Source organism: Vibrio sp. Isolate33 (assembly GCF_022397895.1).
GTDB classification, from domain to species: Bacteria; Pseudomonadota; Gammaproteobacteria; order Enterobacterales; family Vibrionaceae; genus Vibrio; species Vibrio pomeroyi.
This window is the reverse complement of the sequence record NZ_JAKEUP010000005.1, coordinates 1-57,671: the sequence shown is the minus strand read 5'-3', so window position 1 is coordinate 57,671 and position 57,671 is coordinate 1. Positions and strand designations below refer to the sequence as shown.

Annotated in this window: 45 protein-coding genes and 1 tRNA gene (1 of these 46 running past the window's edge); 13 read left to right on the top strand and 33 right to left on the bottom strand. The window is 43.5% G+C overall.

The window, feature by feature from the left end; genetic code table 11:
* The 3 genes in view from dndC to dndE are tightly spaced (each overlapping or abutting the next) and all read left to right on the top strand, a layout consistent with a single transcriptional unit that may run on beyond the window.
* On the top strand, window positions 1-641 hold the final stretch of the coding sequence (gene dndC, locus L1D37_RS10220) for a DNA phosphorothioation system sulfurtransferase DndC (protein WP_239847846.1). 1,018 nt of this gene lie to the left of the window's left edge; 641 of the gene's 1,659 nt are visible here — the last part of the coding sequence; the start codon falls outside the window, past its left edge; its stop codon occupies window positions 639-641.
* A complete protein-coding gene (dndD, locus tag L1D37_RS10215; protein WP_239847845.1) occupies window positions 641-2,605 on the top strand; it encodes a DNA sulfur modification protein DndD in 1,965 nt (654 codons plus the stop codon). The genes dndC and dndD overlap by 1 nt, the downstream gene beginning before the upstream one ends.
* Window positions 2,605-2,955 (top strand): DNA sulfur modification protein DndE, encoded by a 351-nt coding sequence (gene dndE, locus L1D37_RS10210; RefSeq protein WP_239847844.1) that lies wholly within the window; start codon window positions 2,605-2,607, stop codon window positions 2,953-2,955. The genes dndD and dndE overlap by 1 nt, the downstream gene beginning before the upstream one ends.
* A gap of 6 nt (window positions 2,956-2,961) precedes the next feature.
* On the opposite strand, the gene L1D37_RS10205 is transcribed toward dndE, so the two are convergent.
* The 6 genes from L1D37_RS10205 to L1D37_RS10180 all read right to left on the bottom strand — a co-directional run bounded on the left by L1D37_RS10205 (window position 2,962) and on the right by L1D37_RS10180 (window position 14,061).
* Window positions 2,962-3,441, bottom strand: coding sequence for a hypothetical protein (locus L1D37_RS10205; protein ID WP_239847843.1), 480 nt, complete (start codon window positions 3,439-3,441; stop codon window positions 2,962-2,964).
* Between the two features lie 3 nt (window positions 3,442-3,444).
* Window positions 3,445-5,088, bottom strand: a complete 1,644-nt coding sequence (locus tag L1D37_RS10200; RefSeq protein WP_239847842.1) for an ATP-binding protein — start codon at window positions 5,086-5,088, stop codon at window positions 3,445-3,447.
* 9 nt (window positions 5,089-5,097) lie between these two features.
* A complete protein-coding gene (dptH, locus tag L1D37_RS10195) occupies window positions 5,098-10,131 on the bottom strand; it encodes a DNA phosphorothioation-dependent restriction protein DptH (protein ID WP_239847841.1) in 5,034 nt (1,677 codons plus the stop codon).
* Window positions 10,112-11,311 (bottom strand): DNA phosphorothioation-dependent restriction protein DptG, encoded by a 1,200-nt coding sequence (dptG, locus tag L1D37_RS10190; protein WP_239847840.1) that lies wholly within the window; start codon window positions 11,309-11,311, stop codon window positions 10,112-10,114. The genes dptH and dptG overlap by 20 nt, the downstream gene beginning before the upstream one ends.
* A 106-nt stretch (window positions 11,312-11,417) precedes the next feature.
* Window positions 11,418-13,022, bottom strand: a complete 1,605-nt coding sequence (gene dptF, locus L1D37_RS10185) for a DNA phosphorothioation-dependent restriction protein DptF (RefSeq protein WP_239847839.1) — start codon at window positions 13,020-13,022, stop codon at window positions 11,418-11,420.
* Between the two features lie 962 nt (window positions 13,023-13,984).
* Window positions 13,985-14,061, bottom strand: a tRNA-Arg gene (locus tag L1D37_RS10180).
* A gap of 211 nt (window positions 14,062-14,272) precedes the next feature.
* On the opposite strand from L1D37_RS10180, the gene folD reads away from it, so the two are divergent.
* Window positions 14,273-15,130, top strand: coding sequence for a bifunctional methylenetetrahydrofolate dehydrogenase/methenyltetrahydrofolate cyclohydrolase FolD (gene folD, locus L1D37_RS10175; RefSeq protein WP_017629535.1), 858 nt, complete (start codon window positions 14,273-14,275; stop codon window positions 15,128-15,130).
* Between the two features lie 129 nt (window positions 15,131-15,259).
* Here the strand turns inward: folD and L1D37_RS10170 are convergent, their stop codons facing one another.
* The 5 genes from L1D37_RS10170 to L1D37_RS10150 all read right to left on the bottom strand — a co-directional run bounded on the left by L1D37_RS10170 (window position 15,260) and on the right by L1D37_RS10150 (window position 21,056).
* Window positions 15,260-17,074: a sodium:proton antiporter gene (locus tag L1D37_RS10170; protein ID WP_239847838.1), complete on the bottom strand. Its 1,815-nt coding sequence runs from the start codon at window positions 17,072-17,074 to the stop codon at window positions 15,260-15,262.
* 184 nt (window positions 17,075-17,258) lie between these two features.
* Window positions 17,259-18,458 carry a NupC/NupG family nucleoside CNT transporter gene (locus L1D37_RS10165; RefSeq protein WP_017070302.1) on the bottom strand — a complete coding sequence of 400 codons (1,200 nt, stop codon included), beginning with the start codon at window positions 18,456-18,458 and terminating at the stop codon, window positions 17,259-17,261.
* A 205-nt stretch (window positions 18,459-18,663) separates the two neighbouring features.
* Window positions 18,664-19,584, bottom strand: a complete 921-nt coding sequence (locus L1D37_RS10160; RefSeq protein WP_239847920.1) for a LysR family transcriptional regulator — start codon at window positions 19,582-19,584, stop codon at window positions 18,664-18,666.
* Between the two features lie 152 nt (window positions 19,585-19,736).
* Window positions 19,737-20,735, bottom strand: coding sequence for a lytic murein transglycosylase (locus L1D37_RS10155; RefSeq protein ID WP_239847837.1), 999 nt, complete (start codon window positions 20,733-20,735; stop codon window positions 19,737-19,739).
* Between the two features lie 30 nt (window positions 20,736-20,765).
* A complete protein-coding gene (locus L1D37_RS10150; protein ID WP_017062372.1) occupies window positions 20,766-21,056 on the bottom strand; it encodes a YcgL domain-containing protein in 291 nt (96 codons plus the stop codon).
* A gap of 219 nt (window positions 21,057-21,275) precedes the next feature.
* On the opposite strand from L1D37_RS10150, the gene minC reads away from it, so the two are divergent.
* Genes minC through minE form a run of 3 tightly spaced genes read left to right on the top strand, consistent with a single transcriptional unit; the run spans window position 21,276 to window position 23,042 of the window.
* Window positions 21,276-21,938 (top strand): septum site-determining protein MinC, encoded by a 663-nt coding sequence (gene minC / locus L1D37_RS10145; protein ID WP_239847836.1) that lies wholly within the window; start codon window positions 21,276-21,278, stop codon window positions 21,936-21,938.
* Between the two features lie 21 nt (window positions 21,939-21,959).
* The gene (gene minD / locus L1D37_RS10140; RefSeq protein WP_009848498.1) at window positions 21,960-22,772 is read left to right on the top strand and encodes a septum site-determining protein MinD; all 813 of its coding nucleotides are present in this window, start codon (window positions 21,960-21,962) and stop codon (window positions 22,770-22,772) included.
* Window positions 22,773-22,778: 6 nt separating this feature from the next.
* Window positions 22,779-23,042: a cell division topological specificity factor MinE gene (minE, locus tag L1D37_RS10135; protein WP_004737949.1), complete on the top strand. Its 264-nt coding sequence runs from the start codon at window positions 22,779-22,781 to the stop codon at window positions 23,040-23,042.
* 113 nt (window positions 23,043-23,155) lie between these two features.
* Here minE and rnd read toward each other — a convergent pair whose 3' ends face one another.
* From rnd to L1D37_RS10095, 8 genes are all read right to left on the bottom strand, one after another.
* Entirely contained in the window at window positions 23,156-24,274 is a 1,119-nt protein-coding gene (rnd, locus tag L1D37_RS10130) for a ribonuclease D (RefSeq protein ID WP_239847835.1), read from the bottom strand.
* A 159-nt stretch (window positions 24,275-24,433) separates the two neighbouring features.
* On the bottom strand, window positions 24,434-26,128 hold the full coding sequence (fadD, locus tag L1D37_RS10125; RefSeq protein WP_176680237.1) for a long-chain-fatty-acid--CoA ligase FadD: 1,695 nt from the start codon (window positions 26,126-26,128) through the stop codon (window positions 24,434-24,436).
* Between the two features lie 106 nt (window positions 26,129-26,234).
* The gene (locus L1D37_RS10120) at window positions 26,235-27,086 is read right to left on the bottom strand and encodes an alpha/beta hydrolase (RefSeq protein ID WP_239847834.1); all 852 of its coding nucleotides are present in this window, start codon (window positions 27,084-27,086) and stop codon (window positions 26,235-26,237) included.
* A 77-nt stretch (window positions 27,087-27,163) separates the two neighbouring features.
* Window positions 27,164-27,724 (bottom strand): Slp family lipoprotein, encoded by a 561-nt coding sequence (locus tag L1D37_RS10115; protein ID WP_176680239.1) that lies wholly within the window; start codon window positions 27,722-27,724, stop codon window positions 27,164-27,166.
* A gap of 35 nt (window positions 27,725-27,759) precedes the next feature.
* Window positions 27,760-28,065, bottom strand: a complete 306-nt coding sequence (locus tag L1D37_RS10110) for a hypothetical protein (protein ID WP_017062378.1) — start codon at window positions 28,063-28,065, stop codon at window positions 27,760-27,762.
* A 72-nt stretch (window positions 28,066-28,137) separates the two neighbouring features.
* Entirely contained in the window at window positions 28,138-28,839 is a 702-nt protein-coding gene (tsaB, locus tag L1D37_RS10105) for a tRNA (adenosine(37)-N6)-threonylcarbamoyltransferase complex dimerization subunit type 1 TsaB (protein WP_239847833.1), read from the bottom strand.
* Window positions 28,840-28,898: 59 nt separating this feature from the next.
* Entirely contained in the window at window positions 28,899-30,827 is a 1,929-nt protein-coding gene (locus L1D37_RS10100) for an ATP-dependent DNA helicase (protein ID WP_239847832.1), read from the bottom strand.
* A 154-nt stretch (window positions 30,828-30,981) separates the two neighbouring features.
* A complete protein-coding gene (locus tag L1D37_RS10095; RefSeq protein ID WP_048664628.1) occupies window positions 30,982-31,182 on the bottom strand; it encodes a hypothetical protein in 201 nt (66 codons plus the stop codon).
* A gap of 300 nt (window positions 31,183-31,482) precedes the next feature.
* Here L1D37_RS10095 and purU point away from each other — a divergent pair, with 300 nt between their 5' ends.
* Complete coding sequence (gene purU / locus L1D37_RS10090) at window positions 31,483-32,316, top strand: formyltetrahydrofolate deformylase (RefSeq protein WP_116872060.1); 834 nt, start codon at window positions 31,483-31,485, stop codon at window positions 32,314-32,316.
* Between the two features lie 293 nt (window positions 32,317-32,609).
* On the opposite strand, the gene L1D37_RS10085 is transcribed toward purU, so the two are convergent.
* Window positions 32,610-33,206, bottom strand: coding sequence for a VOC family protein (locus L1D37_RS10085; RefSeq protein WP_239847831.1), 597 nt, complete (start codon window positions 33,204-33,206; stop codon window positions 32,610-32,612).
* 347 nt (window positions 33,207-33,553) lie between these two features.
* On the opposite strand from L1D37_RS10085, the gene argS reads away from it, so the two are divergent.
* On the top strand, window positions 33,554-35,287 hold the full coding sequence (gene argS / locus L1D37_RS10080; RefSeq protein ID WP_239847830.1) for an arginine--tRNA ligase: 1,734 nt from the start codon (window positions 33,554-33,556) through the stop codon (window positions 35,285-35,287).
* A 618-nt stretch (window positions 35,288-35,905) separates the two neighbouring features.
* Window positions 35,906-36,334, top strand: a complete 429-nt coding sequence (locus L1D37_RS10075; RefSeq protein ID WP_017630656.1) for an HIT domain-containing protein — start codon at window positions 35,906-35,908, stop codon at window positions 36,332-36,334.
* A 134-nt stretch (window positions 36,335-36,468) separates the two neighbouring features.
* On the opposite strand, the gene L1D37_RS10070 is transcribed toward L1D37_RS10075, so the two are convergent.
* The 5 genes from L1D37_RS10070 to znuA form a co-directional block, all read right to left on the bottom strand.
* Window positions 36,469-36,699 carry a FeoC-like transcriptional regulator gene (locus L1D37_RS10070; protein ID WP_239847829.1) on the bottom strand — a complete coding sequence of 77 codons (231 nt, stop codon included), beginning with the start codon at window positions 36,697-36,699 and terminating at the stop codon, window positions 36,469-36,471.
* A complete protein-coding gene (gene feoB, locus L1D37_RS10065; protein WP_239847828.1) occupies window positions 36,696-38,969 on the bottom strand; it encodes a Fe(2+) transporter permease subunit FeoB in 2,274 nt (757 codons plus the stop codon). Before feoB ends, L1D37_RS10070 begins: the two co-directional genes overlap by 4 nt.
* Window positions 38,970-39,191, bottom strand: coding sequence for a FeoA family protein (locus L1D37_RS10060; protein ID WP_008221191.1), 222 nt, complete (start codon window positions 39,189-39,191; stop codon window positions 38,970-38,972).
* A 681-nt stretch (window positions 39,192-39,872) separates the two neighbouring features.
* Window positions 39,873-43,256, bottom strand: a complete 3,384-nt coding sequence (locus L1D37_RS10055; RefSeq protein WP_239847827.1) for an AraC family transcriptional regulator — start codon at window positions 43,254-43,256, stop codon at window positions 39,873-39,875.
* A 247-nt stretch (window positions 43,257-43,503) separates the two neighbouring features.
* A complete protein-coding gene (gene znuA / locus L1D37_RS10050) occupies window positions 43,504-44,394 on the bottom strand; it encodes a zinc ABC transporter substrate-binding protein ZnuA (RefSeq protein WP_176680245.1) in 891 nt (296 codons plus the stop codon).
* An 83-nt stretch (window positions 44,395-44,477) separates the two neighbouring features.
* On the opposite strand from znuA, the gene znuC reads away from it, so the two are divergent.
* Together znuC and znuB are read left to right on the top strand one after the other, a co-directional pair.
* A complete protein-coding gene (znuC, locus tag L1D37_RS10045) occupies window positions 44,478-45,260 on the top strand; it encodes a zinc ABC transporter ATP-binding protein ZnuC (protein ID WP_010436800.1) in 783 nt (260 codons plus the stop codon).
* Window positions 45,260-46,045 (top strand): zinc ABC transporter permease subunit ZnuB, encoded by a 786-nt coding sequence (gene znuB / locus L1D37_RS10040; RefSeq protein WP_239847826.1) that lies wholly within the window; start codon window positions 45,260-45,262, stop codon window positions 46,043-46,045. The genes znuC and znuB overlap by 1 nt, the downstream gene beginning before the upstream one ends.
* 132 nt (window positions 46,046-46,177) lie before the next feature.
* Here the strand turns inward: znuB and sucD are convergent, their stop codons facing one another.
* From sucD to sdhC, 8 genes are all read right to left on the bottom strand, one after another.
* The gene (gene sucD / locus L1D37_RS10035) at window positions 46,178-47,050 is read right to left on the bottom strand and encodes a succinate--CoA ligase subunit alpha (RefSeq protein WP_004734209.1); all 873 of its coding nucleotides are present in this window, start codon (window positions 47,048-47,050) and stop codon (window positions 46,178-46,180) included.
* Window positions 47,050-48,216, bottom strand: a complete 1,167-nt coding sequence (gene sucC / locus L1D37_RS10030) for an ADP-forming succinate--CoA ligase subunit beta (protein ID WP_010436793.1) — start codon at window positions 48,214-48,216, stop codon at window positions 47,050-47,052. The genes sucD and sucC overlap by 1 nt, the downstream gene beginning before the upstream one ends.
* 206 nt (window positions 48,217-48,422) lie before the next feature.
* Window positions 48,423-49,631, bottom strand: a complete 1,209-nt coding sequence (odhB, locus tag L1D37_RS10025) for a 2-oxoglutarate dehydrogenase complex dihydrolipoyllysine-residue succinyltransferase (RefSeq protein ID WP_017056410.1) — start codon at window positions 49,629-49,631, stop codon at window positions 48,423-48,425.
* Between the two features lie 21 nt (window positions 49,632-49,652).
* Window positions 49,653-52,469, bottom strand: a complete 2,817-nt coding sequence (gene sucA, locus L1D37_RS10020) for a 2-oxoglutarate dehydrogenase E1 component (protein WP_017630648.1) — start codon at window positions 52,467-52,469, stop codon at window positions 49,653-49,655.
* 97 nt (window positions 52,470-52,566) lie between these two features.
* A complete protein-coding gene (locus L1D37_RS10015) occupies window positions 52,567-53,280 on the bottom strand; it encodes a succinate dehydrogenase iron-sulfur subunit (RefSeq protein ID WP_010436773.1) in 714 nt (237 codons plus the stop codon).
* A gap of 12 nt (window positions 53,281-53,292) precedes the next feature.
* The gene (gene sdhA, locus L1D37_RS10010; protein WP_019820485.1) at window positions 53,293-55,059 is read right to left on the bottom strand and encodes a succinate dehydrogenase flavoprotein subunit; all 1,767 of its coding nucleotides are present in this window, start codon (window positions 55,057-55,059) and stop codon (window positions 53,293-53,295) included.
* Window positions 55,060-55,407 (bottom strand): succinate dehydrogenase, hydrophobic membrane anchor protein, encoded by a 348-nt coding sequence (gene sdhD, locus L1D37_RS10005; protein ID WP_010436768.1) that lies wholly within the window; start codon window positions 55,405-55,407, stop codon window positions 55,060-55,062. It lies immediately after the preceding gene.
* Window positions 55,401-55,793 (bottom strand): succinate dehydrogenase cytochrome b556 subunit, encoded by a 393-nt coding sequence (gene sdhC / locus L1D37_RS10000; RefSeq protein WP_010436766.1) that lies wholly within the window; start codon window positions 55,791-55,793, stop codon window positions 55,401-55,403. The genes sdhD and sdhC overlap by 7 nt, the downstream gene beginning before the upstream one ends.
* Window positions 55,794-56,209: 416 nt before the next feature.
* On the opposite strand from sdhC, the gene L1D37_RS09995 reads away from it, so the two are divergent.
* The gene (locus L1D37_RS09995) at window positions 56,210-57,499 is read left to right on the top strand and encodes a citrate synthase (protein ID WP_132969351.1); all 1,290 of its coding nucleotides are present in this window, start codon (window positions 56,210-56,212) and stop codon (window positions 57,497-57,499) included.
* The last annotated feature ends 172 nt before the right edge of the window (window positions 57,500-57,671 follow it).

Below are 57,671 nucleotides of genomic sequence, written 5' to 3'. Positions count from 1 at the left end.
AACATGGCGCAGACGTCGTGCATGGTCCATATGTTCAACAATTCAGAGAACATATGCTTAAAAAGGTACTCGAAGCGCAAGTTGCTGTTCAGCACATGGGTCCACCAGAAGTAAAAGACTTAGAACTCTTAACACTTGAAGATCTCGAAGCAATAAGAAAAATTTGGCTTGAAGACAAACATGAAATTGAAGACAACTTACCGAAAATATACGAGCGAGTGATTAAACAGCCGTATGAAGGTAAACGTCGAGCTCATCACCCAATTTTAAATAGTGATTCACTAAGGAAACTACAAACTTACTGTGAGCAGCATGGTGACAAAGAAGGTCTACTTTATCAGCAGATTCGTGCAACGATGAGTGTTGCTAATAAATTTCGTAGCCAGTTACGTCGAGCCAAATTAGGTGAAGAACTTAACGACGTATTAGATAAAGGCGCATTCAATAGTATGTTTGAAGCAAAAGAGTTTGCTCTCGAACGTGAAAGACACCGTCTGCATATTCAGTTGACGAACGATCAAAGCCTTTTACCTGAAGAACAAGAAAAAATTAAAGATAAGATTCATATGATCACTAAGTGTATAAAAGAACAGGGCTATAGCTCACTTCCACTCGAAACAGAAATAGTGGAGATAGACTAATGATCCTAAAGTCTCTCACTTTAAAAAACTTTGGCATCTATAAAGGTCTGCATACTGTCGATCTATCAGTAACAAAAGACCAACCAGTGATCTTGTTCGGCGGCTTAAACGGTGGTGGGAAAACAACCTTCTTAGATGCGCTGCAGCTCGTACTATATGGCAAACATGCTAAATGCTCGAACCGCGGCACCCTAGCCTACGGTACTTATCTATCGAGTACATTGAATCGTTATGTCGACAAAAATGACTCTGTTATGTTGGAGTTAACTTTCTCACACACTACCGATACCCAAGAGCAAAATTTTACTGTTCGTCGAGAGTGGAAAACAGCGAAGCAGCTAGAAAATACCAAAGACAAAGTCAGTGTCTCATGTAATGGAGAGCCCGATTTATACCTTAGTGACTACTGGGATGAATTTGTAAATGAGTTCATTCCAATGTCTCTTTCAGATTTATTCTTTTTTGATGGTGAAAAGATTGAAAACCTGGCTCACCCAGAACGAAGCAATGAACTAATTAAAACGGGTATTGAAAACTTACTTGGCCTCGACCTACTTAGCCAATTGCACCTCGATTTAAGCAACATTGAGCGTAAGAGAAAATCTGATAACTTAGATACAGGCGTTATACAAAAAGTTGAAGCCTGTGAAGCAGAGATCGAAAGTAACAATGAGATTATCGAAGCGTTAAGTGTAGAAATGGCCAAACTCAAAAGCAGACAAGGCCAAGCTAATGTTGAAATCAACAAGGCTAGAAAAAAGGTCCGTGAGTCAGGAGCTCATTTGATTGAGGAGCGTGACCACATTCGCTTTGAATTAGGAGCCATTGCTCAGCAATTAAAAGACAATCAACAGCAACGAGTTAAGCTAGATTCAGGCATTGGACCATTAGGGTTAATTCAGCCACTACTTTCCCAAACCCAAAAACAAGCAAAGCTTGAAGAGCAAGCAGCTGAAGCAAATGCTTTGAGCAATGCTATTCAAAGTTATGAAGCCACGCTATTGAGTGCTTTAGATGCTCATGATCTACCGAAAAAGGCTCGTATCGCCCTTGAGTCGACAATGTCGACTATGGCTAACGAGCGTAATGAACTAGCAAGCACACCTCATTACGTAGGGTTGCCGAGCAACATTTTTGATGGGTTAAGCGAAAAAGTTTCTCTGGACCAATCTGAGCGCGAAACATTAGTTAAACAGCGTGAGATCTTACTTGAAAAAAAGGCCCTTTTTGAGAAAAAAGAAGAGTCAATCCCAGATTATGAGACCGTAAAGCATGTTCTCAGTGAGCTTGCTTACTATGAAACCGAGTTTAAAAATACCCTCACTCTTATTAGTGTGAAGTCTAGTGAGTTAGAACAAGCTCAGGCTAAAAGCAATGTACTGAACCAACGTTATACCAACCTACTAACATTGCAAAATAAAGATACCTTCGAGCAAAAGCGTTCTATCCAAGTTGTTGAGCATATTGGTAAGCTGAAAGATACAATGCAAGGTTTTGCAAAGAGCTTAGTAAAAGAAAACATTGAGCTATTACAAGAAAAAATCACCGAGAAATTCATTGCACTTACTCGTAAAGAGCAGTTAATTAGTGGTATATCTATTTGCCCAGAGAGCTTCTCTTTAACCCTACTTTCAGCAAGCAATCAAGCACTATCCCCTAGCCGTTTATCTGCAGGTGAACGTCAGCTATTAGCGATAGCGATTTTATGGGGGCTTTCCGAAGCATCAGGTAAAGAACTTCCAACGGTAATCGATACCCCACTGGGTCGATTAGATGGTCAGCACCGTACGCGCCTGATTGAAAGTTATTTCCCGTATGCAGCAAATCAAGTATTACTTCTATCGACTGATGAAGAGATCATGGGTGATTATTACAGCAAACTAAAACCTTCTGTCCACCGTGAATACCATATTAGTTACAACGAACAAGCAACAACCTCGACTATTTCAGAAGGGTACTTTTAATGCTACATACCATTGATACGATTAAGCTTTCTGAAAAACAAAAACAACAACTAATTCGACTGAAATCAAAGACTGGAATAGAAAACTGGAACGTGCTTTGTCGCTGGGCTCTATGCATGTCTCTAGCAGAAGACTCAGTCCCACCTTTTGAGGAGATACCAGCTGACAGTAACGTGGAAATGACATGGAAAGTGTTTGCAGGGGAGTATGCTGATGTGTACCTTGCAGTATTGAGAGAAGCTTATCAAAAACAAAGTGCACACCTAGAAGGCGTGCACTTTGGTGAGTTTGTAAAATTGCATCTTAATAGAGGCATCAGTTACTTTTCTTCAACTTCGCCCTTGATCTGACATACCTTAAAGCTGATAAACATATACATCAGGAGTATTTCGAAGGGATAGAACACGATTTATACAAGAATGAGCTATACCTTCGATTTCATCCCAATGGAAAAAGTTTCTCGGGGCTGTTTTTTTTGTTTCAGATATTACTTTAATATTAGCTCCAAACGTTGACTTAGATTGCACTAACTCATGTATTTTATGCTCAAGAGCTTGAGTTGGTATCCTATAGCCACAGTAATCTTTCTGCATAACACTAAGTAACTCTAAACATGACACGCTATAAAATGATAGGTCACCTAAATATTGTTTATAGCAAGCACCGTCTACATGTTTCTGCAATTTCTTTGAGAAACTACCTGACTTGTCTAAATGACTACTCCACCTTCGCACCGGGATGTGTTGAGTCTCTCCAATATAAATCACATCATAAGAAAAAATGAAGTAAATATGGGGGGTAAAGTATCCCCCTCTTACAATTCCTGAACCACTCATACCTTAATCAAATAGGTCCTGGTTATGAGCTGTCCAATTTTGCAAATTCCAAGAAACTACTTGATTGTAACGTTCCATAACACGTTTCGTATCTTCGTAATCAACCGACTTTAGATTCTGCTTCGTTTTTACTTCACCGACAGCTAAGCAGTAAATAAAGCACTCTATAGCTTGACGTTTCGGGTCAACTGAATTCAAGCTTTTTAGGACAAGTTGATAAAAAGGGTGTGACTTATTAATCTGAACTACAGTACCATAATCTGGATCAACCCTAAACTCCCATAAATTGGGAACAGATAAATAATCTTTATATGCTATCTTCTTGATACTTACTTCGTTAGTACCACTGCCATCATCTGAGTTATCGATACCATTACTTTTAATTAACTCATTTCTTCTTCTGGTTGTTTCAGTTGGGTCATCCTCTTCTGTATAAGTATTAGGGTCTTCTTCTTCTATATCAATAACGCTTTCACTAGCAGATTGACCTTCATTCGTTTCTGAGTTTTCAATTTTTGCACTACATAGTTTAAAAGCTTTGTTTGCATCTTCTTTCGGTATACGACACTTAAGACTCAAGGCATCTAAGAATTCATCGGGCAACTCTAAATTCTGTTTTGAAACATCGACATTTAATAGCTCATCATGCTCCGTAGTAATATCAATCCTTCCTCTCAAGGTTCTTAGGTCTCTATCTACAATACCTAAGTTGTCTCCCCAACGAATTAGTCTGTTATTACGGTATATAAAAAAACCTGAATTTGGTAAAGACACACCGTAGCTTTTAATTTTTTCCCGCTCTTCCTTTGAAAAACCAGGGTAAGAACTCATAGCTTGCTGGGGAAAAACTGTCAGGTTAATCCGAATTGGTGACACATCAGCCGGGGCATTAGGTAACGATAGCTCATCATCTGATAATAACTTACAAGGAGTTTTACAATCATAATCGGATTCAACAAACCTATTAGCACTAGAATCATTATGCATGATATCGTTTGGCGTAACTTCATGCTCTTTACCCTTAATACTTAGGGTAATAGCCAGCCCTTTGGCTCCAAATTTATTTAGATATTCAAAGTAGATAACGCCTAGCCGGTCTAACAATCTTTTCTTAAGTGTATTGACAGTATCGTAATTACTAACCTCAGAAATATCTATAACTGTCCCACTAATACTATTTAGAAATAATTCTTTTTGATTATTTGTTACTGTAGATACAAGAACCCCATACTTTTCATTATTTTTAATCGTATCTAAATCAAGAGTAAGACAATCGGAATAACTGCCATCTTTAATACTGTAAACTTGGATTCTATCACCTAAGGATAGACCCGCACTCTTTAAACCTAAGCCATATTTAGATAGACTATTTTTTGAGTAACTCACATCTGAACCAATATCTAGAGCCTTTCGGATAACATCGTTATCCATACCGTTACCATCGTCTATAACTCGAACTCTAGAAATACTTCCTTTTTCGGTTTGAGTCTTATTATCATGAACATCTATGACAACTTTTATATTACTTGCTCCTGCAGCAACGGAGTTGTCAATTATATCCTCAATAGCAGCGTAAGACTTATAGCCTATATTTGCCAACCCTACACACAATCTAGCTGCATTAATATCACGCTCTTCAAAGCCCATCCAAAACTCCTATTTTATACTTGTAATTCTTGCACACTGAATTCTGACTAACTTACCTTCTGACTTAAGGTAAGCATCACCTTTCCCGTTAAGCACTTCTGCCCCTTGCTCATCCAAAATCACCCGGCTTTCCGTACCATTTTTTACACGTAAAGCTAACTGTGCAGGAAGGTTCGAACGTAAGTTAGTACTGATTACATCACCACTCGGCTTCTGTGTCGCGATAATTAAATGAATACCCGCTGCACGAGCTTTTTGTGCCAAACGTTTCAATTCAGCTTCGATATCTTTCTTCATGTCTTTATCCGACGTGAGGTCTGCATATTCGTCAAGAACCAACACCCACCAAGGAATTCTCTCTTCTTCACTTACCTTGGCATTGTAATCAGGTAACGAGCGAACACTCTGAGCTTTAAACTTCTTATATCTTGACTGCATCTCTTCGACAGCTTGCTTGAGCAGTTCTAACGCATCTTCATCATCAAAACCGATACGACCAATCAAATGTGGGTATCGTTCAAAATCATTAAGCTCTGTTCCCTTAGGATCAATCAGCATTAAGTTGAGCTCATCAGGACTGTAATGTTCAACCATTCCGTACAAGATCGTATTCAAAGCTTCTGATTTACCACTACCCGTAGTACCACCAATCAATAAGTGAGGGCAGTTCGATGATGAGAAATTAAGCTTAATGACTTCACCAAAGCGGTCTTCACCAAGTGGTACTTCTAGAGCACTTTCGGGTCTTTTCCAGTTCGGCCAAATATCATTCTGATCAACAAAGTAACGCTGCTCTTGGCTCTTTGGAACATCAATTGTGATACAACCTCTATCAATGTCGAAACCAATATCCTGCTCTTGCCCTAACTTCAACGCCAATTTCAACGATTGAGACTTAGCAAAAACATTCTCTGGCTTATCACCTAAATTTAAACCGACTCTAAATAGTATCGACGCTGGGCCTTCTATAAATGGCTCCACATTGTCTGGTTTAAGCAGAGTAATTTTGTGGCTGTAATAGCAATCAATAATTTGCTGGTATATTAATTCCAGTTCTTCAGTCGACATTGTCTTTCTAGCCGATTCTACAACCTCAACTTTTGGCGGCTCTTCTTTATCAAGAGACTCCACGCCTTCAGTACCGGACTGATTCTTCAACTTAGAATCCTTATAATCATGCTCTTCTAGGTTGTCATCTTGTTTGTTGGGTAAGTCTTCAGAGATTAAAGTTCGGATCTCGCAATCACTTTCTAAGATATACCGGCTATCAATATGGTGAAGCTTGGCTGGCGTTAGCTCTGAGAATAGCGTTCGCATTGGTGTTCGAACCCAGTGCCCCAGATTGCCGGCAGGTAACTCAACTTTTAGTATGTCATGCACCTTCATAAATGAAGCTTTACTAAAGTTGCTATCTTCAACGTTTACGAACAAGAAACCTGCTGGATAATCCACCAGCTCAGCTAATTGGTAGTCGCCCTGTAACCAATAAGCATTGTTATCTTCAATAACGTCAAAATAGCCCTTCTCGTAAACATTATAGAGTTTGTATTTATCGATTTGCATCATAACCTGACGCATAAATAAGCCACGGTAAAGGTTTCCTGCTAGATTTTGCTGGCCGAGCAGTGCCTCAAAGTAGCGCTTAAGCTCCTGTGCTTGTTCTACACCTTTGCTATGTGTTTGCCTCTTGCCTGTTTTCACCTCTACAGGCAATAAGATCATTTGTTGATCTTTAAAGCCGACAAACAATATATCGTCCGAGATTATGCCCTTCTTAAATCCTTGAGTATGGCGAGACAAATCGCTATCAGTCATGTTTAGACCAAGGTTGCCAGCAACACGAACTATCTCTGCTATAGAAAGAGGAACCCAAATAATATTCGAATTGGCAACCAAGCAATTAATATACTTGTACGCACATATGATTCCACGCTTCTCTTTCCGTTCATTATCTGATGCCGTAACTAAATTAAGAAGCCACTCTCCATTAAAGGCGTTGAATTCTTCAATAATACCGCCTTCATCATTTTCTAGTACTTTATGATATAGGTCAGTTTGCTTAGTTACTGTTATCGCGTCGTAATTGACTGAATTCGTGTAGTTGTCCGAGTAGTGGATCAGAACCATATTCTTCTGGCTTTCAAAAAACTCCAGTGTCACTTTAGGATCAATGATCGTCGTCCAGATAGAGTTTTCGTACGCTCGCTCTAATAGTACTTTGAAGCTTTCTGTCACTACTAACGCTTGCGATTTGGCGTCTCCATACTCTTCATGTTGACGTCTCGCTGGTTTAACTAATCCACCATATTTAGCAGCCATTTTTAGCTGAGGAGCACTGTCTAAATCAACACCCTGCAAACCAAACGAAGTGTAATAACTGCCGTTCTTATTGGTAGCAGCTTCACCCGGCATAAGTCCGTTACTGACCACGCCGGTTGTTTGTTTCAAAACATCAACATCGGTAGCTTGGACACGTTCGTTATTTTTGAAAAAGCTCATATGAGCGTAGGATTGCTCTTTTTTGCCATCTTCATGCTTATATTTGCTATATGTTAAGCGCGTTCTAAGCAGGTCGATAATGCTATCTGCTTGTCCTTTAGCAGAGCCTTTATTGAGCTCACATAAGTCTTTTAATTTGTCATAACTTGCTGCATCAGCAAACTTATCAAACCAACTATAAATTTCTGATTTATCGTATAAGTTAACGTGAATTTTAGTAACTTTGTCTTTTTTAAGTTTGATAAAGTCGATCAAGCCTAAGAAAATTTCTTTGTTTTCACTGTTATTGACAGAATTAATGATCAATGTCGTCTTACTGCCCGCAACAAACAGATGTTTAAACGCGACCGAAAACTTACTAACCTTGTCCTTAACTAAGCTACGCACATAGTCATAACTACTGTCTCTCTGGGGAACTAGCTTTGACCAAAATACGTTTTCTTTAATTGCATGGTTATAAGCAAAGTCATTAACTGGGTCATAAACAAATGGAAGTAGCCCCTGCGCCGTTAGCCTTTGAATCGTAACTGGTGGTAATTTTACGAAGCTCTTTGCTCCAGACTTATCTTTTTTTAACTCCGCCGCTAAGTTCGCATTATAGGCTAATACCAGTGGATGAAACGGTGTGATTAAAGTCTCACCATCTATATCAACAAACCCTATATGCATTAGCTGCTTATGCTTAGCATTTAGAGGGGCATGATACGGTATTTGGTCTATCTCACTTTGATAGGCAACCACTATTCGATCTACCAATTTAGTAAGGTTAGTTCCCCAACTTGCTAAGCTAAGTAGTGTTTTTTCTCGACTTAAAGAGTCAAATAGAGCTTCATAGGCGCTAGAAAGCTCAAGGAAGTTTTCATTCAAATCACATAAATGAAGATCTCCACCCTTCTCACTTGATGCCATAACTCTATTATCAAGTAGCTTAGCTTCTTGTTGTAGTAATGATAGACGCTTTCCCTTAGGAGCAACTTCTTTCTCATCGATAAGCACTTTCTCTTTGGATCGGTTATACCTACCAAAATAAGCGTCATCGAAAAGATCTTTAAAACGGCTCTGATCTAGCATTAATGGTAATGATAAAGAATCAGTTGCCACTTCACCTTCAACATTAAATTTTAACTGATTTCCTTCACTTTCCACATAAAAGCTAATGTCATCAGAGTCTCTAGCAAAGGTTTTGAAATCAACTAATCCCACAGCTGTAGCTTCAAATACTTGATCGTTCTCCGCCAAAACACTTTGTTCTGACAGATCGCTTATTTTGAGGCTTTGCTCATCAGTCTGAAGTGTTATCCATTTATTCAATGGATCAATGAGATAAGTATGCCTAAAGGCATCCACATAGAATTCACCTTTCCTAATGACTAAGACACGAAATCTATGTGTTTCCTTTGGCTTGTCTGTTTTAACTTGAAAGGTAAAATACCTAGGTTGTCCGTTAAATGAGCCTGTTAGTAAAGCTCTGCTACGAACACCACCCAGGTTCTTAATAGAGATATCTACAGGTGGCTGTTTAGCGTTATGTTGGATTTTACAAAAGCTGTCTCTTAACTTTTGATTTAAGAAGCAAAGATCTAACTCGAATTCATCTTGTTCTGGCTCTAATAACAACACTACGTGCCTTTCTCTGGCACCTGCTCCTTTGTCTGATTTAGACTTGTTTAAGAACTCAGTATGATGGGCTGTGACACTTTCTAATTCCAATAAATTAGTTCGGTTTCTGTCTTGTTCAGCAAAACATTCACCAAGGTCTAGGTTTTCCTTATACTGCTCAATGTTCTCATCGGGAAAGTGTTCTTTTATAAATTTCTCACTAAAGTCTAACGATGCAAGTTTGTCGTGTAACTCATTAGCAAAGTGGTGAGTAATAAACTCTATCTTGTCACTGAGAGTTTTATTTTCCTTAAGGCGTTCAACTATTTGATCGCCTTCCCAGCCTTCCTCTGAAAGCTGTTCATCTTTGAGTAGTCCTAGCTCTTGAAACTGGAGGTCTCCGTCAGCGATTGCACCATAAAGCTTTTCAAAGCCAAACATCGTTGCGTCATCATCTTGAATTTCATCAAAATGATAATTAAGTAAACACTCAGAAATTTTTGCTTTCTCATCATCTTGATCAATTTCTTCATGTAGCAAGTCCCTAATATTTTCTGGGTGCCATACGAAACCAGTTTGAGCAACATCTTCAGTAGAATTTCGAAGAGTATCTAGCATAGAGTTATGAATGATCAGTAATGCCGTACCTTTGGCGGCTCCTTCCATCGCGGATACTTCATCACGTAAATGAGCGATATAATTCTCAGTAAAGCTTTCTCCTTCGTACACTGGAATGAGCTCAACATTTCCATAATTGATAGTCTTTAATTCAATTCCTTTTACTTCAATACTACTATCAGCAATATCTAAGAATGCATTATATAGCCCTAGGCCTTTTTCATTATCTGGGCAGGTAAACTGGTAGCGGAAACCAACCTTTAATTCAGCTTTAGCCCATTGGCTAAAGTGGGAGACTAGAAACTTATTAAACTGTTGGTCTGACATATACTGCATCTCCACTATCGCTCATTCTCTCTACGTTGCCCATGCGCTCATAAAAATCAACGAGGTTTTGTTGACTCTGTTTGTCGAAGTAAACCCCTCTAGCTTCAAACTCTTTGATCACCTCATGAAAGCGAAGTTTTTCTCTTTCGCCGATGACCAAATTCGTAAGGAGGACAATATAATCTTGGTTGAATGCGAGCACGTTTCCCCCTCTCCTCCTGTTTTGGATAAAGGGATCGAGAATATTCCGTAAAGTACCTTTAACAGCAGTACTACTATATGTAGCTAATCGTCCTTTCTTTCTATCAAACTGTGCGTGAGAGGCTTCAAGAAGCTGATTCAAAATGAGTTTTTTATCTTCACTATGCTGCCAATTCAACTCAGTGTTGTACCACTTTCTTTCCGTACGATCGGCAATAAACTCTTCACCAAATTGATTTAATCCATCAATATCAATATCTTTAATCTCTTCAAAAAGCTTCCACAGGGGCTTCACATTATTCTTTTCTTGTAATGTTTCATTCATGAACAGGTATGGATACAAATACTCCATATAGTCATGTAATTGGTCGTAGCCATAGTTTTTTACTTGAGATCGTTCTTCACTTGCCCTTTCGTTATCTACGATGAAAAAACACGGTTTGCTTGTAGGCGCACCATGCGCCCAAGTCTTAATGTTGAGTGCCATCTGAGAAATATATAGAAATCCATACAGTCGTATAACTTCGTTAAAGTTATTGAGAAGATAGTCAGGTTTTGTATTTAGAAACTGTAAATCTCTCTTAAAATATTCTGAAATAAAAGGTAGATAGGTTTGCGCTACTTTAGGCGCCTCTTTTTTACCTGACACGTGAAATTTATCGAATTCATTTTTAATTTCACGTTCAAGGAAATTAAGATTAGCTACCGAAGAGCTCTCTACTGTAAAGCCATTTAGTATCCCTGCGTACATATCACCAAGCTTTCGACTATTAGCATCAAGCTCTTCTTTAGTCGCTTTAAAGATAAGCAGCTCTGGTGATATTTTAAATAACTCATCATTATGGAAATACATTTTATCTATAATATTCCAAAGACCAGCATCGTCACTTTCCAAATTTTTAGAAAAGCTTTTTTCACACAAACCTTTAAAGTCATCTATGTTTTTTGTAAAAAGAGATTTGTTATATAACAAGTGCACGAAGTACCCTAATACTGAGTGCCAGCAGAACTTATAGTGTTTGTCCTTCGTTCTCAAAGGCAGAAATGAGCTAAAAGCATTGTTACTAGGAGGAGTAAGATTTTGTTTAATCATTATTTAGACCACTCACTTCATACTTATCATCTTCATCATCGACCACTGTGATATGCTGGTCACCATTAATGATGTGTAGTGTTTTTTCTTGACTAGCTATTTTAGATATGTCTTCTACCAACTCATCCAATAGCACTACCGTATTTTTGTCATGCTTATTTGGCCGATACCCGTCAACTATTCGCTTCATAAGCTGTAATAAGTTGATATTAACGGGTAACGTTAGGCTCTCATTACCTACACTAATACAAGCAGTAAAGTAAGAGACCTGAGTTGGAGGCTGTCTCGGGACATTTTTTAAATCTGGTTTGATATCCAGCTTTGCAACTAACTGGTATCCATTCTTTTCAGAAATTAAATAGTGGCCTTTGAGCAAGTTAGGAGCGTTACGATTGTTATACTTTCGAATGGCTGTTCGTAAAGTATTATTGCAAAAATCTCTAATTACACTTCGGTGCTCATCATCGCGGCTATCATAATCTCGGTGTTTTTGATATATATTAATGTATTCTTCTATCAATGACTGGCTAAAGTCTTGAGAGAACCGATCGTGATAATTGTTTGCGTAATCTTCATTTTTCAAGACGTAAAACAGCCTCAAATATGAGTGACTAGTTTTTAACTTTTCTACGCCTAGTTCTTTCAAGTGACTTTTAAATTCCTCAAACTCGGAATCAGGAAGGTCTAAATCATTTGCTAAAATGAATCTATCGATTTTCTTCGTTCGTAAATGAGCTGGATCAAACTCAACAACCTTGTTAGCTAGCTCATTATCCCCGCCAGAAAAAAGGTTATCAAACAGATATCCAGGACCAGCGAGTAACATGAATATAAAATCTAGCAAGGAACGAGCTGTCACAAACTGATCTTTCATCAAACGGGCTTTAAACAGAAGATCTATGACTGTACGTTGAACAGCAGGTAGGCTTAAGAGCTCATAGTTAGCTTGCAATCTTCGAGAGTCTCGGTCTGAACATTCTAACTTATCTTTATCAAAAATTTGGCGTATCAAGTTATCTTCTTCAGCTGTAAGCTTTTTCAGAAGTTTTTCAGCAAAGATCGATAAATAGCCAGAATCATCAATAACAAACTTGGGGTAGCGTTCAAAATCGATAAAATAGAACCCATCCCCATCATTTCCAGACTCTAAATAGTTCTTGATAGTAGATTGGAATATCTCGTTGCTACCCTCTTCAGCGTAGTTGCCAAGCATCCCTGTGTTAATCCCAACAACTAAGGGTTTCGATTGCGACAAGTATTCTTCGAATACCTTATCCAATGTCTGAATCGCATTTTCACGAGGATCGAAGCTATGCGTTGCATCTAAGTGGAAATGTGCACGCGTTCTGTACTTCTTCTTACAAGCAGTTAAAAGCTCAGATTTACCATCACCACTACTCCCGCATAGGAATAAAACTTCCGGTTTATCGGCTGAAAAACTTGAGATTCGCTTTTCAACAGCTTCTGCAATTGGCATGTCGATATATAAATAGTCTTTTATGTCATCAAGTTGCCCTGTCCTTTGCTCTAGTCTCTCCGTTGATACAGCATAAGGAGATGACTTCGACAGTACACTAAGTGCTTCTTTTAATCTCATAACTTACTCATTTCCGCTCTCTCTACGTTGAAAGCAATATCTATTGAATTGACTCGAACCTAACGCTGGACAATACACCGAAGGTATAAATAATACAGCGTAGTGCAAAATATTATTAGCCTTTTACTTCAATATCTTAAAGTATTGTGTAAACGAAATTAAATTTGAAATGCTTAAATGAGGGGTTATTCAATAAATTGCACAATTAATCATCAGAACTGAAAGCACTCATTGTTATTCTTAAGTTGCATTGGGAGGGAAGCACTGAACCTAATATGCATATCTTATGTTATCAAGTTAGCCTCCCTGCCAGCCTGATATAAATAGCACTTTTACGTATTTAGCTTATTATTTTTAACAAATTCAAGTATGTCTTCGTGAACCCACCTTGGGGAGCGCTCAGAAATCATCGTCGGTACTGGGAAGGATTGATGCTGACGAAGGCGCCAGAAAGTTGTTCGACTAATACCAAGTGTATCAATTACATCCTTAATAGTAAGTAGTTTGCTCATTCATATTTTACCTCTCATAACCTACTGATACCGACTCCAGGATGGATCTGTACCAAATACTAGCTATGTTTCGCTATTTGAAACAAATGTACAGTACAAAAAACGAACGGTCAACATAAAAACTTATAATAAACATGTAGTTATCTATAATAAATGTATACACCATGCATGTATAATGATCGATACCTTGAATCGGATTAACTTAAATGATTGTTAATGCAGGATGCATTAGTAGGACTTAAAAAGTACATCGTGACAGATGGAGGAGATAGGAAAGCCTAGAGACGGTATTTGATATAGAGTGAGTGGTAGCACTCTAACGTTGGGATGTTTCATACCGTATCAACTCGTGGCGTGCAGGTTCATCGTTACTTGACCATATACTTAACCACAAATGGCAAAAACGAAAAAGGGCGTAGCAAGTACTAACCTGCTACGCCCCGTAAATAATGGCACGCCCTGAAGGATTCGAACCTTCGACCACATCCTTAGAAGGGACGTGCTCTATCCAGCTGAGCTAAGGGCGCGCTACAGGAACGAATTATACGAATTCGAATCAGTAAAGCAACGGCTTTATGTAACATTCTGATCTAAGTGAGTAAAAAAAGGGCAACAAACATATAAGTGTTGGAAAATAGACCAAAGCAAACGTTTGCTTGATGGTAATCAAAAAGATTTTCTGGAATAATGCGCCAAAAACATCAGCCACTAACTTGAATATCAATACTAAGGAAATTCATGACTGCTCAAAATATTGATGGAAAGCTAATTTCTCAAACGGTTCGCTCTGAAGTTGCTGCACGTGTAAAAGCTCGTACTGAAGCTGGATTACGCGCTCCGGGCCTAGCGGTTGTTTTAGTGGGTGAAGACCCTGCTTCTCAGGTTTACGTTGGAAGTAAGCGTAAAGCGTGTGAAGAAGTTGGCTTCGTATCTAAATCTTACGATTTGCCAGCCACTGCGACAGAAGATGAACTGTTAACATTAGTAGACCAACTGAACCAAGACCCAGAGATTGACGGTATTCTGGTTCAACTGCCTCTACCTGCTGGTATCGATAGCACTCACGTTCTTGAGCGCATCACGCCAGAGAAAGACGTTGATGGCTTCCACCCATACAATGTTGGCCGTTTGGCTCAGCGTATGCCTAAGCTTCGCTCTTGCACGCCAAAAGGTATCATCACGCTGCTTGACCGTTACAACATCGACTTACGTGGCAAGCACGCGGTTGTTGTTGGCGCTTCAAACATCGTAGGCCGTCCAATGACGTTAGAACTACTTCTAGCGGGTTGTACAACGACGACGTGTCACCGTTTCACCAAAGACCTTGAAGGCCATGTACGTCAAGCAGACGTTGTGGTGGTTGCAGTAGGTAAGCCTAACTTCATTCCAGGTGCTTGGATTAAGAAAGGTGCTGTTGTGGTCGATGTTGGTATCAACCGTTTAGAGTCAGGCAAACTAGTGGGCGACGTTGAGTACGACGTTGCTAAAGAGAGCGCAAGCTTCATCACGCCAGTACCGGGCGGTGTTGGCCCAATGACAGTGGCGAGCCTAATCGAAAACACCATGATCGCTTGTGAGCAATTTCACTCTAAGTAATCTGCGAACGATAAATCTGCGAATGACAGTATAAATTGAAAGCCGCAACGTGAAGAACGTTGCGGCTTTTTTGATATCAAGCGATTCGTTTTAGATACAAAACTAATCCCTTTTGATAAAGAGCACTCGCTATTTTTCTGGAGTCTCAACTTTTTCTGTCTGGTCTGACGGTGGCAACAAACTGATAATCTCGCACTCGGTTGATATCAGTTTTTCCAGCTCAGAACCTTGTGTAATTAAGCGAAAGTCACCGTTAGTAATCACACCCAGTAGAATCGCTTTCGGGTACAGAGTATTAAACTCATTAAGGTCAAATGCCTCGGTTAAACCTGTGCTCTTAATTTGACTGCCTTGAGCCATTAACGAGTTGAGCTTGGAGTAGGTAATCCCTTCCGAAAACAAACTTCGATTACCATCACGACTCACTTGATGCCTTTCATGCTTAGTCTCTGATGATTCAAGCTCAAACACCTTATTAGCACCAAATTCATCTTGGTAATGCATGCTGACTAACGGGTTGGTTTGACGATAAGGCGAGACGATCATCGCGCGCCCTATCCCATCCAATTCCAAATTGTTTTCCGCGTGGCTTGAGGCTGGGTTACCAAAATAGACATTCAAATTATCCATCCTCGCCAAACGAATGCTCTCCCAGTTGGTATCGGCAAGCACACTATTGATGTTGTGAGTCGCTAGCACCTTGGCAAACTGTCTTGCAAAGTGAGTTGCGCCAAAGAAGATAACCCCTTGTGCTTTCTCTTGAGTCACACCTAACCTTCTCGCCCACCAGCTTGCGGTTAAACTCTGAATAACAACCGTACCGATAATGACCAAGAACACCATGGGCACGAGCAGATCTGCGCCTTCAATCAATTGCTTCTCTTGCAGTTTTATCGCAAACAGAGAAGAAACCGCGGCTGCTACGATCCCGCGAGGTGCCATCCAACTCAAAAACCATTTATCCGCCGAAGTAAGATCCGTGCCGATCCCGCTGATCCACACACTTAACGGGCGAGCCACCAGCATAACCACCGCCAATAAACCAATACCGCCCCAACCTATAGAAAGGAAGGTTCCTGAATCGAGTCGACTGGCTAGCAAAATAAACAACGCAGAAATGAGTAACACGGTCAGGGTTTCTTTGAATTCGATGATGTCTTCGATATCCAAGCCCTTAACATTGGCAAGCCAGATCCCCATGATGGTCACGGTTAGCAAGCCAGACTCTTCACTCAAGTCATTAGAAAAAGAGAACGCCGCCAACATTAGCGTCAGCACCGCCACATTACGCAAATAGTGAGGCACCCAATGCCCTTGCAGCATCTTGGCAATCAAATGGCCACCGATGATCCCTAAGCCTAAACCAATGGCTAGGGTTAATCCCAGAGCTGAAAGTACATGCCCTGTCGGGTCGGCAGAGGAGACTATGTATTCATAAACCAGTACCGCAAACAGAGCGCCGATGGGATCAATCACTATCCCCTCCCATCGCAAGATACTCCCTAGAGAAGACTTAGGCTGAATACTGCGAAGCATAGGGACAATCACTGTCGGCCCGGTCACCACCACCAAGGCACCAAACAGTGCGGCTAACGGCCAGCTGAAATCCACAAAATAGTAAGCACCGACAACAATGCATGCCCATGTAATCAACATGCCGAAACTCACGAGGTGAGTCACCATGCGACCATGACCTCTAATTTCCTTAAAGTTCAGGGTCAATGCGCCTTCAAACAAAATGATGGCAACACCTAATGAAATCAGCGGGAATAGAACATCACCGAAAATAACATCGGGATTAAGGATATTTAAACCGGGACCTAACAACAGGCCAACGATAAGAAGAGGGAGAATCGCGGGAAGACGCAAACGCCAGCCGAGCAGCTGACAAGCTAAAGACAAGAGTCCAATTAGCGCCAAAGAAGAAGTAATCGACAAATCCATTTGTGCCCCTAAAAATTTGTACCACACCCTGTGATACAAACCTATTTGCTGAAACAAGAAAGCCTACGTCATTAAACTATAGGCTCTCTTTTTCGTGCTAACCGAATATTATTGTGATTAATCAGTCACTTTACTATAGGGGAAATAAAGTGACTGACTCATCCACTTGGTACTTATCATCTAGCTACAGAGAAAGTACCACACCAGCAATCGCTGCACTCATTAGGTTAGCAAATACACCTGCACAAATTGCTTTAAAGCCGTATTGTGAGATGAAAGAACGACGCTCTGGTACCAAGCTGCCCAAGCCACCAATCAGAATCGCCATTGTTGAGATGTTAGCAAAACCACATAGAGCAAAAGTCACGATTGCTTGTGAGTGTTCACTTAGCGCTTCTTTAGCATCCATTAGCTGGATGAAAGCCACGAATTCGTTCACGACAATCTTGTTACCGATCAATGAACCTGCAACCACAGCCTCAGACCATGGCACACCAATCAGCCATGCAACGGGTGCGAACACATAACCTAGGATAAGTTCGAAGCTTAGGTTTACGCCAAACCAGCCACCAACAATCCCTAATAAGCCATTCAGCATTGCAATCACACTGATAAAGGCGAGTAGTGTCGCACCCACCGCAACGGCAATACGAAGTCCAGACATAGCCCCATCTGCCATTGCCTCAACTACGTTTGTTGCTCTTGGAATCTCAACATCAGACTCAATATTTTCTTGAGCGTCATCTGCGCTACCTGGTACTAAGATCTTAGCCATCAATAGACCAGCAGGTGCCGACATGAATGCAGCAGCGATCAGGTAGTTTAGGTCAACACCAAGCGATGCATAACCCACTAGCGTGCCACCAGCAACAGAAGCCAAACCACACACCATCACAGCAAACAGTTGTGAATCCGTCATGTGCTTCAAGTAAGGCTTAACTACTAGTGGTGCTTCAATCATGCCAACGAAGATGTTCGCTGTTGCAGACAGTGACTCGGCACGACCTGTGCCCAAGAACTTCTGCAGCGCACCACCGATAAGGTTGATCACCTTTGGCATAAAGCCGATGTGGTACAAACCAGAGATCAGTGCAGAGAAAAAGATAATGATGCCTAGAACGTTAATCGCGAAAACGAAACCGTTATTCGTTAGGCCACCAAATAGGAAGTTAATCCCTTCTTGACCGTAGTTGATCAAGCTAGATACCGCACCTGTGGCTGCATTCAACGCTTCTTTACCCATTGGTACATACAGAACCAATAGCGCGAATGAGATTTGTAATAAGAAAGCCAAAGAGACTGTTCTTAGTGGAATATTTTTTCTGTCCGTAGATAGTAACCAAGCGGCAACTAAAATAGTGATAATTCCAAGTAGCGAAGCCATGTGCGTCAACCTAAAAGTTGTAGATAGGAAAGGCGACGCATTCTATAGAGGAAATCGTTTGCGGCAAGTGGCGGTTGTTAACGTGATGTTGGGGTAATCACCTGTGAGTAATGATATAAATTAAGTTATTGAATTTTAATAATTAAGTTTGATTAAAAACCATACTTTTTCCATATGGAAATTATATTTATAGATTTGGAAACAGTTAACGATGCAGTTCAACGCAAGTTTTTAGATTTTCATCCCAGTACGTCGGCGATCCGATATGATCTTTGATGAACTCAATCACTGCAGAAAGCTTCTTCGGCATGTTCTTTCGACTCGGATACACGGCATAAAATGGCATTAATTGGCTAGCTCGCCATTCAGGCAATACTTGGATTAATTTGCCCGTTCTAAACTCTTCTTTGACTAAGTAAGTTGCTAAGTAAGCCACGCCCCACCCTGACACCGCTGCATCGCGCACTGCCTCAGCTAAATCCACCGAGTAATCACCCGCTACTTTAACGCTAAGGTTCTCTTGGCCATTATCAAACGCCCACGATGTGTAATCTCGCTCTCGGCTACGATAGATAAGACAGTTATGGTCTATCAGATCAGAAGGTACATGTGGAGTCCCCGCTTTAATTAGATAATTCGGCGATGCTGCCACCACAAACTGGCTGTCCGCTAATCGCTGAGCAATATAACCTTCTGGCAGATCTTCATTATTGGTGATCCAGAGATCCAATCGCTCTTCAATCATATCCACCTTGTAGTCGAACAAGTGGACCTCGATTCTCAGCTGAGGATAAAGCTGTCTGAGCTGATCAATCGCAGGGATGATATGTAAAGTGCCAAATGACTGCGACAACCCAACACGCAATATTCCAGAGATGTCATCCCTCTGGCTGTCCATATCCATTTGAGCCGCTTTTACTGTGTTGAACAGCTGTTCACAGTGCTGATAGAACACCTCGCCCGCTTCAGTTAGCGTTAGGCTACGTGTGGTTCGTTGTACCAACTTGATGCCAATGGAGTCTTCAAGCAACGCAACTTGCTTACTGATGTGAGACACCGACACGTTCAAGCTTTTTGCAGCACTGGTAAAGCCTTCATGCTTGATCAACGCATGGAATATCACCATCTGTGCAGCTCTATCTGTTAGCACAAGACCACCTTCTTAAATCTCTGAAATATAAAATCAAAAAGGACTCCGAAGAGTCCTTTAGTTCGTTCTGCCTATGGTAGGGCAATTGCTATCAAAGTAAGCCATACCAACTAATAAAATTAAGTCTACTAATCAAACTTAATTCTGTCTGCTAGGTGGCTAACTGCCAAAGCAAAGTAGTAAGAACGATTCCACTTCATTAACACATTGTAGTTGTTGTAAATGAGGTACGAACGACCTGCTTCATCATCCGGCATAATCAACCAAGCTTTAATGTCTTCATCAAGCCTTGGCAGTGGGCGATCGTCGTAGCGCTTAATACCAAGTTCAGACCACTCTTTTAGGTACTTCGCTTTGTCTTCAGTTCGGCCTTGCAAATCAATAGACACGGTTGACGGTACGTGAACCTGACGGCCCCAAGTGTACTTATCATCCCAACCTGATTGGCTAAGGTAATTGGCCGCCGAAGCAAACACATCTTCTTCAGTGCCCCAAATGTCTTTCTTACCGTCGCCATTACCATCAGCGGCAAACGCTAAGAATGAGCTTGGCATAAACTGAGGTTGACCCATAGCACCAGCCCAAGAGCCTTTCATCTCTTTTGGTGCAATATGGCCTTGATCAAGTATCTTCAACGCCGCCATCGCTTCGCTACGGAAAAACGCTTCTCTGCGCCCTTCGTAAGCCATAGTCGTTAGCGCATCGATAACACTGTAGTTACCGGTGAACTTACCAAAGTTACTCTCAACGCCCCATAGCGCGACAATGAATCTTGGTTGAACACCATATTCATCACCAATACGCTTTAGCGCTGTGTAATGCTTCTTATAAAGAGAGCGAGCTTGCTTCACTTTCCAATCTGGTACCGCTCGTGGAATGTATTCATCCAGAGTCAGCTTTTTCTCAGGTTGGTTTTTGTCGGCTTTCACCGCTCTTGGCTTAAACGTTACACCATCAAAGGCTTCATCAATGATCGCTTCAGAAACGCCTTCTTCACGGCCTTGTTGCTTTAGTTTTTCTACATATTGTTCGAAGCTCAATTCTTCAGCGTGTACTGAGCTAATGGTCAGGCTATTACCCAATAGTAATGCTGATACAGCCAATATGGTTTTCGAAAATTTACTCAACGATCACTCCTCCTTGAATTGAGGTGGCTATCACTCTTCGTCTTGAGATTTCTGTTGAGCTTTACGCTCTTTATGAAGCTCAAGTTCGTTAACTGGTGGTGGCGGAACCTGCAAAAAGAAACCATCGGTATTCAGTGATTCTTTCACTTTTTCGATGTTCACTTGAGCCAGTTTACGGCCATCCATTTTAATTACCATTACAAAACTAGGTTTACCAAACATTTGCATCAATGCGTCAGGAACTTGTGAAAAATCATCCTTCTTAGGGATATAAAGGTATGTTCCTTCTTTCTTTGAGCTTTTATATATAGAACACAGCATGACAAACCTTTTAATTGATTATGACTACAAAACTCTCACTTGCGAGATCAATAGTTTATGTTAGGGAAATATTGGGAACAAAACGTCCATTTGACAACAAGATTACTTGCTGTGCTTGGTTTGGGAATATAACATGATAAACCTAGTTTCAGGCAATGCCCTTTATTTTATTGATAAAGAAATTGTACCAATTCGCTATTGAGGTCCTGTAGTTTTTCGATGTCTAGTAACCCAGATCTAAAAGGTAGCAGCTTTACGCTATCTGTTTTGCACTTATCCGATGATCAAGTCGAAAATGCAGTGTCTTTTCTTCAAGAGAAGGTAGACCAAGCACCCACGTTTTTCGCCGCTGCGCCTGTTGTTATCAACATCAGTAAAGTCGCAGGTGATATCGATTTTGTGCAACTGAAAAATGGTATATCTCAAGCGGGCATGATCCCGGTTGGCGTGGCTGGCTGTTCTGATAAACGTATGCAGAATCTAGCGAAAGAAGCCGGTTTTGCTGTCATGACGGCAAGTAAATCTCCATCGCAAGCACCGGCTAAGATGGCACCAATTAAAGTGGTTCGAACCCCAATTCGTTCGGGTCAGCAGGTTTACGCGAAAGATAGCGATCTACTCATACTAAGTCACGTGAGTGCAGGCGCAGAAGTGATTGCCGATGGCAGCATCCATATTCATGGCACGTTACGCGGCCGCGCGATTGCAGGTGCAAGTGGTCAAACTGAAGCAAAAATAATTTGTAATGATTTACAAGCCGAGCTGGTTTCCATTGCTGGAAATTACTGGCTCAGCGATCAAATTGAAAGCGAGTACTGGCAGAAGAAAACCATGTTCAGTATGGCAAACGATGTATTACACGTTGACGTCCTCGCAATATAAGAGAAATAAAAGGAAAAAATAATGGCACGCATTATCGTTGTAACGTCAGGTAAAGGCGGGGTAGGCAAAACGACCTCTAGTGCAGCTATTGCCTCAGGTCTGGCTTTAAAAGGGAAGAAAACCGCAGTTATCGACTTTGATATCGGTCTGCGTAACCTAGATTTAATCATGGGTTGTGAGCGTCGTGTTGTGTACGACTTCGTTAACGTTATCAATGGTGAAGCAACGCTGAACCAAGCGATGATCAAAGACAAGCGCACAGAAAACCTGTTCATTCTTCCTGCGTCTCAAACTCGTGATAAAGATGCACTAACTAAAGATGGTGTTCGTCGCGTATTTGATGAACTGGATGAAATGGGCTTTGATTTCATCATCTGTGATTCTCCTGCAGGTATCGAGCAAGGCGCTCTAATGGCGTTGTACTTTGCTGATGAAGCGATTGTAACGACCAACCCTGAAGTCTCTTCTGTTCGCGACTCAGACCGTATTCTAGGTATTCTTGACTCTAAATCTCGTCGTTCTGAAGACGGCTTGGAGCCTGTGAAAACTCACCTTCTACTGACTCGCTACAACCCAGCACGTGTAACTCAAGGTGAGATGCTAAGTGTTGAAGACGTTGAAGAGATCCTACACATCTCTCTACTGGGCGTGATTCCAGAGAGCCAAGCGGTACTGAACGCATCGAACAAAGGTGTTCCAGTTATCTTTGACGAAGCAACCGACGCAGGTATGGCTTACAATGATACTGTAGAGCGACTACTAGGTAGCCAAGTGGACTTCCGTTTCTTAACGGAACAGAAGAAAGGCATCTTCAAAAGACTGTTCGGGGGCTAATACGCAATGTCATTACTAGAGTTTTTCAGACCACAGAAAAAGACGACCGCAAACCTAGCCAAGGAGCGTTTGCAGATCATTGTTGCTGAGCGCCGCAGTCATGACGACCCTGCTCCATCGTACTTACCGCAGCTGAAAGAAGATATCTTGAAGTGTATTGCGAAGTACGTTGAAGTAGATCCATCAATGGTTGATCTTACTTTCGAACACAAAGATGACGACATCTCAGTATTGGAGCTGAACGTTAAGCTACCAGAAGACGATAAGTAACCTTCGCTATCTTGTAAGTAGTAAGCAGATTAAATAAAAAAGAGAGCCTAGGCTCTCTTTTTTGTGTCTGCATTTGATATCTGTGAGTGGCTAACTCTTATAATAAGAACAGATTACTTAATCGCTTTATTCAGCTTTTCGCCAACCACATCTAAACGCCAACCTTGCATTACATCAGGTAGCTTTTCAGGGTTACGTTGGTGTTTCCAAACCCAACTTAACACTTGGTTAAGTTGCTTCTTCGATGCCAAAAATTCGGTCGCTAGACCACTGTGTTGTGATGCTGTTTTCACTTCATCTTTCAACACTTTGAAGATTTGCTTGTAGCCAGGGTAATCCATTAGACGTTCTACTGGTGCTGGGTACTCTTCTTCTGGCGTATGCTCAGCCAACTTCACGATTGAGCTGATCTTCGCACCATGGCGACGTACAGAACGGTAATCAAAACCTTCCTGTTCCATGTGCTTAGGATCTTTCATCGCGAATCGAGCCACAGCCCATAAGTCTTGTTCTTTGAAAACAAAGTTCAGCGCTAAATCACGCTTAATTGCTTCTTTTAAACGCCAAGTCGCTAGCGGTCTTAAGATAGCTAACTGTTTAGGTTTTAACTGCCATGCACCTTTGATATCAAGGTAAGCATTGTCTGGATTTGCTTTACGAATACGTTTAGCAACTTGTAGGTCAGACTCTTGTTGAGCCGCTTCCCACCAGCCTGCTTCCATCACTTTTTCAAGAAGCTTGTTGTACATTGGCATGAGGTAATGAACGTCTGCCGCAGCATAGTCTAACTGCTTTTGAGAAAGCGGACGAGCTAACCAATCGGTGCGAGATTCACTCTTATCGAGGTCAACACCAACAAACTCTGAAACCAGAGCTGCAAAGCCCGTTGATAAGCCATGGCCTAAGAAAGCCGCCATGATTTGCGTATCCACCATTGGTGTTGGTGTGCAGCCAAAGGCGTTCTGGAACACTTCCAAATCTTCGCCGCAAGCGTGCAGCACTTTCAATACTGAAGCGTCTTTCAACAATCCAACAAATGGTGTCATTTCGCCAAGAGCAATAGGGTCAATCAGTGACAGCGTTTCACCATCAAATAACTGAATCAAGCCTAATTGAGGGTAATAGGTTCTTGTACGAACGAACTCCGTATCAAGCATAACGACATCGGCTTCACGTGCTTGTTGGCAAACTCGCTCAAGGTCTTTCAATTGGGTAATGATTTGATAATCCACAAAAACTCTCACTGGTTTCTATTTGATCGCCGGATACAAAAATGCCGACATTAACTGTCGGCATTCTAACACCATTTTACAGCGCTCGCTTAGATTAAGCGCCTCAATGGTTTTTCGTGCTATGGTTTCTAGAGTAGTGGTTACCCATAAACTGGCTGATTATTCGCTCGCGCGTTTAGCCAATTCAGCATCGTTCTCTTCACGAAGCACACGACGCAAAATCTTACCTACGTTGGTCTTTGGAAGATCTTCTCTGAATTCAACCAGTTTAGGGATCTTGTAACCCGTTAGGTGTTCACGACAGTGCGCGATGATGTCTTCTTTGGTTAGACTAGGATCACGCTTCACAACGTAGATCTTAACCAATTCACCTGACACTTCATGAGGTTGACCGATAGCCGCTACTTCGAGCACTTTGCCATGTAGTGCCACTACATCTTCAATCTCATTCGGGTAAACGTTAAAGCCAGACACAAGAATCATGTCTTTCTTACGGTCAACAATGTGCAGCAAGCCTTCGTCATCAAACTTAACGATGTCACCCGTAGATAGCCAACCGTCTTGGTCGATCACTTCTTTGGTCGCTTCTGGACGCTGCCAGTAGCCTTGCATCACTTGAGGACCACGAACTTGCAGCTCACCCACTTGATCATTAGCAACCACTTTGCCTTCATCATCAACAATACGAACTTCTGTTGATGGTACAGGCAGGCCAATAGCGCCAGTGTAATCTTTAAGATCGTATGGGTTACCCGTTACCAGTGGTGAACACTCGGTTAAGCCGTAGCCTTCCAGCAAGTGAATGCCTGTCGCTTTCTTCCATTGCTCAGCAACAGAGCGTTGAACCGCCATGCCACCGCCAACAGATAGGCGTAGGTTACTGAAATCCAACTCGTGGAAATCTTCGTTATTCACAAGTGCATTGAATAGAGTGTTTACGCCGGTAATCGCGGTAAACGGCACCTTTTGTAGCTCTTTAATGAAGCCAGGAATATCACGAGGGTTGGTGATAAGAAGGTTTCGACCACCCATCTCAACAAACAGCAAGCAGTTTACGGTCAGTGCGAACACGTGGTAAAGCGGCAGTGCCGTTACCACCAGCTCACGGCCTTCTTGCAGAACAGGACCGTATGCCCCTTTCGCTTGAAGTACGTTCGCGATCATATTGCGGTGCGTTAGGATTGCGCCCTTAGCCACACCCGTAGTACCGCCCGTGTACTGTAGGAAAGCAATGTCATCACCCGCCATAAACGGCTTCACATACTGAAGACGGCGACCTTTATGCAGTGCTTTTCTGAAAGAGATAGCGCCCGGTAGATCATACTTAGGCACCATGCCTTTTACGTATTTCACTACGAAATCGACAATTGTACCTTTCGCGCGTGGCAGCATTTGCCCTAAGCTGGTGAGTACAACGTGTTTAACTGGCGTGTTATCAACGACTTTCTCTAGCGTGCTCGCAAAGTTTGAAACGATAACAATCGCCTTTGCACCAGAATCGTTCAGTTGATGTTCAAGCTCACGAGGTGTGTACAGTGGGTTGACGTTCACTGCAATCATACCAGCACGCAATACACCAAAAAGTGCAATTGGGTATTGCAGCAGGTTTGGCATCATCAGTGCAACGCGATCGCCTTTCTTCAGTTTCAAATCATTCTGCAGGTAAGCGGCAAAAGCACGGCTGCGCTCTTCAAGCTTACGGAACGTCATTATTGAGCCCATGTTCTCGAATGCTGGTTGGTCTGCGTACTTCTGTACCGACTGTTCAAACATTTCAACAAGAGATGGGTACTGATCTGGGTTGATCGTCTCTGGTACGTCACTTGGATAACGTGAAAGCCAAGGTTTATCCACTATGTTACTCCTCGTTTATCAGCTGACGACTGTTTCGCCGCTTTTTATCATTGCGGTATTACAGCACAGCTTTAGTGCATGAGCACTAAAAGGCTCAAACACTTGTTTAAATTTTGTTAACTACACCAAGAATTAGCTCTGAAACTAACTCTGGACTCTCTAAATGGCAATGATGTCCGCCAGGAACAGTCTCTATATTTAGAGGACTATGGGCTGATTTGTAGCGATTATGCTGCAAATGTCGGAATCCATCATTCCCTAAAACTATTAATTGAGGGCATTCAATAGCCGCCATAATCGCTTCAGCGTGCGCCTGTGACATTCGATATAACGAGTCACATTTTAGGTTAGGGTCGCATCGCCATTGCCAAGAGTTATCTAACTCGACAATTCCTCGCTCTACTATAGGAGCAATTAATTCAGCATTGATTTGATTGGCGTGAGCTCTCAGCTTAATAGCATCCTCAAGGCTTGCCAGAGGACGTGAAGGCTTTCTTCGCTGTCGAAGACGACTGAGTACCCCATCTCTCAAGCGAGAAACCGTTTCTTGGGGAGCTTCTGAAAGAGGTCCGTGACCTTCAATTTGAATTAATCCTGACACCTTTTCAGGAAAGGCGGCACTATAGCAACTTGCGATCAATGCACCAAGTGAATGTCCTACCAGTACCAGTCTGTTTGGCGATAATTTAGTCACCAACTGGTGCAAATCATCAATATAGTCGTGAAACGGGTAGTAACTGCCCGACTTATGCGACGAAAAGCCATGACCAAAGAGATCAATCGCAACCAAGTGAGAGTTGGGGGAAAGTGTTTCGAGATTAGAGAGAACAGAAGAGAAACTCGCGGAGTTATCTAACCACCCATGAATAAAAACGACCGTCGTAGCGGTCGTTTCTGGGTTGCCTATCTGCTGTGTTGCAAGCTTCCCGCTCGCAAGGGAGTATGACTTTTCAATCATCAAGCATCTAATTCCATCTGGTTGCGTAATCAAGCTCTAGTAATCAACCTTTAGTAATCAAGAGCCGGCAAAGTGAGCTACTCTACGTCCTGTATCACTCGACCTTGTCTTGGCATCGTTTGGAAGCTGCGGCAATGTAGACTTCTGCACGAGTAGTAGGTTGGTGCAAAATCGTTAACAACAACGCGCTCCGTAATGTTCCAAAGTCGTTGGTTGTCTACTTGCATCACAGGGAAGGTATAAGGGTACTCCCCTATTTTCCCATCTTCACTGCCGCTTGATTGACCAACCAAAGTAATCAGGCGACCTTCTGCAAAGCTTAGAGGCTCAACATAGCCTTCAATATAACCGACAAAACGTCCGCTTGGTTCTGCGTCTAGATCTGGCTTACCGTTACTAGAAATCGGCATATTAGCGACTTCGATTCGAGTCTTATCTTTCAAGTTAGTTACTTTAGATATTACGCCACCTAATCGAACACTTTTGGCATCCGGTAGTTGGTCGACCCATTGTTGGTAATCGCTAATAACAGGCTCTGATTTTGCTTCGAGTTCGCTAGGTAGTGATGAACACCCTGCAAGCACCAAAATACCAAGAGAAAGGGCAATTAAGCGAATTTTAGATAAGTAATTTGACATGGTTCTGGTCCTTAAACAGGCATTAATAACAAGCTCTAGATGTAGATATCGACACCGATAAGCTTTGCAAGTTCTTCTTTCTTCGCCTGATTCATTACATCCATATACTCTTCCATAGCCTTACGTCCTCGGCCTTCTGGAAGATCATACTGGATTTGAGCCTTATGGAGTTCAGACTCTTTAACTTGACGAATAGAGTGGGAAACAGCATTAGCCACCTTAGTTGGTTGTCCAACCGCAGTGCTAGCATCAGATTTTTTTGCCTGCTCCTTCTTTTTGATTCGATTAGGCTTAGACGTGCTACCTATCGAAGAAGGAGGTAAGTTGTTAATTGATACCATGACTAAATATCTGCCCTCTCAAATCTAAATAATACGCATTTAGATCTAATTTGCATCAGAACCTTGTAAAAATTATTCGCGACCTGGCAGTTTCTTCCAAGTCACTTTATCACGAAGATAAACTGGCTCAGACTCTTCAGCAGCAACCGCTTTGCCTTCTGCGTAAGCAAATTGAGCAAGGAACGCCATATCTTGCGCTTCTGGGAATAGCACTTCACACGCTTTGGTGTTGATCGCTAGTGTATCCATATGTTCTGCGTACGCTTCCCAACCTGTACCGACTTTTGCCCATGTTTCAGAGTCCGCTTCAAGCTGCGCGGCCAATTCGCTTGGTGGTATAACACACTCAGCATCAACCGCAGTCCAACGACCGTCTTCTTCACGGCTATAACGAGCCCAGTATACTTCACTCATACGCGCATCAATCGCTGTTGCTACATGAGTTTCACCAAATTTACGGTAGCTGCCTTGCGCCATCGCTGCCAGTGTAGAGACACCAATCATTGGTAAATCCGCACCAAAAGCCAAGCCCTGAGCAATACCAATACCAATACGCACACCTGTGAAACTGCCTGGGCCTTGGCCAAACGCGATAGCATCGATATCGGTTAAAGCGACATTCGCTTCTTTCAGTACTTCATCAACCATAGGTAGAATTTTTTTCGTATGGTCTCGAGGAGCCTCTTCGCTACGTGCGAACACCTGGTCACCCATTACTAATGCAACTGAACAGTTTTCAGTTGCGGTATCTACTGCAAGAATTTTCGCGCTCATTTGTGTCTCAAATATTCGTTATCTAATCTAAAAATAATGGCTAAGCTCAACAATGCCAATTACTCAGCAGTGGTTGAATGGTCTTTAGCTAAGAATTCTTTAATGACCCCTAAGTCACGTGTACGAGGGATAGGCGGTAAGCTCGCCAAAAATATGCCACCGTAATCGCGAGTCACCAATCGGTTATCGCAAATAATCAAAGCGCCATTATCGCGCTTGTCACGTATCAATCGGCCGACACCTTGTTTCAAGGTAATCACAGCGTCTGGCAACTGTACTTGTGCAAAAGGATCACCCCCTTTTAGTTTACAGTCCTCGATTCGAGCCTTAAGTAAAGGGTCATCAGGGGCCGTAAAGGGCAATTTATCGATGATAACACAGCTTAATGCATCGCCCCTAACATCTATCCCTTCCCAGAAAGCGCCTGTCGCCACAAGCAATGCGTTACCCAATTCCATGAACTCGGCTAAGGTTTTTTGCTTACTTGTCTCACCTTGCAATAGAACGGGAACCGTGAGGGTTTCTCGGAATCGCTCGCCCAACTCTTTCATCATGCTGTGCGAGGTACACAAGAAGAAACAGCGACCTTGGTTTTGCTCGATCACAGGAGTCAGCATTCGAACCAGCTTATCGGCCAAACCCGGGCTATTGGGTTCTGGAAGATAGCGAGGCACACATAAACGTGCCTGATTCGGATAATCAAATGGGCTCGGCAGTGAAAACTGAGCCGACGGCTTTAAGCCAAGTCGCGAGGTAAAGTGGTCGAAATCATCCGACACCGCCAAGGTTGCTGAGGTAAACACCCAAGCGCCCGGTTTAAGTTCGATTTGTTCGTGGAATTTATCCGCAACCGACAGTGGTGTGATGTGCAAAGCGAATTGCCTTGGTGTTGTGTCATACCAATAGGAGTAACCCGTAATCGACACATCGCACACACGCTCAATGCGTGACTTAATCATGTTTGCACGTTCGAAAGCGGTGTCTAACAGTTGGCTTCGACCCAATGCTAATTTCAATACATCAACGGCCAGTTGCAGCGCATCTTGTAGACGAACAAGTTCTCGTGCAATCGACTCAGACTTTAGTGCTTCACGCCAGTTACCACGAAAGCCGGTGTCGCCCAATACAATGCGTAGATCGGCAGCAGACTGAACGAGCCTATCCCCTACTTTTTGTAACTGACGCATATCTTTTGCTTCAGTTCGGTAGGCGATTTCGATGTCTTTAGCGAGTTCATTAATCTGGCGGCTAGACACAGACTGACCAAAGTATTGGCTAGCAATATCGGGAAGCTGATGCGCCTCATCGAAGATAAACACGTCGGCTTCTGGGATTAGCTCACCGAATCCGGTTTCTTTGATCGCTAAATCGGCTAGAAACAGGTGGTGGTTTACGACGACCACATCGGAATCCATCGCTTTCTTACGCGCTTTAAGCACAAAGCAATCGGTATAGCTTGGACACTCTTTGCCTAAACAGTTGTCGTTAGTAGAAGTAATTGTTGGAATGATTGGGCTATCTTCTGCAATATCATCACAATCGCCTAAGTCACCCGTTTGGGTCGCAGACGACCAACTGCGAACTTTCACCAGTTGCGCTAACAGTGTTGGATCGGTGTGAGTGCCATGACTCTCGATCATTTGACGGCTCAGCCTATCCAAACACAAATAGTTAGAACGTCCTTTGAGTAACGCAACCTGACCATAAAAGCCAAGCGCATCGACCATTAGCGGTAAATCGCGATGAAACAGCTGTTCTTGAAGGTTTTTAGACCCCGTACTAATGATGGTTTTCTTGCCACTAAGCAGCGCAGGCACTAAGTAAGCAAACGTCTTACCGGTACCTGTACCCGCTTCAACAACCAATTGGCTTTGTTTTTCAATAGCTTGTGAAACCGCTTCAGCCATGTCTAACTGAGCTTGTCTTGGTTGAAACCCAGGGATTGCTTTGCCCAGAGCGCCATCAGCAGAAAACGTTTTAGATATCATAGAGTACGAAGTTTAGAAAAAGTGAAGGCGAATTATGGCAGGTTTAGTGAGCCGGCGCGAATCAAGAATGACTTCGCACCGGAGGTGTTTGGTTTAGTTTGATTTGGTCTGAGCGTCCTGAAAAGAGAAAGGAACAGAAATCAAAGAAAGGGTTTTATTTACGGCTGAGGTAACGCGACAACCAAGGGGCACCTTCAAATTGGTTCTCGCAAGGCTGCATGGCTTTCGCAGCATCGGTTGGTGAGGTTTTGCTTTCCCACATTTCATCTAAAACATTACCATCTAATTCCGTACCACCCGCCAATGAGTTCACTCGCTTGCAGTACAGTTTTTTTGCTAGTAACTCTTTATCCATAAGTATCACCTCTATTTTTGGCCAAGGCGTAAATGCCTCGGTTGAAGTTCAAATGCGTACTACGGTCAAAACTTAAAAAATGAAGCTTCTGCCTGTTTTCCTATCTAAAAACTGATATTTCCACATCAAACAATTTATCAAAGCGATAAATGAGCAGCAGAATTTGTTGAAACCAACTTGATAATAGATTAATTATAACGGTGATATTGCGGCTCAGTTCACCGTTCGACGGCCTGCATTAAATTTGAAGAATCCCGATTTCATATAATAAGTGCAACATTTCATGGAAGTAAGATGCAAATGGAAAGAAAAACTTTACTAACACATTGTACTGATGCCCCAGGCCTCATCTCGAAGATCACCAACATTTGTTACAAACACCAACTCAATATTGTGCACAACAATGAGTTCGTAGATAACACCAGCGGCCACTTCTTTATGCGCACCGAGCTAGAGGGTTACTTCAATGACGAAACCTTGCTAGCCGATTTAGACCAAGCGCTGCCAGAGAATGCGAAACGTAAGCTAATGAGCTCTTCTCGCAAGCGTGTTGTGATTCTTGTAACCAAAGAAGCGCACTGCCTTGGCGACATTCTAATGAAGAATTTCGATGGCAGTTTAGACGTGGAAATCGCAGCCGTTGTTGGCAACTATGACATTCTACAAAGTCTAACCGAGCGTTTTGACATTCCTTACCACCATGTTTCACACGAAGGACTAAACCGTGAAGAACATGAGCAGAAAATGCTAGAAGTGATTGACCAATACGAGGCTGATTACCTTGTTTTGGCTAAGTACATGCGAGTACTGACTCCGGGGTTTGTTGAAAAGTACAACCACAAGATCATCAACATCCACCACAGTTTCTTGCCAGCGTTTATCGGCGCGAAGCCATACCAACAAGCGTATGAGCGCGGCGTGAAAATCATCGGTGCAACGGCACACTTCGTGACAAACGATTTGGATGAAGGTCCAATCATTAAGCAAGATGTTATTCCAGTAGATCACAACTTCAGCGCAAAAGACATGGCGCAAGCGGGTCGTGACGTAGAGAAGAATGTTCTGAGTAAGGCGCTAAACAAGGTGATCAACGATCACGTGTTTGTTTACGGCAACAAGACTGTGATTCTGTAAGTCGCTAATTTAAGGTCGACTTCCAGTTAGAACTCAATAAAAAACGCGCAATAGGGTTAAGCCATTGCGCGTTTTTTGTATCTGATGATCAAACTAGCTTTAAGAGATTCCCGACTATGCTTCTTCGTCGCTATCGGGAATGACGGTGTCCAATCATCGGCTCTCTATCTAGAAACTTATATATTCAACAAGCGCTCGCAATAGTTAGTAGACCAACACATTCATAACCGACAACCTCGTCATTCCGACGAGCCTAAGCGAGATCAGGAATCTCTTCTTTGAACAGCCTTAGGTTATGCCTGCTCTGACTCCACAATCTTCTTCAACGAATGTGGGTGCAGCTTGATACAAATACCTTGATGCTTGAATGCAACCGTTGGGTTATTCAGACGTTCACCCTCGCCTTTCGGGCTAGAGAGTTTGATCTTAATACCTTGCTCAGCCAAAGAGTCGAACTTAGCAGCGAACTGTGGGTAAGTCTCTTTAAGATCCGCTAAGTACTCATCAGCCGTTTGTGCGTGAGAAGGAATCACGAACTCAACATGTTCCCAATCTTGGCTCGGGTAAATCTTGCCTTCTGCCGGGTATGGCAACTCTAAGCATTCAATCTTCCAACCAAGGCTTTGCAGTGGTTCATCAAAAGCCAACACCACAATTGGGCGACCGTTGATCATCGCCTCTGAAATCGTAGAACCGTACTCAGACCATGCTTGGTGCGCAGATTTCGCCATCTCGGTTTCATTGATTCTAAGCGCAATATGATCCGCTTGAGCAAAGCTCAAATCCAAACCCAGTGTATTTCCTAGGTTCTCAATTTTCGCCATAAACGTATCAAGGCGGGCAATCATTTGTTGTGGTTCGAGTTCGGCTTGCTTGAGGCTCATCGTCATTGTCTGTGTTCTCCAATTAATGGCAGCATGTTATCAGTTTTGCTTTCTTCAACAAGCGTTGCTTTGGCAAAATAGACTCAATAAGTATGCTCATTCGACTCCTTAAACATTCAAACGTGGCTTGGCAAAAGTTGTTTGTCAAAAACCCCTGAGGAAATGTTAATTTTCTATCAATTCGACCTATAAGAAACCGCACAAAATTGGTATGATTACCGCCATTTCTGTGAACTTAAACAGAGTCTGCTGCTGATTTTGGCATTAAATCGTTAACTAGAAGCATAATTAACCAATTTAATGACCAAGAATTAACGGCCACTCTTATCATCCTTGAATTGAAGGAAACGCGTGTGAATATCCAAGCACTTATTAATGACAAAGTATCTCAGGCTCTAGAAGCCGCTGGCGCACCTGCAGGCTCTCCTGCTGCTGTTCGTCAATCTGCAAAACCACAGTTTGGTGACTACCAAGCAAACGGCGTTATGGGCGTTGCTAAACGACTAGGCACTAACCCACGAGAATTTGCTCAAAAAGTATTGGACGTTCTAAACCTAGACGGCATCGCGTCTAAAGTTGAAATCGCAGGTCCGGGTTTCCTAAACATCTTCCTAGATGAAGCTTTCCTAGCAAAACAAGCAGACGCAGCATTAGCTGACTCTCGCCTTGGTGTTGCAGTTGCTGAAACGCAAACTATTGTTGCGGATTACTCTGCGCCAAACGTTGCTAAAGAAATGCACGTTGGTCACCTACGTTCAACTATCATCGGTGATGCGGTTGTTCGTACTCTAGAATTCCTAGGCCACAACGTTATCCGTGCTAACCACATCGGTGACTGGGGCACTCAATTCGGTATGCTTATCGCAAACCTTGAGCGTGTTCAGGCTGAGTCTGGTGAAGTTTCGATGGAACTTGCTGACCTTGAAGGCTTCTACCGTGAATCTAAAAAGCTTTACGACGAAGACGAAGAATTCGCAGTTAAAGCACGTGGCTACGTTGTTAAACTGCAAAGCGGCGACGAGTTCTGCGCAGAGATGTGGAAGAAGCTTGTTGACGTAACAATGATTCAAAACCAACGCAACTACGATCGTCTAAATGTGTCTCTAACGCGTGATGACGTAATGGGCGAGAGCATGTACAACCACATGCTGCCAACTATCGTTGCAGATCTGAAAGAGCAAGGTCTTGCTAAAGAAGATGACGGCGCACAGGTTGTATTCCTAGACGAATACAAAAACAAAGATGGTGACCCAATGGGCGTTATCATCCAGAAGCGCGACGGCGGTTTCCTTTACACAACAACCGACATTGCTTGTGCAAAATACCGTTTTGAAGAACTAGGCGCAGACCGCGTTCTTTACTTCATCGACTCACGTCAACATCAGCACCTAATGCAAGCTTGGACTATCGTTCGTAAAGCAGGTTACATCCCAGAATCTGTTTCTCTTGAGCACCACGCGTTCGGCATGATGCTAGGTAAAGACGGGAAGCCATTCAAGACTCGTGCAGGTGGTACTGTTCGTCTTGCTGACCTTCTTGATGAAGCAGAAGTTCGTGCAGCACAGCTAATCGAATCTAAGAACCCAGAACTAGCAGAAGACGAGAAGAAAGCGATCGCGAACACAGTTGCAATGGCAGCGGTTAAGTACGCAGACCTTTCTAAGCACCGTACTACTGACTACGTGTTTGATTGGGACAACATGCTTGCGTTCGAAGGTAACACAGCACCATACATGCAGTACGCGTACACTCGTGTTGCTTCTGTATTCGCTAAAGCTGGCGTTTCTATGGACTCTCTTGAAGGTGAAATCAAAATCACTGAAGAAAAAGAGAAAGCACTTATCGCAAAACTTCTACAATTCGAAGAAGCGGTACAGTCTGTTGCTCGTGAAGGTCAACCACACATCATGTGTAGCTACCTGTTCGAACTTGCTGGTCAATTCTCTAGCTTCTACGAAGCATGCCCTATCCTAGTTGCTGAAGATGAAACTGTTAAACAGAGTCGTCTGAAGCTTGCTGCACTAACAGCGAAGACAATCAAGCAAGGTCTATCGCTTCTAGGTATCGATACTCTAGAGCGCATGTAAGCGATTCGAGATAATTAGAAAGGTTGACGTGAAAGCGTCAACCTTTTGTTTTATTTGGAGGTTACATTTATTTAGCAAAATCTGATACCCACCAACTTCCTCAGCAAGAGATCTCCTATTACGCTCCTTCGTAGCTCTAGGAGATGACGGGAATAGGTGTCGTGAATCCAAGACAGCATCAAGGATGCGCAATCAAGCCACACCAAATCGCCATTACTTTCCTCAACCGGTCACTCCCTACTGTGAGAGACGAACATTATAGGGAATCTCCTAAAAGCGCGTAGCAACCGTAAACCAATTATCTATCTCTCTCCTCCATCGTCATTCCCTAAAATGAGGAACGAACGCAATAGGAAATCTGCCAAAAGCACACAACAACAGCAAACCAAATCGTTATCACTCTCCACAACCGTCATTCCCGACAGTGAGACACGAACGCGATAGGGAATCTCCTAAAGCATGCAACCACCGAAAACCTATTCGCTACTCTTCTCCTCCACCCGTCATTCCCTACAGTGAGGGACGAACGTGATAGGGAATCTGCTTATTGAGAGCGAAGCGCTAGCCACATCTCTGTTCCAACCTTATACTCAACTAAAACAATTAATTGGAAAGATCATGAGCTTCGAACTTCATCCTCAATTGGCAAAAGACACCACCATTATTGGTGAATTCCCTCTAAGCCTTGCACTACTGCACAAAGACAACGCTGTGCCTTGGGTTATTCTGGTACCAAAACGCGCTAACCTAAAAGAGCTTCACCACTTACCAATGAAAGAACAGCAGCAGTTCTTACATGAGTCTCAAGCAGTAAGCCAAGCACTAGAAGCAACGTTCCAACCAGATAAACTAAACCTAGGCGCGCTAGGTAATATGGTGCCTCAACTGCACATCCACCATATCGCACGCTTCAAAGATGACATCGCGTGGCCAGGCCCGGTGTGGGGTAACACCAAAGGCGAGCAACGCAGTGAAGAAGATCAAGCCGCTATCCTTACTCGTATTCAAAACGTGCTGTCACTGAGCTCTATCTTCAAGAAAGCGTAATTCGAGTCTCTCGTTAAGCTTCAAACCAGAGAGTTCAGAAAAGACACATAACAAAAAGCCGCTTATCTATAATAGATAAGCGGCTTTTTAACTTTCTAACCTCGCCGTTCTCAACGAGTGTATGCAGCTCTGAACTACATCATCACGTTAAGCGACAAACCATCTTGTTTGCTAATGGTGTAACGAATGCGCGTTGTATGGCCATGCTTGTTAGTATCGACCAAGCGAGAAATCTTTCCTTTCTTGACCCACACACCCAGCATCGCATCGACGCCATCTTCACTCATACCAAACTTTGCAGCGAGTTCTTTACGAGCCGCGACACCGTGGTTGTCTATGTATTGGTGAAGTTCAGTTAAGATCATACGACTTGCACCTCTAGCGCTTTCTGCTTGTTACCAATTTTCTTGAACACGCGATATGTCACCACAAAGCCACCAGCAATCACCACCATCCACACAGCACTTGTCACTGGGTGCGCTGCAAAGTTTGCTGCTTGGTAATAGAAGGTCGCACCGAAGTAACCAAGCGCCATTGTCCAAACTGCAATGAAGCGTGCAAACGTCTGGCCGAACTCACGTACATAAGCACCCATTGCAGCAACACAAGGTGTGTAAAGCAGGATAAGAATCAAGTAAGCGAATGCCGCATGGCCGGAAACAAACTTGTCTTTCAGGTTACCAAAGATAGATGAATCGACTTCTTGATCTTCAGCCACTGAGCCAGAGTCTGATAAGTCACCTACTTCAATACCTAGTGGATCTGAGTAGCTCAGACCAGACAAGTTTTCAGGAATCGTCATCACCGCTTCTTGCAAGCTTGCTGCTAAATCAAATTCAGCCGCTTCTTCATCAGAAGGCGTTGTGTATAGGCTGTTTAATGTACCTACAACGGCTTCTTTTGCGAAGATACCTGTAATGATACCAACCGTCGCAGGCCAGTTTTCTTCAGTAATACCAATTGGTTGGAACACAGGAGTCACGACTTGTGCCGCTTTAGACAACACAGAGTTTTCGCTGTCTTCATTACCGAAGCTGCCATCCATACCTAGCGAGTTCAAGAAGCTCAGGATTGCCACAACCATCACGATTGTTTTACCCGCGCCAAGTACGAAACGCTTCAGTTTTTGCCACGTTTTAAGCATTACGTTTTGCACTGTCGGCAATTCGTAATCTGGCATTTCCATGACTAAGCTATCGCTGCTACCTGGGTAAATGGTGTTCTTAAGGAACAGGCCCGTAAACACAGAAGCAACAATACCCATAATGTACAGAGCGAATACTACGTTTTGTCCAGCACCCGGGAAGAAGGCAGCCGCGAACAGTGCGTATACCGGAAGACGAGCACCACATGACATAAACGGCGCCATTGATGCAGCCAGTTTACGTTCGCGTTCTTGGTCAAGAGTACGAGTTGCCATGATTGAAGGTACGTTACAGCCAAAACCAAGCACTAGTGGTACAAACGCTTTGCCCGGCAAACCAATTTTCTGCATGACTTTATCAAGTACAAATGCCGCACGCGCCATGTAGCCTGAGCTTTCAAGCACAGCTAAGAACAAGTAAAGAGCTGCAATCACCGGAATGAAGGTCGCAACGGTTTGAATACCGCCGCCGATACCATCGGCCAATATAGTGACTAGCCAAACAGGCAAGTGACCATCTAATAAGTGATGTCCACCATCAACCAAGATTGCCCCAACACCGATATCAAAGAAGTCGATAAACGCACTACCGATATTGATAGAGAACATGAACATCAGGTACATGATCACAAAGAAGAAAGGAATACCGACCCATTTATTCAGAATGAATTGGTCTGCTTTCTCTGTGAAGTTGCGGCTTAGCTTGCCTTCGCTGCGACGAACACGTTTACAAAGGTCATGTAAGAAAGTGTACTTCGCGTCAGCGACTGCAAGGTCGATATCAAAGTCAGCACCAAGACGTACGCCGTCAATTTGAGTACGAGTCTGCGGAGCCAGTCCATTCAATACCAAGTAATCATTTTCTAAAGCACGAATTGCCAGAGCTCGGTGAGAAACGTCAGCATCATCAAATTGTGATTCAACAGAAGGGATAAGAGCTTCTAATGCTGCGTCGTAATCAATAGAGATAGGATCAAGGCTCACACCTTGAACAAGCAATTTATGTAGGCGTTCTTTAAAGCGAACCACTTGGCCTTTGTCGTTTGCAGACAAGCTTAATACTGGACAACCAAGCTCTTTCTCAAGCGCTTTAAGGTTAATCACCTGACGCTCACGCTTTAGCACATCCATTTTGTTCAATACAACGATCATTGGGCGACCCAACTCTCGCAGTTGTAATGTCATGTATAAGCTTCGTTCCAGACAGCTTGCGTCTACCACATTGATGATCACGTCTGCTGGATGAGTAAGAACCGCGCGAGATGCTATCGACTCATCGATGCTGTTCGCGTCATTACCACTGTCTAGTGCGTAGATACCTGGTAAGTCGGTAAGCTGGAACTGATCACCAGCGTGCGAATATACGCCCGTCTTCTTTTCTACGGTTACACCAACCCAGTTACCAACGTGCTGTTTAGCACCAGTCAATGCATTAAATAATGTTGTTTTACCACTATTCGGGTTACCAACGGTTAGAACTTGATAATCCATTTAGATAACCTCGATTTGTTCTGCGATGCTTTCACGAATGGCGATTGAAACCCCTCTCACTTCAACTTGAAGCGGATCACCCATAGGTGCACGGCGAATCAACGTCACCTCGGTTTTTGGCAACATGCCCATGACCATAAGTTTCTTTCTAACTTCTGGTGTTAAACCTGTTAGTGCAACAATAGAAGCCGCTTTGCCTTGCTCTAGTTGTGAGAGTTTCATAAGTACCCAATTCGTGACTGATAATGAGAAAGATTGTTATTACGAGCATGATACACATACATGACCACAATTCCATTGTGTGAAATCAATGTTTTCGAAAATACATACTCGTAAATTTCGTTAAAAACGTTTACGTCAAAAACGTTACTTTCAACAAGCAACGAGAACTACCTCACTAGTACGAATCACTCAAAGAAGAACAAAGTTATTTATTATCAATAACTTAAAATAATGTCGGTTTTCTCATGACCATCTGTCGTTAATTTTATAAGTAAAATAAGTGCCTGGACGTATAGTTACTCCATCGAAGAGAAACTCCTTCTCTTTAATTTTATTSCAGAGGTGATGTGGCTTGCCATATCACTCCGGCAGCAAGCGAAGGTGTCTTTGGCACCCGTGGTATAGTCCCCCCGGCTATACCACGATATTTTTTTTCTTCCTCTTGTTTATCCAAACATATTCTCGTATCTCGTATCTCGTATCTCGTATCTCGTATCTCGTATCTCGTATCTCGTATCTCGTATCTCGTATCTCGTATCTCGTATCTCGTATCTCGTATCTCGTATCTCGTATCTCGTATCTCGTATCTCGTATCTCGTAGTAGCATAAAAAAGCCCCGACACGAATGTCGAGGCTTAGAGTATCTTTATCTATGTGAAAGTAGAGTGAATCCGCAGTGAACTACTCCTCGTTGTTTTCAGCAAACTTAGACGGTGACATACCGAAGTGATGCTTAAACCTTTGGCTAAAGTAAGAAGGGTCATTGAAGCCCGAGTCAAACGCAACGTCTGAGATCTTCTCTCCTGCAAGAAGTCGCTCACACGCATGTTCGAGGCGCACTTCATTCAAGTGTTCTTTAAAGGTCTTGTTATAAGCCAACTTAAAGCGCCTCTGTAAACTTCTCTCCGACATGAACAGATACTTAGCAGCAGTTGCAGTACCGAACTCCGCATCAGCGTAGTGCGCACTAACAAGCTGCGACACTTTATTCTTCCATTCTTGTTCAGCGGTCAGCTTTTGTTGTTCTGGTGTTGAAGCAGCAAGCTTAATGGTTTCAATCTGTTCTATGGTACTTGCTTCAAGATCATCCAACATCTGATATTCAATAGGCCAAGAAAGCTGAACCTTGTTCTGAGAATCAGATACAAAGGCGTTCAACTCACCACCGCTCTGATTCATCAATAAAGGAAGCTTCTCAATATTAAGGTCAGTTGATTTACCGTTGTTATCACTGATGCTTGACGCTAATTTAGGGAAAGGCATCCCATGATCTCGAATCGTAACAACAAGGTGCCCTTTTACCTCTTCGACTAGCACAACCATACTCTGCGACTTAAAGTTTCGCTTAATGATGCTCGCCACTAGGCTATTGAAGATTATATCGAGATTAAAATACAACAAGGAGACATGTCGCTGCTTGGTCTCAACTTTAATGTCCAGTTCAATGCCGGCTTTCACTAAATCGTCCTGCCAAGCCTTGAGCACCGACTCCAAGATTAAAATCATGTCATAACAAACCGCTCCCTCTCCTTGTTGGCTATTACTCAACTGAGCTAAACCATTCTTCAAGGTCAAGATAGGTGACTTCCCTTGGTCATCATTCCAATTCGGGAGCATAGCCGCGATATTATTCACTTCAGAAGAGAGCTCTTTTGCGGTGTGAGACACAAGCGCATTTTTAACCGATAGCTGCTTTTTCAGCTGTTGATTGGTCGTTAGTAAGATACGGCTTTGATGTCTCAGCTGATCCGTTTTTAGTGCAACTTGCGCCTTTAAGTGCCTGTTGGCAAAAGTAACATAACGGGAACGCCAAAATACCAAGATGGTCACGACACAGATGAGCAAGATAAGAGAACTCGCTGCCGCCCAGTTACTCAGATACCAAGGTTCTGCAATCGAGAAGCTTTGATTGGTTGAGATGAAGCGGTAATGGGAGTCCTTCACTGGCTTTACTTCAAGTGTGTAGTCCCCAGGGAGAAGATGATCGAGTGTTAACAAGCCCCCTTCAAACTCACTCCAAGGTTCATCATCACTCAGTCGATACTCCATAGCAGGAGCAAAAGTCGCAGGCAAAATGCCCAACTTGAAGCCAATCGATGAACCATAAGGGATCTCAGCTAAGTCGGCAGTCTTGCCACCCAATGATACCGTTTGTTGGTCGACGCTAATCTTACTCAGCAACGCACGACTATGAGGTGTCGTGGATACCAATAACTCATTCGATAATGCACTCACCACACCATACTTTGAGCCTAAAACGAGTCGTGAAGATTGACTCTCTTCACTGTAAAACAACGCACATGCACCTTCCGCCAGTTCGTTGGTAATCAATCCAAAAGGAGAGCCAATGTGTTTATGCAGTTGACCATCTAAACCGTAGTAACTGATGCCTTTCGAAGACCCTAACCACACGCCATTGTCATCGCTGATCAAACAGTTAGGGCTGATATTATCTTCAACGAGGGTGATTTCTTGAATCGCTGAACTGTCATAAGGAATTCGATACACGCCGTAACTGCCTGCGAACCATTGAGCCCCATCTTTGGCTTTTTCAATATCGACGACTTTGCCAAATCGTTCACTTGAGCGACTAAAGCTGATTCGCTTATTAATAAAAGAGTAGAAACCGTGGTCTGTGCCTATATAGACTCGACCTTGTAACCCTATATTGAGATCGGTGATTTTGGCTGGCAAAAACTTATCGACTAACCAATCAATGCCATAGCCCGTTAAATTCATCGTATCAACGGAAAGGGAATAAAGGTTCTGCCCAGAGGTCATCCAAAGTAGGTTGTTAGATTGAAGCGCAAAGTTCTCAACGTGCACCCCATCAATCGCTCTCGGTAAATCGAGTGCTTCAGGTTCTAGTGTATCGGTATTAAAGCTAATAATGCCCTCTTCGGTCGCCAACCAAATTGAAGATCCAAAGGTGACAAAATCCTGTACTGAATTCGAATAGACACGGACCGGGCGCTCGTCGCTTTGAGAGTCGACAAAATAGAGCCCCATTGAGGAAGCAACCCAAGATAAGTGGTCACTAATAGGTTGCACTTTGTTGATCACTACACTGCTCGAGTGCATCCCCATTCCGGTTAATGGTGTTCTTGAGAATGTCTTACTGAACAGTGAGAAGTAGCGTATACCATTATTGGTAGCTACCCACATACCACCAGCGTGGTCGTTGATCAGTGAGTATATTTTCTCACCCGGTAACGAGAAGTCTTGGTTAGTCGCTTGATCGAATCGCTTAATGTGACCCGTAATAAAGTTGTAGCTAATCAGGCCGTGCTCGGTACCAATCCAATATTGGTCTGAGGTTTCAGCCAGTGAAAGAACATGAGAGCCACTGACTTTTACCTCTCTATCTGGATTCGCGAGATCGACGATCACCGCCCCCTTCAGAGTACCAATCACTAGCTCACGTCTCGCATTCGAAAAATAGACCGTCTCTATGTGATTCTTCTCTGAGGCAGTGACATGGGTAAATTCTTGATTTTCAGAAAGGTAAACGCCTGAACTGGTCGCTAGTACCCATTTTGATAGCACCCACTCAGCGTCATTGATCGAAATGTCACTGCTGTTGTTGTAGCGATACAACTTGAGTAATGAGTAGGTATTAAATTCTAAGGTCTGAGTGTTGTAAGTATAAAAATTACTGCCATCGGTCACCCAAATATAATCGCCGGATGCACCTATGTTTGAGATTTCAGCGCCAGGGCTTAAGCTAAACGCCAGTTCGTTGCCAATGCCCGGACTGTGTCGGTACACTTCATTATCGAAAAAAGTCCAAAATTCATCATTAAGGAACGCCACGTTTTCAGAGGAAAACTGCAGCAAACTGCCCTTTCTCGGAAGCAGTGTTCGACCATCATAAAAAAGTACTTTTCCATGAACATCATGAACCCAAAGCCCACCGCCGGCACCGAGATATAGATTTTTGGCCGCAAGAAAGTTCCCTTGCGCTTGAACGGGCAAAGGGTAGAAAACTGAAGGTGATGTATTTACCGCAAGAACGCTAAATGAAATGCTCATTAACATGAACATTTTGAAGATAATCTGATACAACTTTTAATCCTGAACAGCAACAACACGTGAAGTTTCGCTAACCGCAACGGCTTATCGTTGCTTCAACAAAAACTGAGTTTTTTTGTGCTTATTATTATCTTTCTATTTTAGCGGAAATTAACAAAGGAGAAAGGAGGTTTGCGATTTGTTGGAAGGTTTTATCTTAGCGGTCACGAAAATGCCGCAAAAAGCGGCATGATTCATAAATTAACGAGAGCAAAGTAGAGTAAGGAATACTCTCTAGCGATTACTTAGCACTTAGGCAGCTCGTGTAGCTATCTGTAACTTGTTGAAGAAAATCGAAATAACTTCCGCTCTTCACTTCAACCGTTGAACCGATTGGATCAAGTTGACCTTGCTTCGCATTGCTTCCGCGAGTCACTGATTCGATGACAGCAGGCGTAAACTGAGGCTCAGAGAACACACACTGAACATTCTCACGTACTAAGGTTTTCTTGATAGCAATTAGGCTTTTTGCACCCGGTTTACGTTCAGGGCTTACCGTGAAGTGACCTAGGTTATTCAACTCAAACTCTTGCTCAAAGTAACCATACGCATCATGGAACACGTAATAACCTTTGTCTTTTACTGGCGCAAGTTGTTCGCGAATTGACTGCTGTTTTTCTTTCAGAGTAATCAAGAATGAATCTAAGTTCTCTTGATACGCCATTGCGTTGTCAGGATCAGATTCAATCAACTTAGCTGAGATGTATTTTGCTGCTACCTCAACTTGATCTATGCCTAACCAGAAGTGAGGATCATGGCTGCCGTGGTTATGGCCTTCATGAGCATCGTGATCATGCTCTTCATGTCCGAACTCTCTCAAATTAATACCAGGGATCTCACTGATCTGGATAACGTTCTCTTTTGAACCAATCACTTTCGTCAAGAAGGCTTCTAGGTCAGGACCGAACCAAACCACCATGTCTGCACTGTGAACTTTTTTCACATCAGATGGCTTAAGCGCATAATCGTGCGGCGAAGCGTTGCTGTTCATCAGCACGCCCGGTTCACTAACGCCTTGCGTTAATTCCGTCACAATCATTTGAATTGGTTTAAAACTTGTTAAAATAGTATTGGCACTTGCAACACTTGGCGCTAAAAGCAAAGTAGCAAGTATAAAAGATGAACGTGACATAATCCCTCGATAATAGAAAAGTAGCTTAGGCTTGAGGTAAATGTTACATTATAACATTAGCGAATTGCAAATGAGTTCTATTCATGGATAACTTAATCCAACTAGATTCTGTGAGCGTCGAATTTGACGGTCGAAAAGTTTTAGACAACATCTCTCTAAATTTAGAGCGTGGCAGAATCACTACCCTAATTGGGCCAAATGGAGCGGGGAAATCAACCTTAGTTAAGGTACTACTTGGGCTCCAGAACAAATATTCCGGAAAGATCACCAAATCAAAAAAACTAAAAATTGGTTATGTTCCACAAAAGCTAAAGCTGAACGACTCTCTGCCTCTCAATGTAGAACGTTTTCTTAAGCTCACCGGAAAATTCAGTAAACAAGAAATTCTAGAATCTTTGATGCTAGTGGGCGCTGAACACCTGATGAAAAGTAATATGCATCAACTGTCTGGTGGCGAAAACCAACGAGTGCTGATCGCTCGATCTCTATTGAAAAGACCCGACCTGCTCGTTCTTGATGAACCCGCACAAGGTGTTGATGTACAAGGCCAAATCGATCTTTACGATCTGATCGATTCCATTCGTCACCGCTTTGGTTGCGCTGTGTTTATGGTTTCACACGACTTGCATTTAGTGATGGCAAAAACAGACGATGTGATCTGTTTGCATCACCATATCTGCTGTTCGGGTGCACCGGCTGATATTAAACATCACCCTTCTTATATCGCGCTGTTCGGTACTGCGGTTCAAGAAAGCTTGGCTTTCTACCACCACCAACATGACCACCATCACCATGACTTGGCAGGCCAGCCAGTTTCTGGGGATGTGCACGACTGCTCCAACCATAAACACGGACATCACCACTAATGCTTGAGTTTCTTCTACCTTCTATTCTTGCAGGCTTAGGCATTGCTCTTATTGCTGGCCCGCTGGGTTCGTTCGTGGTGTGGCGCAAGATGGCTTACTTTGGTGACACCCTTGCACACGCCTCTCTAATGGGCTTAGCGCTAGGCTTCCTGTTCAACATTAACTTGTACTTCGCCTTACTGATCTGTTGTTTGATGTTGGCTGTCTTGCTCGTGACATTGCAAAAACAAAAGCTGGTCGCGACCGATACCCTACTCGGTATTTTGGCGCACAGTGCACTATCACTTGGTTTGGTTGCTGTCAGCTTCTTAGATAATGTTCGTGTTGATCTGATGAGCTACCTATTTGGTGACTTGCTGGCGGTATCTCCGATGGATTTAGTGTTCATATATGCGGGTGCCGCTGTAATTGGACTGGTACTGGCTATCTTTTGGCGACCACTATTATCAACGACGGTTAACGAAGATCTCGCGGCTGTTGACGGTATAAACATTGATTTAATGCGTCTGATTTTGATGCTGCTTGTTGGTATCGTGATCGCTGTTGGTATGAAGTTTGTGGGTGCATTAATCATGACATCGCTACTGATTATTCCTGCAGCAACGGCAAGGAAGTTCTCCAAGACCCCTGAGCAGATGGCGTTTCTAGCATCGATTATTGGCTCTATCTCTGTATTCGGTGGATTAAGCTTGTCTTGGTTCTATGACACGCCTGCAGGCCCTTCTGTGGTTATCAGTGCAGCTGCGATGTTTATGCTATCTCAAATGGTGAAGACCCGAGCGTAATCATACGATTCGTATCTCGTATCTCGTATCTCGTATCATTGAAGACATACAAAAAAGGCTTGGTCAGTGACCAAGCCTTTTTAATATCATTCAGTTAGTTAGCTTCTATCTCAATCGATAAAAGTTAGCTGATTACCAACCTGTGATTTCACGTAGGCCTTTACCGATGTCAGCAAGAGACTTAACTGTCTTAACGCCTGCTGCTTCTAGTGCTGCGAATTTATCTTCAGCAGTGCCTTTACCGCCAGAGATGATTGCGCCTGCGTGGCCCATACGTTTACCCGGAGGAGCAGTAACACCAGCGATGTAAGAAACAACTGGCTTAGTTACGTTCGCTTTGATGAACTCAGCCGCTTCTTCTTCCGCAGTACCACCGATTTCACCAATCATTACGATTGCTTCAGTCTCTGGGTCTTCTTGGAAAAGTTTTAGGATATCAATGAAGTTTGAACCTGGGATTGGGTCACCACCGATACCAACACATGTAGACTGACCAAAGCCTTCATCTGTTGTTTGCTTAACTGCTTCGTACGTCAGAGTACCTGAACGAGATACGATACCTACTTTACCCTTCTTGTGGATATGACCAGGCATAATACCGATCTTACACTCATCTGGAGTGATAAGACCTGGACAGTTAGGGCCGATCATGCGAACGCCAGTTTCTTCTAGCTTCACTTTAACGTCGATCATATCTGTTGTAGGGATACCTTCAGTGATCGTTACGATCAGTTCGATACCTGCATCAATCGCTTCTAGGATTGCATCTTTACAGAAAGGAGCTGGTACATAGATAACTGTTGCTGTTGCGCCAGTTACTTCTACAGCTTCACGTACTGTGTTGAATACTGGAAGGCCTAGGTGAGTTTGACCACCTTTACCAGGTGAAACACCACCAACCATTTGCGTACCGTATGCGATAGCTTGATCTGAGTGGAATGTACCTTGACCGCCAGTGAAACCCTGACAGATTACTTTAGTGTCTTTGTTAATTAATACAGACATTATTTAGCCTCCGCAGCAGCAACAACTTTCTGAGCAGCATCTGTTAGAGATTCAGCTGCAATGATATCAACATCAGAATTAGCAAGTACTTCGCGACCTAGGTCTGCGTTAGTACCTTCTAGACGAACAACTACAGGAACTGTTACGCCAACTTCTTTAACCGCACCGATAATACCTTCAGCGATCATGTCACAACGAACGATACCACCGAAGATGTTTACTAGTACTGCTTTAACATTGTCATCAGAAAGGATGATCTTGAATGCTTCAGCTACACGTTCTTTTGTCGCGCCGCCGCCTACATCAAGGAAGTTTGCTGGCTTGCCGCCGTGTAGGTTTACGATATCCATCGTACCCATCGCAAGGCCTGCACCGTTAACCATACAGCCAACGTTGCCATCTAGTGCTACGTAGTTCAGTTCCCACTGTGCTGCGTGTGCTTCGCGCTCATCTTCTTGAGATGGATCGTGCATTTCACGTAGTTTAGGCTGACGGTACATCGCGTTTGAGTCGATGTTGATCTTGCCGTCTAGACAAAGCAGGTTGCCTTCACCAGTAATTACAAGCGGGTTGATTTCTAGTAGAGCTAGGTCGTACTGAGAGAACATTTGGCCAAGACCCATGAAGATCTTAACGAACTGTTTAATTTGATCGCCAACTAGACCAAGTTTGAACGCAAGTTCACGGCCTTGGTAAGCTTGAGGGCCCACTAGAGGATCGATCGCTGATTGGTGAATCAACTCTGGAGTTTCTTCAGCGATTTTCTCAATGTCCACACCGCCTTCAGTTGACGCCATGAATACAATTTTGCGCGTTGCACGGTCAACAACAGCACCTAGGTAAAGCTCGTTAGCAATGTTCGATGCTTCTTCAACTAGGATCTTTGTTACAGGCTGACCATTAGCGTCTGTTTGGTAAGTTACTAGGTTTTTGCCTAGCCACTTTTGTGCAAACTCTTTAACGCCTTCTTTCGTGTCATGTAGCTCTACGCCGCCCGCTTTACCGCGGCCACCAGCGTGTACTTGACACTTAACGACTTTCTTGGCTGTACTGATACGACCTGCAGCTTCGAAAGCTTCTTGTGCAGTATCACATGCGAAACCTTCTGGTACAGGCAAACCGAATTCTGCAAACAGCTGTTTGGCTTGGTATTCATGCAAATTCATTTTGATATTCCGTTTATTTTCCCTTAAGGGATTATTATTTCCATAACGACACAGTTTCCTGTGTTACGTCTGTAGGGTCTTCTCAAATAAACTGCTGTCCATTTTCTAATGGCTTTACAGTTCAAGTGAAGGCCAGACGTTGAGCAGCCTAGCCTTTGAAACTTTTTACGTCTAGCTAACTGGGCTAACTAGACGTTTTAGCGATACTAAACGTCTAATAGCAGACGTGCAGGATCTTCTAATAGCTCTTTGATGGTCACTAGGAAGCCAACTGATTCACGGCCATCGATTAGACGGTGGTCGTAAGAAAGCGCTAGGTACATCATTGGTAGAATCTCTACCTTGCCATCAACAGCCATTGGACGATCTTGGATTTTGTGCATACCCAGGATTGCCGCTTGAGGCGGGTTGATGATTGGCGTAGACATTAGAGAACCAAATACACCACCGTTTGTGATAGTGAAGTTACCGCCCATCAGCTCATCCACAGTTAGCTTGCCGTCACGGCCTTTGATTGCTAGCTCTTTGATGCCTTTTTCGATGTCAGCGAAACCTAGTGTGTCACAGTCTTTCAGTACTGGAGTTACTAGACCACGTGGCGTTGATACTGCCATGCTGATGTCGAAGTAGTTGTGGTAAACGATATCTGTACCGTCGATAGATGCGTTCACTTCTGGGAAACGTTTTAGCGCTTCTGTTACTGCTTTCACATAGAAAGACATGAAACCAAGACGCGTGTCGTGACGCTTCTCGAATTGGTCTTTGTACTGCTTACGAAGGTCCATGATTGGCTTCATGTTCACTTCGTTGAAAGTAGTCAGCATTGCTGTGCTGTTCTTCGCTTCTAGAAGACGGTTTGCAACTGTCTTACGTAGGCGAGTCATAGGTACGCGTTTTTGGCTACGAGCTGCTGCTGGCGCTTCAACTGCTGGTGCAGATGCTGCTGCCGGAGCCGCTTTCGCTGCTGCTAGATGTGCGTCGATGTCTTCACGAGTAATACGACCACCAACACCAGTGCCTTTAACGTCAGCTGGTTGTAGGTTGTGCTCTGCAAGCAAGCGACGAACAGCTGGGCTTAGTGCGTCGTTGTTCTCTTCTGTAAGAGCCGCTTTGTGGCGCTTGTCAGGAGAAGCTTCCGTATCTTCCGTTGTATCTTTCGTTGGTTCACCAGCGACAGCACCCGGCTTGATTTTAGCCAGAAGCTGTTTAGAAAGTACCGTAGCACCTTCTTCTTCGATGATAGCTTCCAGAACACCCGCTTCAGGAGCCGGTACTTCTAGAACTACTTTATCTGTTTCGATATCTACAATGACTTCATCACGTGCAACCGCTTCGCCCGGTTTTTTGTGCCAAGTAGCAACTGTTGCATCAGCCACAGATTCAGGTAAATCTGGAACCAGAATTTCAATTGTCATGTGCGTATTTTCCTTTTACTTCTAGTTCTTAAGTAGGGTCAAAGCGTCGTCAACTAACGCTTTTTGTTGTTTCAAGTGTACCGACATATAGCCAACAGCTGGTGATGCTGATGCAGGACGACCTGCGTATTGAATATCAGCACCCACTGGGATAGCAGCTCGGAAATTATGTTGGCTACTGTACCAAGCACCTTGGTTTTGTGGCTCTTCTTGACACCAAACGTAATCGACTACATTCGTGTACTGTGCAATTGCAGCTCTCACGTCCTCGTAAGGGAACGGGTAAAGTTGCTCAATACGCACAATAGCGACATCGTCTTGCTCGTTCTTACGTCTTTGGTCAAGTAGGTCGAAGTAAACCTTACCTGAACAGAACACGACGCGTTTTACGTTCTCAGGAGCCAGATCATCGATTTCTGCGATAGCTGGTTGGAACGTACCTTCTGCCAAATCTTCCAAAGAAGAAGTACACAGAGGGTGACGAAGCAATGACTTAGGTGACATTACGATCAGAGGACGACGCATTGGTCGAACAACCTGACGGCGAATCATGTGGTAAACCTGAGCCGGTGTTGAAGGAACAACAACCTGCATGTTTTGTTCAGCACATAACTGAAGGTAACGCTCAAGACGTGCAGAAGAGTGCTCTGGGCCTTGACCTTCATAACCGTGAGGAAGCAGCATAGTTAAACCACATAGACGTGCCCACTTTTGCTCACCTGACGAAATAAATTGGTCGATAACAACTTGTGCACCGTTTGCGAAGTCACCAAATTGTGCTTCCCAAAGGGTTAGACCGCTTGGCTCTGCTGTTGCGTAACCATACTCAAATGCCAGTACCGCTTCTTCAGACAATACCGAGTCAAACACTTGGAATGGCCCTTGCTTGTCATGAATGTTCGCAAGAGGAACATACGTGCTTGCATCTGATTGGTTGTGCAGTACTGAGTGACGGTGGAAGAACGTACCACGACCAGAATCTTGGCCAGAGATACGAATACGCTTACCGTCATCTACCAGTGTTGCGTAAGCCAGAGTTTCAGCCATACCCCAATCGACTTGTTTCTCACCATTCACCATGGCAGTACGATCGTTGTACAGTTTATTAACTCGGCTTTGCAGCTTATGGCTGTCTGGGTATTGGCAAAGTTTGGTACCAAGCTCTTTCAGGCGCTCGATATCAATCTTGTTATCCCATTCGATGTTCCAGTCGTGACCTAGGTAAGGAGACCAGTCCACAGAGTGAAGTGCCATTGGGCGCCACTCTTTAACCACAACTTCACCGTGATCAAGTGCATCACGATATTCGTTAACTAGTTGAGTTGCTGTATCAATACCAAACTCACCACGCTCCATTAGCACGTCAGCGTAAAGCTTACGTGGCGTTGGATGCTTCTTGATTTTTTGGTACATCAAAGGCTGTGTTGCATTCGGCTCATCGGCTTCGTTGTGACCGTGGCGACGGTAACAAACCAAATCAATAACAACATCACGCTTAAACGTATTACGGTAATCCAATGCAAGACGCGCAACGAACGCAACCGCTTCTGGATCATCAGAGTTAACGTGGAAAATCGGAGCCTGAACCATCTTCGCGATATCAGTACAGTACATCGTAGAACGAGTATCGCGTGGGTTAGACGTTGTAAAACCAACTTGGTTGTTTACAACGATACGAACCGTACCACCTACACAGAAACCACGAGCTTGAGACATGTTAAACGTCTCTTGTACTACACCCTGACCAGCGATAGCTGAGTCACCGTGGATAGTAATTGGAAGTACACGGCTGCCGTCACTATCACCAAGGCGATCTTGACGTGCACGTACTGAACCGATAACTACCGGGTTTACGATTTCTAAGTGAGATGGGTTAAATGCAAGTGCTAAGTGAACGTTGCCGCCTGGCGTTGCGAAGTCCGCAGAGAAGCCTTGGTGGTATTTCACATCACCAGTACCCCACGTGTCATCGTGCTTGCCCGCAAATTCGTCAAACAGGTCTTGTGGCTTTTTACCAAGCACGTTGACCAACATGTTTAGACGACCACGGTGAGCCATACCAACAACAACTTCACGCATGCCTTGTCCGCCAGCATGACGAATAATTTCTTTCGTCATTGGGATAAGCGCATCACCACCTTCCAACGAGAAGCGTTTTGCGCCTGGGAATTTAGCACCAAGATAGCGCTCAAGACCTTCAGCTGCAGTTAGCTCTTCTAGGAAAGCTTGCTTTTCTTCTTTATTGAAAGAGGGTTGACCAGATACAGACTCTAAACGTTGTTGAATCCAACGCTTTTGCTCTGTATTCGTCATGTGCATGTATTCAGCACCAATAGAACCACAATAAGTCTGCTTTAGAGATTTGTATAAATCTTTAAGCACCATCGTCTCTTGGCCAATCGCGTAAGAACCGACGTTAAACGTCTCATTGAGGTCATCTTCGGTAAGAGTGTGGAAAGAAGGATCCAGCTCTTCAACTGTATCTCTTTTCCATAAACCTAGGGGGTCTAGATTTGCTGATTGATGCCCTCGGAATCGATAAGCATTAATTAGTTGCAGAACCTTTACTTGTTTCGCATCGACATCTGGATCACTAACTTGGACACTGTAATGCTTTGTTTCTTGAGCGAGTCGACGGAAGTATTCACGAACACGAGAGTGTGGTTGTTCCACTGTCTCTGAAGCTTGCACAGGCAGTTCTTCAAAAACACTTCTCCATTCGTCACTTACCGAATCTGGGTCACTTAGATACAGTTCATAGAGTTCTTCTACGTACGTTGCATTGGCGCCAGCCAAGTGTGAAGACTCGAGCCATGCCTTCATCACGCCGTTGTGCATATTTTCCCTTAACCAGTAGTTTTCACGTTTGCTGCGGTCTATGCCGAGCTATTAAAAGGCCGCCCCAAAACTTCTAGGGCGGCAATTTTTATATAACTTAAACCGAACGATTCACCAACATGGTCTTGATGTGACCAATAGCTTTCGTCGGATTTAATCCCTTAGGACAAACACTTACACAATTCATGATGCCATGGCAACGAAAAACGCTAAATGCATCATCAAGATCGGACAAACGTTCGTCTGTCGCTGTATCTCGGCTATCAATTAGCCAACGGTACGCTGCAAGTAGGCCTGCTGGTCCGATGAATTTGTCAGGGTTCCACCAGAACGATGGGCAAGATGTAGTACAACATGCACACATGATACATTCGTACAATCCATCTAAGTGCGCGCGCTCATCAGGGCTTTGTAAGTTTTCACGTGCCGGTGGTACATTGCCATCAGACACTAAGAATGGCTTCACTTTCTCGTAGTTATCGTAGAACTGAGTCATGTCTACAATCAGGTCACGAACAACAGGTAGACCAGGCAGCGGACGAATCACAATCTTGTCTTGGCCAGAAAGCGCAGATAATGGAGTGATACACGCCAGACCGTTTTTACCATTCATGTTCAAACCATCCGAACCACATACACCTTCACGGCATGAGCGACGGAATGAGATAGTTGGATCTTGCTCTTTCAACAGAATAAGCGCGTCCAAAAGCATCATGTCTGAACCTTCATCCACCTCTAGGGTGTATTCCTTCATATAAGGCTTCTGGTCGACATCTGGATTGTAACGGTATAAAGAGAAATTCAGTTTCATGGTCATATCTCCTTAGTACGTACGTGCTTTTGGTGGGAACGCTTCACGATGGATAGGCTCCATGTTTACACCACGCTTAGTCATGCTCTCTGACTCTGGGTTGTAAAGAGAGTGGCATAGCCATTGCTCATCATCACGGTCAGGGAAATCGAATCGAGCGTGTGCGCCACGGCTCTCTGTACGGAAGTTTGCAGCAACCGCTGTTGCGAATGCAGTTTCCATCAGGTTTTCAAGCTCTAGACACTCGATACGTTGAGTGTTGAACTCTGTCGACTTGTCAGATAAGTGTGCATTCTTCAGACGCTCGCGAATCGCTTTAAGCTCTTCTAGGCCTTCAGCCATTGCTTTGCCTTCACGGAATACTGAGAAGTTGTTCTGCATACATTGTTGAAGATCTTTACGGATTTGCGCTGGATCTTCACCGTCAGTACTGTTTTCCCAACGGTTGTAACGCTCTAGAGAACGCTCAATGTCTGCTTCAGTTGCTGGTTTCGCTTCGTCTTGCTTCTTCAGAGTCTCACCTAGGTGTAGACCTGTTGCACGACCAAATACCACCAAATCAAGTAGTGAGTTACCACCTAGACGGTTTGCACCGTGTACTGATACTGATGCGATTTCACCACAAGCAAATAGGCCTTGGATTTCAACATCAGTGCCATCTTCAGTTTGCTTAATAGCTTGACCAGAAACTTGTGTTGGAACACCACCCATCATGTAGTGACATGTTGGGATTACTGGGATTGGCTCTTTTACAGGATCAACGTGAGCAAAGGTACGAGACAGTTCACATACACCAGGAAGACGAGATTCAAGTGTCTCTTTACCTAGGTGATCAAGCTTAAGCTTGATGTGTGGACCCCAAGGGCCATCGCAACCGCGACCCTCACGGATTTCAACCATCATTGAACGAGCAACAACATCACGACCCGCTAAGTCTTTAGCGTTTGGTGCGTAACGTTCCATGAAGCGTTCGCCATCTTTATTAAGAAGGTAACCACCTTCACCACGACAACCTTCCGTTACCAATACACCTGCGCCAGCAATACCCGTTGGGTGGAACTGCCACATTTCGATGTCTTGCATTGGAACGCCAGCACGAATCGCCATACCAACACCGTCACCAGTATTGATGTGTGCGTTAGTTGTCGAAGCGTAGATACGACCAGCACCACCAGTAGCAAGGATTGTTGCCTTCGCTTTGAAGTAACAAACTTCGCCCGTTTCCATACAAAGCGCGGTTGTACCTAAGATTGCACCGTCTTCGTTCTTAACAAGATCCAGTGCATACCACTCAGAGAAAACCGTCGTTTTGTGCTTAATGTTTTGTTGGTAAAGCGTGTGAAGCAGTGCGTGACCAGTACGGTCGGCTGCAGCTGCGGTACGAGCCGCTTGCTCACCACCAAAGTTTTTAGATTGACCACCGAAAGGACGTTGGTAAATAGTGCCATTCTCGAAGCGAGAGAAAGGCAGGCCCATTTTTTCAAGTTCGATTACCGACTCAGGACCGTTTTTACACATGTATTCGATAGCGTCTTGGTCACCGATGTAATCAGAACCTTTAACGGTGTCGTACATGTGTTGTTCCCAATGGTCTTCGTGCGCGTTACCAAGAGCAACAGTGATGCCGCCTTGTGCTGAAACCGTATGAGAACGAGTAGGAAAAACTTTAGAAAGCAATGCACAAGATAGGCCTTGCTCAGAAATTTGCAGTGCGGCACGCATACCTGCACCACCAGCGCCGATAACTACGGCATCAAACTCACGAACAGGAATAGTCACTTACGCACCCCACAAAATAAACAGACCAGAGAAGAAATATCCAAGAAGAACTGCAACAACACCGACTTGAAGACCAACACGCAGTTTTGCGCATTTGATGTAGTCAGTTAGTACTTGCCATAGGCCGATCCACGCGTGAACCAAAACAGAAGTAAGCGCTAACATGGTGAAGACTTTAGTGAAGGTTCCACCAAAGAATTGCGTCCAAGATGCGTAAGAGATATCACCAGAGAAAGCACAGAAGCTCACTAGGTAGATAGTATAAAGAGTCATAATGATGGCAGTTGCACGAATCAGTAAATAATCATGAACACCATTACGACCAAAAGTAGAAACGTTGTTTACCATACTAAGATCCCCGCTAGTAGAGACAATACCGCTGTTGCTGCGAATGCAACCTTAGCGCTCTTAGCGCCAGATTCCAGCTCTTCAAAGTGACCTAGGTCCATAAGAAGGTGACGAATACCACCAGCAATGTGGTAAGCCAAAGCGGTTAGAATGCCCCACAGAATAAACTTCACGAAGAAACCGTCGACAATGTCGCTAGCTTCCATAAAGCCTACTGGGGATGAGAGGGAAGTGGATAGTAACCAAAGCAGAATTCCAATCGCGACAAAAGTTATCACCCCAGACACACGGTGTAGGATGGAAGCTATTGCAGTGATAGGAAAGTGGATGGTCTGTAAATCTAAATTAACAGGTCTTGTCTTTCTTTCTTTCACGGGCTTGCTCACTCAGCTCCATTGAGCATTATGGTCATTAAATAACCTTATGATATTGTTATGGACAAAATTTGATCGCAAACCTTCAAAATTTAACATTAACTTAACAAATAACTGAAGTTGAGCCTTAGATAATTGTAAAATAATTGTTAACTGCCAGATTAAGAAAGACACCTCACATTTCTTCTTAGCCTTGCATTTATAAGGTTTTAACCAAACTTTTCAGCGCCACTATACGGCTGGCAACATTCTAATACAATTGATGTAACAAATAATGCTACACAGACCAGATTTTTAACGAATTTAATGTAAAAAACACTAACAAGTGCACACAAAGCTGTAGAAAAATTGACTTTCCCACGTAAGACCAGTAAAAAAATGGCACATAAACATCCTGGACGGATTAATAATAAACAAAGGAGATTGTTATGGCGGATAAGAAAGCTACCCTTCACATTGAAGGTCAAGCGCCAATCGAGCTGCCGATTACGGAAGGTGTACTTGGTACTCCAGTGATCGATGTTCGTACACTAGGTTCTAATGGTTTTTTCACTTTTGACCCTGGTTTTCTTGCCACTGCATCTTGTGAGTCTCAAATCACTTTTATTGACGGTGGAAAAGGTATTCTTCTACACCGTGGTTATCCAATTGACCAACTTGCCAATAACGCTGATTACTTAGAGGTATGTTACATACTTCTTTACGGTGAAGCCCCATCTCGAGCTGAATACGAAAAGTTCAAGACTACCGTGACACGTCACACTATGGTGCATGAGCAGATTGCTAGTTTCTTCCACGGCTTCCGTCGTGATGCTCACCCTATGGCTGTAATGTGTGGTGTTGTAGGCGCTCTAGCAGCGTTCTACCACGACTCACTTGATATCAACAACGATACACACCGTGAAATTGCGGCTTACCGCCTAATTTCAAAAATGCCGACACTGGCAGCAATGTGTTACAAATATTCAATCGGTCAGCCGTTTATCTACCCACGTAACGACCTAGGCTACGCAGAAAACTTCTTACACATGATGTTTGCAAACCCATGTGAAGAGTACGAAGTGAACCCTATTGTTGCTCGTGCAATGGATAAAATCTTCACACTACACGCTGATCACGAACAGAATGCTTCAACGTCTACTGTACGTCTATCTGGTTCATCTGGTGCTAACCCGTTTGCGTGTATCGCAGCAGGTATCGCATCACTTTGGGGGCCAGCTCACGGCGGTGCAAACGAAGCTTGTCTACGTATGCTTGAAGAGATCGGTAGCGTAGATAACATTGAAGAATACGTTGCGAAAGCAAAAGACAAAGATGACCCATTCCGTTTGATGGGCTTCGGTCACCGTGTTTACAAGAACTACGATCCACGTGCAACGGTAATGCGCGAAGCGTGTCACGAAGTACTGAAAGAGCTAAACATCCAAGATCCACTACTTGACGTAGCAATGGAACTTGAGCGTATCGCTCTGTCTGATGAGTACTTTGTTTCTAAGAAACTATACCCAAACGTAGATTTCTACTCAGGTATCATTCTGAAAGCAATCGGTATTCCAGTATCAATGTTTACTGTAATCTTCGCGATGTCTCGTACTATCGGTTGGATTGCACACTGGAACGAAATGCACAGCGATCCGACAAACCGTATCGGTCGTCCTCGTCAGTTGTACACTGGTCAAGAGCAGCGTGATTTCCAAGCTCTACACGAGCGCGAATAGTAAAGTTTCAGATTTTCTAATCGAAAAAAATATCCGCCTTCTTAGAAGGCGGTTTTGCTTTATAACCCCCTAGAAGGGGGCGTCCGCGCTATCAGTTCTTCAATAACTGCAGTTGTTGTTCATACTCTATGTCCTGCTTGTCTTGGTGCCGTACATATCGTCGAATGACTTC

Excerpts from the sequence above, each read along its gene's own strand:
- dndD (WP_239847845.1), top strand. The coding sequence starts at position 641 with ATGATCCTAAAGTCTCTCACTTTAAAAAACTTTGGCATCTATAAAGGT.
- dndE (WP_239847844.1), top strand. The coding sequence starts at position 2,605 with ATGCTACATACCATTGATACGATTAAGCTTTCTGAAAAACAAAAACAA.
- L1D37_RS10205 (WP_239847843.1), bottom strand. The coding sequence starts at position 3,441 with ATGAGTGGTTCAGGAATTGTAAGAGGGGGATACTTTACCCCCCATATT.
- L1D37_RS10200 (WP_239847842.1), bottom strand. The coding sequence starts at position 5,088 with ATGGGCTTTGAAGAGCGTGATATTAATGCAGCTAGATTGTGTGTAGGG.
- dptH (WP_239847841.1), bottom strand. The coding sequence starts at position 10,131 with ATGTCAGACCAACAGTTTAATAAGTTTCTAGTCTCCCACTTTAGCCAA.
- dptF (WP_239847839.1), bottom strand. The coding sequence starts at position 13,022 with ATGAGATTAAAAGAAGCACTTAGTGTACTGTCGAAGTCATCTCCTTAT.
- folD (WP_017629535.1), top strand. The coding sequence starts at position 14,273 with ATGACTGCTCAAAATATTGATGGAAAGCTAATTTCTCAAACGGTTCGC.
- L1D37_RS10170 (WP_239847838.1), bottom strand. The coding sequence starts at position 17,074 with ATGGATTTGTCGATTACTTCTTCTTTGGCGCTAATTGGACTCTTGTCT.
- L1D37_RS10165 (WP_017070302.1), bottom strand. The coding sequence starts at position 18,458 with ATGGCTTCGCTACTTGGAATTATCACTATTTTAGTTGCCGCTTGGTTA.
- L1D37_RS10160 (WP_239847920.1), bottom strand. The coding sequence starts at position 19,584 with ATGGTGATATTCCATGCGTTGATCAAGCATGAAGGCTTTACCAGTGCT.
- L1D37_RS10150 (WP_017062372.1), bottom strand. The coding sequence starts at position 21,056 with ATGCTGTGTTCTATATATAAAAGCTCAAAGAAAGAAGGAACATACCTT.
- minC (WP_239847836.1), top strand. The coding sequence starts at position 21,276 with ATGTCTAGTAACCCAGATCTAAAAGGTAGCAGCTTTACGCTATCTGTT.
- minD (WP_009848498.1), top strand. The coding sequence starts at position 21,960 with ATGGCACGCATTATCGTTGTAACGTCAGGTAAAGGCGGGGTAGGCAAA.
- minE (WP_004737949.1), top strand. The coding sequence starts at position 22,779 with ATGTCATTACTAGAGTTTTTCAGACCACAGAAAAAGACGACCGCAAAC.
- L1D37_RS10120 (WP_239847834.1), bottom strand. The coding sequence starts at position 27,086 with ATGATTGAAAAGTCATACTCCCTTGCGAGCGGGAAGCTTGCAACACAG.
- L1D37_RS10115 (WP_176680239.1), bottom strand. The coding sequence starts at position 27,724 with ATGTCAAATTACTTATCTAAAATTCGCTTAATTGCCCTTTCTCTTGGT.
- L1D37_RS10110 (WP_017062378.1), bottom strand. The coding sequence starts at position 28,065 with ATGGTATCAATTAACAACTTACCTCCTTCTTCGATAGGTAGCACGTCT.
- tsaB (WP_239847833.1), bottom strand. The coding sequence starts at position 28,839 with ATGAGCGCGAAAATTCTTGCAGTAGATACCGCAACTGAAAACTGTTCA.
- L1D37_RS10100 (WP_239847832.1), bottom strand. The coding sequence starts at position 30,827 with ATGATATCTAAAACGTTTTCTGCTGATGGCGCTCTGGGCAAAGCAATC.
- L1D37_RS10095 (WP_048664628.1), bottom strand. The coding sequence starts at position 31,182 with ATGGATAAAGAGTTACTAGCAAAAAAACTGTACTGCAAGCGAGTGAAC.
- purU (WP_116872060.1), top strand. The coding sequence starts at position 31,483 with ATGGAAAGAAAAACTTTACTAACACATTGTACTGATGCCCCAGGCCTC.
- L1D37_RS10085 (WP_239847831.1), bottom strand. The coding sequence starts at position 33,206 with ATGACGATGAGCCTCAAGCAAGCCGAACTCGAACCACAACAAATGATT.
- L1D37_RS10075 (WP_017630656.1), top strand. The coding sequence starts at position 35,906 with ATGAGCTTCGAACTTCATCCTCAATTGGCAAAAGACACCACCATTATT.
- L1D37_RS10070 (WP_239847829.1), bottom strand. The coding sequence starts at position 36,699 with ATGATCTTAACTGAACTTCACCAATACATAGACAACCACGGTGTCGCG.
- feoB (WP_239847828.1), bottom strand. The coding sequence starts at position 38,969 with ATGGATTATCAAGTTCTAACCGTTGGTAACCCGAATAGTGGTAAAACA.
- L1D37_RS10060 (WP_008221191.1), bottom strand. The coding sequence starts at position 39,191 with ATGAAACTCTCACAACTAGAGCAAGGCAAAGCGGCTTCTATTGTTGCA.
- znuA (WP_176680245.1), bottom strand. The coding sequence starts at position 44,394 with ATGTCACGTTCATCTTTTATACTTGCTACTTTGCTTTTAGCGCCAAGT.
- znuC (WP_010436800.1), top strand. The coding sequence starts at position 44,478 with ATGGATAACTTAATCCAACTAGATTCTGTGAGCGTCGAATTTGACGGT.
- znuB (WP_239847826.1), top strand. The coding sequence starts at position 45,260 with ATGCTTGAGTTTCTTCTACCTTCTATTCTTGCAGGCTTAGGCATTGCT.
- sucD (WP_004734209.1), bottom strand. The coding sequence starts at position 47,050 with ATGTCTGTATTAATTAACAAAGACACTAAAGTAATCTGTCAGGGTTTC.
- sucC (WP_010436793.1), bottom strand. The coding sequence starts at position 48,216 with ATGAATTTGCATGAATACCAAGCCAAACAGCTGTTTGCAGAATTCGGT.
- odhB (WP_017056410.1), bottom strand. The coding sequence starts at position 49,631 with ATGACAATTGAAATTCTGGTTCCAGATTTACCTGAATCTGTGGCTGAT.
- sucA (WP_017630648.1), bottom strand. The coding sequence starts at position 52,469 with ATGCACAACGGCGTGATGAAGGCATGGCTCGAGTCTTCACACTTGGCT.
- L1D37_RS10015 (WP_010436773.1), bottom strand. The coding sequence starts at position 53,280 with ATGAAACTGAATTTCTCTTTATACCGTTACAATCCAGATGTCGACCAG.
- sdhD (WP_010436768.1), bottom strand. The coding sequence starts at position 55,407 with ATGGTAAACAACGTTTCTACTTTTGGTCGTAATGGTGTTCATGATTAT.
- L1D37_RS09995 (WP_132969351.1), top strand. The coding sequence starts at position 56,210 with ATGGCGGATAAGAAAGCTACCCTTCACATTGAAGGTCAAGCGCCAATC.